38 protein-coding genes (1 of these 38 running past the window's edge) are annotated in these 55,455 nt (G+C 55.3%); 16 read left to right on the forward strand and 22 right to left on the reverse strand.

Features of this window, described 5'->3' with window-relative positions; translation table 11 throughout:
• Positions 1 to 847, forward strand: the 3' portion of a protein-coding gene (gene lpxB, locus HQL52_02340; protein ID MBF0368271.1) for a lipid-A-disaccharide synthase. It extends 317 nt beyond the left edge of the window; 847 of the gene's 1,164 nt are visible here — the last part of the coding sequence; its start codon lies beyond the left edge, outside the window; the stop codon is at positions 845 to 847.
• The gene (trxA, locus tag HQL52_02345) at positions 829 to 1,206 is read left to right on the forward strand and encodes a thioredoxin (GenBank protein ID MBF0368272.1); all 378 of its coding nucleotides are present in this window, start codon (positions 829 to 831) and stop codon (positions 1,204 to 1,206) included. Before lpxB ends, trxA begins: the two co-directional genes overlap by 19 nt.
• A gap of 333 nt (positions 1,207 to 1,539) precedes the next feature.
• On the opposite strand, the gene HQL52_02350 is transcribed toward trxA, so the two are convergent.
• Positions 1,540 to 2,190 carry an alpha/beta fold hydrolase gene (locus HQL52_02350; GenBank protein MBF0368273.1) on the reverse strand — a complete coding sequence of 217 codons (651 nt, stop codon included), beginning with the start codon at positions 2,188 to 2,190 and terminating at the stop codon, positions 1,540 to 1,542.
• Between the two features lie 440 nt (positions 2,191 to 2,630).
• Here HQL52_02350 and HQL52_02355 point away from each other — a divergent pair, with 440 nt between their 5' ends.
• From HQL52_02355 to HQL52_02365, 3 genes are all read left to right on the forward strand, one after another.
• Entirely contained in the window at positions 2,631 to 3,113 is a 483-nt protein-coding gene (locus HQL52_02355) for a MucR family transcriptional regulator (protein MBF0368274.1), read from the forward strand.
• Between the two features lie 597 nt (positions 3,114 to 3,710).
• A complete protein-coding gene (locus HQL52_02360) occupies positions 3,711 to 4,217 on the forward strand; it encodes a hypothetical protein (protein ID MBF0368275.1) in 507 nt (168 codons plus the stop codon).
• Positions 4,210 to 4,989 carry a TIGR00730 family Rossman fold protein gene (locus tag HQL52_02365; GenBank protein MBF0368276.1) on the forward strand — a complete coding sequence of 260 codons (780 nt, stop codon included), beginning with the start codon at positions 4,210 to 4,212 and terminating at the stop codon, positions 4,987 to 4,989. Before HQL52_02360 ends, HQL52_02365 begins: the two co-directional genes overlap by 8 nt.
• 124 nt (positions 4,990 to 5,113) lie before the next feature.
• On the opposite strand, the gene HQL52_02370 is transcribed toward HQL52_02365, so the two are convergent.
• A complete protein-coding gene (locus tag HQL52_02370) occupies positions 5,114 to 6,514 on the reverse strand; it encodes a CCA tRNA nucleotidyltransferase (GenBank protein ID MBF0368277.1) in 1,401 nt (466 codons plus the stop codon).
• 39 nt (positions 6,515 to 6,553) lie between these two features.
• Between HQL52_02370 and mtaB the strand changes: the two genes are divergently transcribed.
• The 4 genes from mtaB to HQL52_02390 all read left to right on the forward strand — a co-directional run bounded on the left by mtaB (position 6,554) and on the right by HQL52_02390 (position 13,400).
• On the forward strand, positions 6,554 to 8,119 hold the full coding sequence (gene mtaB, locus HQL52_02375) for a tRNA (N(6)-L-threonylcarbamoyladenosine(37)-C(2))-methylthiotransferase MtaB (protein ID MBF0368278.1): 1,566 nt from the start codon (positions 6,554 to 6,556) through the stop codon (positions 8,117 to 8,119).
• Between the two features lie 157 nt (positions 8,120 to 8,276).
• Positions 8,277 to 9,317, forward strand: a complete 1,041-nt coding sequence (locus HQL52_02380) for a substrate-binding domain-containing protein (GenBank protein MBF0368279.1) — start codon at positions 8,277 to 8,279, stop codon at positions 9,315 to 9,317.
• Positions 9,314 to 11,227: a HAMP domain-containing histidine kinase gene (locus HQL52_02385; GenBank protein ID MBF0368280.1), complete on the forward strand. Its 1,914-nt coding sequence runs from the start codon at positions 9,314 to 9,316 to the stop codon at positions 11,225 to 11,227. Before HQL52_02380 ends, HQL52_02385 begins: the two co-directional genes overlap by 4 nt.
• Before the next feature lie 37 nt (positions 11,228 to 11,264).
• Entirely contained in the window at positions 11,265 to 13,400 is a 2,136-nt protein-coding gene (locus tag HQL52_02390) for a diguanylate cyclase (protein ID MBF0368281.1), read from the forward strand.
• Between the two features lie 95 nt (positions 13,401 to 13,495).
• On the opposite strand, the gene HQL52_02395 is transcribed toward HQL52_02390, so the two are convergent.
• From HQL52_02395 to HQL52_02480, 18 genes are all read right to left on the reverse strand, one after another.
• Positions 13,496 to 15,694 carry an efflux RND transporter periplasmic adaptor subunit gene (locus tag HQL52_02395; protein MBF0368282.1) on the reverse strand — a complete coding sequence of 733 codons (2,199 nt, stop codon included), beginning with the start codon at positions 15,692 to 15,694 and terminating at the stop codon, positions 13,496 to 13,498.
• Between the two features lie 47 nt (positions 15,695 to 15,741).
• Positions 15,742 to 17,148: an efflux RND transporter periplasmic adaptor subunit gene (locus tag HQL52_02400; protein MBF0368283.1), complete on the reverse strand. Its 1,407-nt coding sequence runs from the start codon at positions 17,146 to 17,148 to the stop codon at positions 15,742 to 15,744.
• A gap of 81 nt (positions 17,149 to 17,229) precedes the next feature.
• Positions 17,230 to 18,150: an efflux RND transporter periplasmic adaptor subunit gene (locus HQL52_02405; GenBank protein ID MBF0368284.1), complete on the reverse strand. Its 921-nt coding sequence runs from the start codon at positions 18,148 to 18,150 to the stop codon at positions 17,230 to 17,232.
• A complete protein-coding gene (locus HQL52_02410; GenBank protein ID MBF0368285.1) occupies positions 18,141 to 31,625 on the reverse strand; it encodes a tandem-95 repeat protein in 13,485 nt (4,494 codons plus the stop codon). The genes HQL52_02405 and HQL52_02410 overlap by 10 nt, the downstream gene beginning before the upstream one ends.
• A 56-nt stretch (positions 31,626 to 31,681) precedes the next feature.
• A complete protein-coding gene (locus tag HQL52_02415; protein ID MBF0368286.1) occupies positions 31,682 to 32,869 on the reverse strand; it encodes a hypothetical protein in 1,188 nt (395 codons plus the stop codon).
• Positions 32,862 to 33,554 (reverse strand): hypothetical protein, encoded by a 693-nt coding sequence (locus tag HQL52_02420; GenBank protein ID MBF0368287.1) that lies wholly within the window; start codon positions 33,552 to 33,554, stop codon positions 32,862 to 32,864. Before HQL52_02420 ends, HQL52_02415 begins: the two co-directional genes overlap by 8 nt.
• Before the next feature lie 4 nt (positions 33,555 to 33,558).
• Positions 33,559 to 35,181 carry a TolC family protein gene (locus HQL52_02425; GenBank protein MBF0368288.1) on the reverse strand — a complete coding sequence of 541 codons (1,623 nt, stop codon included), beginning with the start codon at positions 35,179 to 35,181 and terminating at the stop codon, positions 33,559 to 33,561.
• Between the two features lie 122 nt (positions 35,182 to 35,303).
• A complete protein-coding gene (locus HQL52_02430) occupies positions 35,304 to 36,191 on the reverse strand; it encodes a complex I NDUFA9 subunit family protein (protein ID MBF0368289.1) in 888 nt (295 codons plus the stop codon).
• Between the two features lie 182 nt (positions 36,192 to 36,373).
• Positions 36,374 to 36,904, reverse strand: coding sequence for a hypothetical protein (locus tag HQL52_02435; protein MBF0368290.1), 531 nt, complete (start codon positions 36,902 to 36,904; stop codon positions 36,374 to 36,376).
• A gap of 19 nt (positions 36,905 to 36,923) precedes the next feature.
• Positions 36,924 to 38,201: a DUF4340 domain-containing protein gene (locus HQL52_02440; GenBank protein ID MBF0368291.1), complete on the reverse strand. Its 1,278-nt coding sequence runs from the start codon at positions 38,199 to 38,201 to the stop codon at positions 36,924 to 36,926.
• 32 nt (positions 38,202 to 38,233) lie between these two features.
• Entirely contained in the window at positions 38,234 to 39,070 is an 837-nt protein-coding gene (locus HQL52_02445; GenBank protein ID MBF0368292.1) for an alpha/beta fold hydrolase, read from the reverse strand.
• Between the two features lie 142 nt (positions 39,071 to 39,212).
• Positions 39,213 to 39,674, reverse strand: a complete 462-nt coding sequence (locus HQL52_02450) for a peroxiredoxin (GenBank protein MBF0368293.1) — start codon at positions 39,672 to 39,674, stop codon at positions 39,213 to 39,215.
• A 6-nt stretch (positions 39,675 to 39,680) separates the two neighbouring features.
• On the reverse strand, positions 39,681 to 40,124 hold the full coding sequence (locus HQL52_02455) for an NUDIX hydrolase (protein MBF0368294.1): 444 nt from the start codon (positions 40,122 to 40,124) through the stop codon (positions 39,681 to 39,683).
• A gap of 269 nt (positions 40,125 to 40,393) precedes the next feature.
• A complete protein-coding gene (gene recJ / locus HQL52_02460; protein MBF0368295.1) occupies positions 40,394 to 42,181 on the reverse strand; it encodes a single-stranded-DNA-specific exonuclease RecJ in 1,788 nt (595 codons plus the stop codon).
• Positions 42,178 to 43,323, reverse strand: a complete 1,146-nt coding sequence (locus HQL52_02465; GenBank protein MBF0368296.1) for a hypothetical protein — start codon at positions 43,321 to 43,323, stop codon at positions 42,178 to 42,180. Before HQL52_02465 ends, recJ begins: the two co-directional genes overlap by 4 nt.
• A 262-nt stretch (positions 43,324 to 43,585) precedes the next feature.
• Positions 43,586 to 44,080 carry a DUF992 domain-containing protein gene (locus tag HQL52_02470; protein MBF0368297.1) on the reverse strand — a complete coding sequence of 165 codons (495 nt, stop codon included), beginning with the start codon at positions 44,078 to 44,080 and terminating at the stop codon, positions 43,586 to 43,588.
• Positions 44,081 to 44,667: 587 nt separating this feature from the next.
• The gene (locus HQL52_02475) at positions 44,668 to 44,928 is read right to left on the reverse strand and encodes a hypothetical protein (GenBank protein MBF0368298.1); all 261 of its coding nucleotides are present in this window, start codon (positions 44,926 to 44,928) and stop codon (positions 44,668 to 44,670) included.
• Between the two features lie 694 nt (positions 44,929 to 45,622).
• Positions 45,623 to 45,883: a hypothetical protein gene (locus HQL52_02480; GenBank protein ID MBF0368299.1), complete on the reverse strand. Its 261-nt coding sequence runs from the start codon at positions 45,881 to 45,883 to the stop codon at positions 45,623 to 45,625.
• Between the two features lie 396 nt (positions 45,884 to 46,279).
• Here HQL52_02480 and HQL52_02485 point away from each other — a divergent pair, with 396 nt between their 5' ends.
• Positions 46,280 to 46,804, forward strand: coding sequence for an alpha/beta hydrolase (locus HQL52_02485; protein ID MBF0368300.1), 525 nt, complete (start codon positions 46,280 to 46,282; stop codon positions 46,802 to 46,804).
• 222 nt (positions 46,805 to 47,026) lie between these two features.
• Here HQL52_02485 and hspQ read toward each other — a convergent pair whose 3' ends face one another.
• Complete coding sequence (gene hspQ / locus HQL52_02490; protein MBF0368301.1) at positions 47,027 to 47,350, reverse strand: heat shock protein HspQ; 324 nt, start codon at positions 47,348 to 47,350, stop codon at positions 47,027 to 47,029.
• A 20-nt stretch (positions 47,351 to 47,370) separates the two neighbouring features.
• Positions 47,371 to 47,823: a hypothetical protein gene (locus HQL52_02495; GenBank protein MBF0368302.1), complete on the reverse strand. Its 453-nt coding sequence runs from the start codon at positions 47,821 to 47,823 to the stop codon at positions 47,371 to 47,373.
• 392 nt (positions 47,824 to 48,215) lie between these two features.
• On the opposite strand from HQL52_02495, the gene HQL52_02500 reads away from it, so the two are divergent.
• From HQL52_02500 to HQL52_02525, 6 genes are all read left to right on the forward strand, one after another.
• Positions 48,216 to 51,506, forward strand: coding sequence for a hypothetical protein (locus tag HQL52_02500; GenBank protein ID MBF0368303.1), 3,291 nt, complete (start codon positions 48,216 to 48,218; stop codon positions 51,504 to 51,506).
• 4 nt (positions 51,507 to 51,510) lie between these two features.
• Positions 51,511 to 52,134 carry a YdbL family protein gene (locus tag HQL52_02505; GenBank protein MBF0368304.1) on the forward strand — a complete coding sequence of 208 codons (624 nt, stop codon included), beginning with the start codon at positions 51,511 to 51,513 and terminating at the stop codon, positions 52,132 to 52,134.
• Positions 52,119 to 52,880 (forward strand): capsular biosynthesis protein, encoded by a 762-nt coding sequence (locus tag HQL52_02510; protein MBF0368305.1) that lies wholly within the window; start codon positions 52,119 to 52,121, stop codon positions 52,878 to 52,880. Before HQL52_02505 ends, HQL52_02510 begins: the two co-directional genes overlap by 16 nt.
• Positions 52,881 to 52,922: 42 nt before the next feature.
• Positions 52,923 to 53,336 carry a YjbQ family protein gene (locus HQL52_02515; GenBank protein ID MBF0368306.1) on the forward strand — a complete coding sequence of 138 codons (414 nt, stop codon included), beginning with the start codon at positions 52,923 to 52,925 and terminating at the stop codon, positions 53,334 to 53,336.
• A gap of 77 nt (positions 53,337 to 53,413) precedes the next feature.
• Positions 53,414 to 54,409, forward strand: coding sequence for a methyltransferase (locus HQL52_02520; protein ID MBF0368307.1), 996 nt, complete (start codon positions 53,414 to 53,416; stop codon positions 54,407 to 54,409).
• 241 nt (positions 54,410 to 54,650) lie between these two features.
• A complete protein-coding gene (locus HQL52_02525; protein MBF0368308.1) occupies positions 54,651 to 55,313 on the forward strand; it encodes a metalloregulator ArsR/SmtB family transcription factor in 663 nt (220 codons plus the stop codon).
• The last annotated feature ends 142 nt before the right edge of the window (positions 55,314 to 55,455 follow it).

A 55,455-nucleotide genomic window follows, 5' to 3' on the forward strand; every position in this document is an offset into this window, starting at 1 on the left:
GGCCCGCCGTGCCCGGGCTTTGGGAATTCCGGTGGTTCATTATGTAGGCCCCCAGGTGTGGGCTTGGCGGCGGGGCCGGGTCAAACGGATCGCCCCTCTTTTGAAACATCTGATGGTGCTGTTTCCCTTTGAGCCTGCTTATTGGCAAAAAACAGACCTACCGGTCACCTTTGTGGGCCATCCCCTGGTGCAGCAGGCGGTCCCAAAAACACCCCGGGATGAAACCCGTCGGAAACTGGGGGTGGCAGAGGATGAAAAGCTGGTGGTGGTTCTACCCGGCAGTCGAAAGGGAGAAATTCAACGACTCCTGGGCGTGATGACCGAGGCCTGCCAGGAACTTCAGCAACGGCAGCCCAAAACCCGGTTTGTCCTGGCCCTGGCAGATACGTTGACACCGGAAGAAGCACCGTGGCCCTGGCAGGTAATCCAAGGAGGCACCTACGACCTTCTGGCTGCAGCAGATGCCGCTATGGTAGCCTCGGGTACGGCCACCTTGGAAACGGCACTCCTGGGAACACCCATGGTGGTCGTATACCAGGTGAATCGGATAACCTATGAAATAGGTCGGCGGGTGATTCGGGTTCCGTTCATCTCTCTGGCCAACCTGGTCTGGGAGGGGGGCCTGGTGACAGAACGCATACAAGACCAAGCCCGCCCGCAGATCCTGGCTGGGGATCTGGAAACCTTGTTGACCGACTCTGAAGAGAGACAACGCTTGCAGAGAGGCTATCATCAAATCCGGGAAAGACTATCCAACCCGGATCGGCAGGCAGTCGATGTTATTTTGGAAATTTTGCAAAAACTACGACCCAAATTGGAGATTCAAGCATGGCAAGCGTTGAGATGACCAAAGAAAATTTTGAGGAGATCGTCACCAAAAACGACATGGTGATTGTCGATTTTTGGGCCGAATGGTGCGGTCCCTGCAAAGCCTTTGGACCAATATTCGAAAAGGTTTCGGAACAACACGAGGATGTGGTGTTCGCCAAGGTGGATACGGACAATCAGCGTGAGCTGGCCATGAGCTTCCAAATTCAGTCCATCCCCACCCTGATGATCTTTCGGGAAAAAATCGTTATTTTTTCCCAGCCTGGCATGCTACCTGAAAAAGCCTTTGCTGAAATTGTCGACAAAGCCAAGGCACTCGACATGGAAGAGGTCAAAAAAGAGGTCGCCAAACAGCAGGAAACCCAGCAGGAGGGATAGAATAGTCCCCCTCTGTTGTGCATCTCCCACCACCCTCTTGGATGGTGGGAGATGCTGCCATACATTGTCATTCCCTCTGAAACTAAGGAGGGTCGGTCTGGTTTTTTCACCTTTCATCTGGATTTTTCATGCTGGATAAAAGGCCTTCGGCTGAATTCTGAAATGCCCCTTCAGGAGGAAATATCGCTCCTGGGTTTCAGATTTCTTTCCGATAAACACCCTGTTGTTAGTGACAAACATCCCCCTTTGATTCGCTAATTCAGGAACGCAAAACAATTTGAGCTATTTTCCCAAGCTCAAACCTTTCTCGAAACGCACCAAAAGTCCTTCGACTTAGTTTATCGTTTGATCCAAAAATTTCATAATTTCGCGCCAATAGTCCGGGTGGTGGACGATGGTGTTGTGGTCCACCCTCCGAAGGGTTCGGTGGCGATGGTCACCTCCCCAGGCTGCGATCAATCTCAGGGAATGTTTTTCTGGAATGATATCGTCATCCGAAGCGGTGAGAGCGAGGAGAGGTGTGGTGATATGAGGAGCCCGAATGTAAGAATCGAAGGGGTGTTTCAAGAGAAAAGCGACTGGGGCATAAGGATAAATTTCCTGAGCCACCTCTCGGATGGCATCGTAAGGGGAAATCAGCACCACTCCCTTGAGAGTACGTTTGGCAGCCAGATGGACAGCTACACCACTACCCAGGCTGCGCCCCATGACCACGATGCGGCTCGGATCGATGGCGGGCTCTTTGGAAAGGCGGTCATAGAGTGTCAAAGCATCTGCAAACAGGACGCTCTCTCCGGGTTTACCACCACTTAGCCCATAGCCACGATAATTAATGGCGGCAACAGCCCACTTTTTTAATATGCGTGCTTCCAATAAAAAGCCCGACACCTCTTCGGCATTGCCCCCAAAATAGATCAATAAGGGGCGTTGCCGATCAGTTTCGATATTTATCAGCCATCCGTGCAGTAAAACGCCATCGTCCATTTTGATATGGACTTCGCTGTCTGAGAAGGCACTTTCAAGGATATTTCTGTTTCCCAGATCGATGGGTCTTGGAAAAAAAAGCAGTTTTTCTTGAAAAAAATACAGGAATGGATAAAGTATTAGCGGAATAGCGATGAGAATGCCGATAAAAAGGTGTACCATGGATTGGAATAGCGTATTCATTGATTGATTGTGTAAATAAAACTGATCTCTTGGTTGTTAAGGTTTGTAGGCCTGGGTTGTTGAAGCAAAAACCCTTTGGTACCGACTGGGTTGGCTCCACCGATCCACTGGCTGGAAACTTTATCCTAACCGATTGTGTTTCTTGATGAAATAAACATTCAACCCGTTTCTTGTCGAGTTGATGTTTGTTCGGACTGTTACCCTTGTTTTGTTAAACTGTTAATCAACTTACCGGGCTGTTCCAAGCAGGAGGAGAAATGTCCCTCATTCGTTATACGACCCAAATTGTCACTTCTTATCTGAGTAGACAGGAGATGCCAGTTCATGAAATTTCCCCCTTCATGCGGGAGATTCATCAGGCACTGGCCAGCCTTTCCGAGCCTGAAGGGACCGCTTTGCCTTCAGATTCCACTGTGTCGGTCGATCACCAGGAAAATCCTACCAGTGAATTATCCACGCAGGCACCTCAGAAAAAAAGCGAAAATTCCCATAAAACCATCACACCGGCTGTTTCCATTGAGGATGCAGTGCGGTCAAATGCTGTCGTCTGCCTGGTGTGTGGCCGAACCATGAAAACCTTGCGAATGCACCTGACCCGGAGTCACAATCTGACGGTGGAAAGCTATCGCAATCGCTTTGGCCTGGATCCGGATTTTCCCCTGGTCTCACCAGACTATTCCGCCAAACGCCGCCAATTGGCCATTGATGCGGGGCTGGGAGAAAAAACCAAAAAAAAATAGCGAGTTGATTCCGGTGCAAGAAGGTAAAAAGAGTCGATTCGCAGGCTATTCATCCGGATTGGGATCTTTTCCCGGTTTGGAGAATCCGGGTTTCGCTCTCTTTCTGGAAAATGGACGCGCCAAATGTTTTCCAACCGTTTTTATGCACTGAAGCTCTCTCTCCCTCTTCTGGGACTCCTCACTTTCGGCTTTTTTTCACACGATCGTCTCACCCCTTTGCGAATGACTCCAGAAATCTGTCTGACCCATCCCCAAGCCTGTCATGGTCGACAAATCGCCATGCAAGGTTATTTTGAAAGGGTTACCCCTTTTGGAATGGCACTGAGAATTCCCAAGCGCACCCAACCTGGTCGGATCATTGACCTACGGGGCCGGATACCAATCTATCCAAAAACCACACAGCTTCGCGTTTTGGCTCGGTTTGATCGCAGTGGTTTTTTTGTCCTCATCAAACATGAAGTCAACCAACCGTGGATAAGACCGGCAAAGCTGGGAGTATCCTTGCTGGGGCTCTTATTGGGCGGGATGCTCTTTTTGCGCTCCTTTGATATCAGGCCCAATGTCGGCACTTTTTTTATCCACAGATAAAGTGTCTTGATGCCAGATCTCTTTGTCCATTTTGCCTCCGGATATCTGGTGGCCCCCAAACTGGGGCTTCAGGGGCGACGGGAGGCGGTATTTGTGGTGGGAGCACTCCTTCCCGATTTTTTGGCACGCATTCCCATTGTCGTGCTCGATGAATTTTTCCAGCTGAATACCCTTTGGTTTTTCCTTTCTTTTCACACACCTGCCGCACTTTTAGTCAGCTGTTATTTTTTGGCGATGCTCTTTCCACAAGCACAACGCCGGGACTATTTTGGCTGGCTTTTCTCGGGAGCGCTCCTGCATCAATGCCTGGATTTGATGCAGGGACAGTTCCACGAAGGGACCTATATGCTTTTTTTCCCTTTTTCTTTCAAAACAACTGAACTAAGACTCTTCCACAACGATGCCGGCATCTATCTCTTTCCGTTACTGATGATGGCCGTGGTTTGGAGCCATAGGCAGCGCAAGAGGCTTTCGCATTTTAACCAGGAAAGGTGGGAGAACGACATTGATCGATGATTTTAAAACGACCGAGGCCTGGCGCGTTTTTCGTATTCAGGCGGAGTTGATCGACGGCATTGAAACCCTACGAGGCATGGGGCCTGCAGTAACCATCTTTGGCAGTGCCCGAACCCCCGATGATGACGCATCCTATCTGGCTGCCAAAGAGACGGCAGAGCTTTTTTCGAAACATGGCGTTGGCGTGATCACCGGTGGTGGGCCTGGAATCATGGAAGCAGCCAACAAAGGCGCATTTTCTGAGGGAGCCGTATCGGTGGGATTGAACATTGCCCTGCCCTTCGAGCAGCAAGCCAATCACTTTCAGGATGTCAGTATTTCATTCCGCTATTTTTTCGTTCGTAAATTGATGTTCGCCAAATATGCCGATGCCTTCATCATTTTTCCTGGAGGGTTCGGTACTCTGGACGAGTTGTTCGAAGCTTTGACCCTGGTTCAAACGGGTAAAATGCGGCATCTGCCGATTATTCTTTATGGCTCCGATTATTGGCAGGGTCTTTTGCAGTGGTTACGCAGCAAGGTGCTTTCGGAAGGGTGTATCAGCAAAAAAGATTTGAATATTTTCCATGTGGTGGACAATCCTCGTCAAGCCCTGAGCATTGTCTCGGCTGCCCTCAAGAGCAATCTTAAAAAGCAGAAAAAATTGAAAAAACTGAAAAAGCGGAAAAAGCGGGAAGAGTTGGAAAAACGGGAAGGATTGGAAAAACAGGGAAGTACAAAAAAAACAGAAAAAAATAACAGCAAAACCGGAAAGCAAATAAAGCTGAAATAAGCTGAAAAACAATAAAAGGCTCAAAAAAACAGCCTGCTGCTGGCATTATTCAGTCGTGCAGAAAGGACTCACCAGGGCATGTGGCCGTTTTCTCCAGCAGGCAGGTAGCCTCCATCATAATCAATCAGGAGGGAAGACCGTGTTGGGCGATCCACTCCCGGATCAGCTTTTCCAAGACTTCCCGCCGGTTATTCTGGGGGTTTTCGGTCACCTGATCCACCAGCCATTCTTGTAGCTGGCCGATCCAGGCACCGGGTTTTTGTCGAACCAGATCCAAAAGTTCACCGCCGGAAATGGCCAGATCATCGGGGCTTAAACGGTTTTGTGCTTCTGAGATGGCTTGGCAACGCCGCAGGGTCCGATGACACTCAGCCGCCATCCGCTCAAGCTCCGCTGATACCAGGTTAGGTTGGGTTTCCCGCTTGGCCTTGATCAGCCGAAAAAGTCCCTCAATGGGAATGTCGTTTTCAATAAGTCGTTTAAGCGCCCGATCAGAAGGGGAGTCGTCAAATTCCAGGTGAGCAATCAGGCGGTGAAGACGCTGTTGACGGCGTTTGGAAAAATGAAGGCGCTCCAGGATCGTGTCGACCAGACGCAGAGTTTCTTCCATCTGACCGGGTAGGAGGGGTGCTGGTGTGACGGAATCTTCAGGGGCGATCACGCAAGCGGTTTTACCCACCAGATGGAGGAGGGCGGCCCAACGGAGATCCAGGAGGGAAACCTTTTCCCCCTCCCGGGGTCGGGAGACCGCAAACATCATATCCAGGCTTTTTTCCCAGGCACTGCGGGTATCACCGTTGGTATCGCGGACCTCCTTCAAGGTAGCCAGCTCCGGCAATATCTGCTCCCCCAAAGGAGAGTTGAAGAAACGCCGCATCAAGGCCACACTGTTTTTTTTCGTGAGGGGCAGGGATAAAAATCGATCCATCTCCGCTCGGAGGCGCTCCTGGGAAACCCGACCAAGATGGGTCTGTTCGGTCAGTTCCAAATCCCTAGGGTCGGACTCGGCGGCAAACTGCATGATGAAACGATAAAAACGCAGGGCTTTAAGGGGTTCCTCCCGCAGAGTATCGCTACCATTGACCAGACGCACCCGGTTTTCCTGCAAATCCTGCTGCCCGCCAAAGGGATCGATAAGCTTTCCGTCAGGCCAGGGAAAAGCCATGGCGTTAAAGGTGATATCCCGATGGAGAAGATCCTCTTCCACTGTTGCCTGATGGCCGGGTCGGTGGCGCAGGGTGGAAATGTGGATGATTTTAAGGGGAGTGTCTCCCTTGAGAGGTAGCAGCAGGCTGTTGTGCCGTTTGCCCATCACCACCTGGGGAAACCCTCCTTCAAGGAGCTTTTGGTGGCAGAGGGAAAGGGAACTCGCAACCAGAAGGTCGATTTCACGGACGGCAAAATCATTCCGCAACGCCTGCCGCAAAACCCGGCCAACCAAGTGAATGGGGCCAATAAGGCGGTTCAGACTGTCTAAAAGCTGACAGACGTAAGGGGAAAAGTTAGATTGAAGCAATGATTTCATAAGTTGGGAACCTGTTGAGTTAACGAGAAAAGGTAGGGGATGAACGAGCCAGCGTCAATGCCGGAAGAAGAGTCAGGCAAAAGGTTCAAGGTGATCACCATGGGCTGCCGAGTCAATCAGTTTGAAAGTGAGCTGATGCGAAAAAGCGGTACAGATCAGGGTTTTCAGCCGGTAGCCAAAGGGGAATTGGCTGACTTGATCGTGGTCCACACCTGTTCGGTCACCGCAGAAAGCGACCGCCAGGCCCGCCAACAAATTCGCAGGGCAGCCCGGGAACATCCAGCAGCCCGCATCATCGTCACCGGCTGCTATGCCCAGCGGTCACCAGAATCCTTGGCGCAACTCCCGGGTGTGGCACTGGTGATCGGCAATGCTGAAAAAGAACGTCTCGGCGATTATCTGGCTGAGATGGCCTCCCAACCACCATCTCAGCCAGGCGCCCCTCACCAGGAGGTGAAAGTGCAGGTGGCTCCTGTGGAGGAGATGGTCGTTCCCCCCCTTTCCAAGGAATCGGCTTCTCCAGGGGGGGTGGAAGCGGAGATGGCTGAGGCGGGATCCATCAGACAGCCCCTTTCCAAAACCAGGGTGAAAATAGCGACTGCCAAGAAAAAAACATTTACCACCAGTGAGGTTGCCCCCCCTATACTGGATCACTTTTCCGACCGGGCCCGAGCCTTTATTCAAGTGCAAAACGGCTGTGACGGCAAATGTACCTTTTGCTTGATTCCCTCTGTCCGTGGTCCCAGCCGCTCTACCCCACTCTCCCAGGTGATGGCCCAGGCCTCACGATTTCTCGCTTCTGGCTACCGGGAACTGGTTTTGACCGGCATTGACCTGGGGGCTTATGGCCGGGATCTGCGGCCAGACTTTTCCCTGGCCCATCTGGTCACTGCTCTGTTGGAAATCCCGCAATTAACCCGCTTGCGTCTCTCCTCCCTGGACCCCATGGATCTTGATGAAGCGTTGATCCAGCTCTTGGGCTCCGAAAAAAGGGTGTGCCCTCACCTTCACATTTCGTTACAATCAGGTGATAATGGTATTTTGCGGCGCATGGCCCGGCGTCATCGTCGGGAGGATGTGCTCGAACGGGTGGAAAAAGCCCGTCACCTGCGCCAGGATTTGGTCTTGGGAGCTGATATAATAGTCGGTTTTCCCACCGAAACCGAGGAGGCTTTTCAAAACAGCCTGGAGCTGGTTCGGGAAGGGGGATTTTCCCTGCTACACGTTTTTCCCTATTCCGACCGGCCTGGAACCGCTGCGCTTAAGCTGGCCCAAAAAGGCCTGGGCCAGGGTCAACCGGGACGCATCGCCAAGGAGATCGTCAAAGCGCGCTCCGAGGGATTGCGTCGGGTGGGGCAGGAGATATTGGTCAAGACTCTCCGGGAACAGCTGGGGAAAGTCGTGTCGGTATTGGTTGAAAACGTGGAAAAAGAATGGGTTATGGGCAAAGCGGAAACATTTCTTCCGGTTCGCTTTGCCCCCACAAAAAGCTGCCAACCTGGGGATATCGTCCCTGTCGCCATATCTGAACTTGACGCCAGGGAGGATCATCTGGTTGGGGAGATGGTCGCAGGATTCGAAACCGGCCCCCGAAGCGGTAGCTAGAATCAATCGCTTGATTTTGACAGGTTTGAAGTTTCGTGGATTTTTTCATACCGCTTACCGGACCAATTAGCGATACTCTTTATATTATCATTGGTTAGAATGGGTGTTATCAATATTGCAAACCGGATGTGCCCCCCCATGCGGTTGAGGAGCGATCATGAAAAGACCATTATCGATCTGTTTTTTCAGCAACACCCTGCCTAGGCTGTTTACCGCCTTCCTGACGTTGTCCCTTTTTCTGCTCCCCGGGACCAATGCCTTCTCGGAGAGCCTGCCAGTAGCAGCCTTTTCCAATCCCGATTTTACCGCTGAGATGACCCAGGAGTGGATCGACAAGCCCATCGACCGAAGCCTGAAAAAACGGGAAGCCCCTGTAGATTTAAAGGTGATGATGGATCAGCAGATGTTTCGGATTTTGGGGCCGGCCATCACCCAATATGCCAAAAAAGAGGGTATCCATATCGCTATGAGTGATGGTACCTGTGGCCATTCCGCTGGCGCCATTTTCAACAAAAAGGCTGACATGGGAGGATTTTGTTGTCCGCCCCGGGATTTGGATCGGCTGCCGGGACTGCGATTTTACACCCTGGGAATTACCCCGGTAGCCATCCTGGTTCATCCAGACAATCCCGTAAACAACCTGTCCACCGATGAAGCCCAAGAGGTTTTTGCGGGCACCATCGACCGCTGGAGCCAACTGGCTGCGACCAATGGTGAAAAAGGGCCTAATCAACCCATTTTTCCGGTAGCCCGCCTCCACTGTAAAACCCGACCGGGACACTGGCGTCTGATTCTCGACAACGAGGACTCTTTCAGCCCGGAACTCCAAGAGGTTGGCACCATTCCGGACATGATCAATACCGTTGCCACCAACCCCAGGGCCATAGGTCATGTCGCGCTGTGGTTTGGGGTGGAACATTATCGCAAGTATGGTAACACCCGGATACTACACATCAACCACACCGACCCCTTTGACATTAAAGGGGTTGCTGCCGGGGACTATCCATTCTACAAGACCTTTTCGGTCACCGTATGGGAAGGTGAGTCCGTGGCCAACCCCCATGCAAAAAAACTGGTCGACTTTCTCCTCCAAGAGGTGGAACGACTCGATCCCCGTTACGGCATTGTGCCTCCTTCTCAGCTGAAAAAAGCCGGGTGGCGGTTTTATGGCCATGAGTTGATCGGGGATAACTCTTGACTCAAGCCCCACCGGCCCATCCTGTCCATTCCCGCCAAACGCTTTCCATCACCCTGCAACTCTTGGTGCTGACCTTGGTTTTGAGCGCTTTGTTGGGAGGTGTCTGGGGGCGGATTCACATTGAGGGTGTGCGGGAATCCCTGCGGGAAAATTTTTCAGGACAGCTGATCGCCCGAGCCCGGGACAGCCGCATCCGTTTGGATAATTACGTTAAATTTCACCACTATGCCGCTGAGCTTTTTCTGACCCAGAGAAAATTTATCGACTATCTGGAAACACACCCACCTCCCTCCAAACTCATTCAGCATGGTCGCACCCCTGCCTGGTTTCCGGATCGCTCCATCCAACGCACCTTCATCAAGGCCCGACATACCCTGCTGTTGGATCAAGCCGGTAACATTCGGGAAATGTTCAGCCGGGGGGGGAAGAAGGTGCCGGGGGAGCTGTTGGAAAAATTATTGATGCACCGGCAGCTTCCCAAAGGCAAGGAGAGCCGGATTTTGCAACTGGGGGAGGTGCTCTATCTCATGACACTCCAGTCCATATCCAAGGAAGTGGGTGAAGAGTGGGGATGGTTGGTGCTGGCCACCCCCATGGATGATCGATTTTTGTTGGCCTCCCAGGGATTGGTCAGCACCACTGGCCTGCTGGGACTGGTGGATATGGATACCCACCGTATCCTGGTGAGCGGCGATATCGAACAGATTCCGGTGGGAACGCCTGTTGATCAACTGGATCAACGGTTTGTGGTGCAAAAGGAGGCTTTTTTTGATTATGGCAACTCCGAGGTCATTCTGAAACTGGTGATGCTGGCCCCCTTGGCAGAGTTCCAGGAGTTGATGAACGAGGTCTCCCGGGAAGCCCTTGTGGAAATCGTCCTGGTCAGTTTTGCCTTTTCAGCCATTTTTTCGTTGGTGATCCTGTGGTTTTTACACCACCTGCAAAATTTTACCGGCGAGATGCAGAGCTTTGCCCGCAACCGACTGGGATTGGAATTTCAAATCGCCACCCGGGGTGGTCCTTTGAATCGCATGCGGGAACAGTTCAGCCTGATGGCGGAAAATATTTTGGCCGCCCGAGAGAGGGAGGCAGAACACAATCAGGAACTCAAAGAGACCAACAGCGCCCTCAACAACTCCCTGCAGATGATCAAACGAACCCAAAGCCAGCTTTTGCAATCGGAAAAAATGGCTGCCCTGGGGGGATTGGTGGCAGGCATTGCCCATGAAATCAATACCCCCGTCGGCATTGGCTATACTACCGCAACCCATTTGGAAGGGGTTACCCGGCAACTGAAAAACAGTTATAAGGAAAGCCAGCTGAAGCGCTCGGAGCTGGAGGATTATCTGGATACGGCATCAGAATCGAGCCAGTTGATCGCGGCCAACCTGCGCCGTGCAGCAGACCTGATCGGCTCTTTCAAACGGGTGGCCGTCGATCAAACCAGTGAAAAACGCCGCACTTTGCGAGTCAAACCCTACTTTGAGGAAGTGCTGTTAAGCCTGGGGCCCAAACTCAAAAACAGACACCACACAATTACCCTGAACTGCCCGGAAGCGTTGCAAATCGACAGCTTTCCCGGGGCGCTTTCCCAAATTCTTTCCAACCTCATCATCAACTCCCTGGACCATGCATTTTCCGAAAAAGAAGAAGGAAAAATTGAGATAGAGGTTTCACGTAAGGAAAACTTTATCTTATTCTGCTATCGTGACAGTGGCCGTGGCATGGAAGCTGACTCAGTGAAAAGAATTTTCGAGCCGTTCTATACCACGGCCCGGGGGCGGGGCGGCAGTGGGCTGGGCATGCATATCGTTTTCAATCTGGTGACTCAAACGTTGGGGGGAACCATCCACTGTCATAGCCGCCCAGGAGAGGGGACAACGTTCGACATCACGATACCCATGACGTGATGACCACCACCCCGTTTCAGGATTGAAGGGGGAGAGTATGACGACGATGGAAAACAAGCCGGAGAGCCAGGACGGTGAACTGGTTTTTTATGAAGAGTCCAAAGCGACCGATGCCCCACCCGAGCCGCACCTTGATGCGTGGAAGGTGATGATTATCGACGATGCCCCGGATATCCACGCCTCCACCACACTCGTACTCAAAAAATATCGTTTCGAAAACCGGCAGCTGGAATTTATCAACGGCTATTCCGGAGAGGAAGCCAAACAGTTGATGGCGGCCCATCCCGACACCGCTATTCTGCTGTTGGATGTGGTGATGGAGACCGAACACGCCGGTCTTGATGTGGTTCATTATATCCGTAACGAGCTGAAAAACCCCTTTGTCCGCATCATTCTCCGCACCGGTCAGCCGGGCCAGGTACCGGAGGAGGATATATTTATTCGTTTTGATATCAACGACTATCGGGAAAAATCAAGTTTAAGCCGACAAAAACTCCTCACCTCCCTCACCAGCGCCCTCAGAGCCTACCGGGACATCATGGCCCTGGAAAAAGCCCGCCAGGTGTTGAAGGAAACCGGCAACGCCCTGAAAAAAAGTGAAGAAAGCCTGCAAAAAGCCCAAGCCCTCGCCCACATCGGTAGCTGGGATTGGGATATCGTCCAGGGTCGGATGAGCTGGTCCGATGAGATGTTTCAGATTTTTGATATCTCCCCGGAGGCTTTCGACGGCACCTATGATGCCTTTCTACAATTGATCTCCCATCATGATCGGGAAAAAGTGGCCAACTCCCTGCAAAAGGCCCTCGTCAGTGGGGATAACCATTTTGACTGGGAATACCGTCTGACCCGCTCCAACGGCCAATTTCGCACGGTACATGTGGTGTCAGAAATCTATCGGGACGCCTCTGCCACAGCGGTGCGAATGATCGGCACGGTGCACGATATTTCTCAACAGCGGGAACATGAGGCCCGCAACGAACGCTCCTATCAAACCAGAATCGCCATCAGCGCCCTCCTGGAAACGGGTCTGGAGCCCCTCTCCATGACCCGACAACTGGAAGTGGCCCTTGATATTATTCTCACCATTCCATGGCTGGCAATCCTCAACAAAGGCTCCATCTTTCTTTACGATAAAACCAATCAGGAGCTGGTGCTGACAGCCCAACGCAACCTGTCGGATTATCTTCGGACTGCGTGTGCCAAGCTTCCCATGGGATACTGTCTTTGTGGTCGAGCCGCCCAAACCCGGAAGATCGTTTTTTCAGCCCACCTGGATCACCGCCACGACATCACCTATGACGGCATCAGCGCCCACGGTCACTACTGTGTCCCCATTCTCTCCCGCTCCCGGCTCCTGGGGGTGTTGAACCTCTACGTCCCTGACGGCCATCCCCGGGAAGGAGAGGAGGATGCCTTCATGACCACCATAGCCAACACCCTGGCTGGCATCATCGAACGCCGGGAGATGGAAGACCGGCTGCGGTGTGCCGAGGAGCGCCTGAAAAATCTAGCCCACCACGATCCCCTGACGGGGCTGCCCAATCGACTGCTTTTTATTGAACTCCTGAAAAAAAACCTGGCCTTCTCCCGGCGGGAAAAGTGGAAGCTGGCTATCATGTTCATGGATCTGGATCGCTTCAAGGCGGTCAACGATACCTTTGGCCATGAAACCGGGGATATGTTGCTCAAGGAAGCCGGGGAGCGGATCATCAGCTGTTTGCGGGAGTGTGATGTCGTAGCCCGGATGGGGGGGGATGAATTTACCATTCTGCTGCCGGAGGTGATCGATCAGAACAAACTGGGCGTGGTCGCACGTCGGATCATCAAACAGCTGCAAAAACCGTTCATCGTAGATAAAAACAGCTGCGAGATTGGCACTTCCATCGGCATCTCCATCTATCCCGACGATGGGAACAGCCCGGAGCAGCTCCTGAAAAATGCCGATCAGGCGATGTATGCAGTCAAAAAAGAGGGTCGCAACGATTATAAATTTTTCCAGGATCCCAAAGAGCCAAAAAAAACCGACAGCAAAACCCAGAAAGAAGCCAGCGGTAAAAGCAATCATCATTCCGGCACCAAGCCTAAAAAAAAATCTAGCCCCAAGGCCAAAAAAACACCCAACATCAATTCTCTCAAAAAATCGACTGGCCCAAAGAAAAAAGGGAAGGAATAGTTCTGGGAATAACAGGATTTGACTTGGCTGGCATTGCCAGCTGTGCATTGTCTTGAATCAACCTATTTCCAAATAAAAATCTGTTTCAGCCCCAATCACATCCCACTCTCCCGCACCCACAACGCCACCAGCTCCTGCCAATAACCGAGAAGCAGGCTTTCCCTTCGGCCTGAAATAATCACCACACCCCGAATGGCTTCGGTGACGGTTATTCCGGGATCCACCGGGGTCAGGCGAATCCGATAGCGGGCTTCCCGGGTCTCCAGGCTCTCCTCACTGAGGGTGGTGACTTCCCCACCAAAGGCTGTGGCGAGCAGTGGAGAGTCCAGCGCCCGAATGGCCGCAGGATCGATGGTGGAAACCTGAAGATCAATAGCAGGCAGACGGGGGTTTTCCGGGAAAAATCGCGCGGCCTGCCCCACACCCGCCCGGTTGAGGTTGATCTCCTCCAGATAGGCCAGCACCGTCGGTTGAGCCGGATCCGTCAAGAGGGCCAGTAGACGATTTTCATCCACCCACAATCCTGGTCGCAACGCCCGGTCCAGCCAACGAACCGTGCCTGCCACGGGAGCGGTGATGCTGAGTCGGGCCTTTTGCTGGCGATGGCCGGAAAGCTCCCGTCGGGCCTTGGCCAGACGTCCGGCAGTCACTTGGCGCTTTTGAGCCAGTTTTTTTTGTTTGCGGCTTCGGGAAAGTTCCGCTTCCAGATAACGCACCCTGAGGGCCGACTTGGTCTCCTCATCCTGCAAATCCGGGGAGTCCAAAGTGAGAAGGGGTTGCCCCTTTTTAACCACCTCGCCATAAGCGGCTTGCAGGCTCTGGATGCGGGCCGGGAAGGGGGCGTGAATGCGTGCGGTCACCTCCGACTCCAACACCGCCGGTGCTCGCACCCGGGTAGGCCAGGGAAAGATAAGCCAAGCCAGCAAGGCCAAGAGGGCCAAAATCCAGAAAGTATTGATAAAGTTGATCCGAATGGCCCCAGCCTCCTGCCGCCAGCTTAAAATTTCACCCACCACGGGTCGGACGATAAACCAGCCGATGCCCCCCACCAACAAAAACCAACCCAACAGTTTGAAAACAAAATGGTACACCATCAAAGAGATGGTGGTGAAAAGAAAAAGCCGATAAACCCACGCTCCAAACGCATAGAGGGTCAAAATGGTGAGCCGCCCCCCAGGGGGAGAACTCCCTTCCGGGGAGGGCATGTTAAGCCCCAATATCCAACGCCTGATCCGCCAACGCCCCACCCCAAAAGCCCGCTGTTGCAGATTGGGCAACCCCAGGGCATCGGATAACAGATAGTAGCCGTCAAAGTGCACCAATGGGTTGAGATTGACCGTCAGGGTAATCACCCAACTCACCGTCGCCAGCACAAAACAGACACTCTTAAGAGGCCCTGCCGCCACCAAACTCCAGACAAAAGTGGCCAACACCGCCATCACCAACTCCGCCGCCACCCCAGCCCCGGCAATGGCCATGCGCTGCCGTCGTTTGGAAAGCCGCCAGGAATCGGTGGTATCGGTATAAAAAACCGGCCAAAAAATTAAAAAAGCCACCCCCATGGTCGGAACCCGCAAGCCGTGATATTTGGCGACATAGGCGTGGGAAAATTCGTGGGCGAGCTTGGCAGCCAAAAAACCGGTGGCAAAAAGAATGGCTCCGGGAACCGTAAAAAAATCCGGCAGGGTATGGATAAAGGTGTCCCACTGGTTGAAGAGCACCCAGAGGCTGAAGAGGGCTGCTATCGCCAGCAGAGGGGGAAAAAAGCGGGAAAAGAAAAATTGCAGAAAGGGGAGCGTCGCCACCAAAAAGCGGTCTGGATCAAACAGGGGAAAGCGGGCGAAAAGCAGGCGATCCGGCCAGCGGTTTTTTTGCAGACGGCGCAGCCCGGCAAACCGCCCCCACAAACCGGTAATCACCTCTTCCCCCTGGGGCATCAACAAAAAATGGCCACTCAAAAAAAGCTTGATCCGCTCCACCTCGGCAGGACCAATTTGCAGGGTGGTGTTCCCGTTGACCTCGGCGATGATCTTGTCAGCCTCCCCCAGATGCCAGCGGGCGAGGAGTTGAAATTCCGACCAGCCAAAACGAAAAAAACGGTTTCGCACCGGGTCGAGCAGGGTCCAGGTGGGGGAACCATCCTCGGCAGGGGGGCCGGGAGAGAGTTCCAACTCCTGTCGCAAAGGGGGGAGGGTGGAGGAAACGGTGGGAGAGTTGGCTCTTGAATCCCCCCCGCTGGCAGAAGCAACAACGGACCCCGTTGGCTTTATCCGCCCGACAGCCAACCCGGGCATGTCAGCCACATCCCCGCTGTGTCCCCCCTTCTGATCCGAGGTTGAAATCAAAACCCCAGCCATTGCCGCATCGCCGCAAGAGGCCTTCGAATGAGATAATAGTAAAGAGGCACCTCCTCCCCATAAATCTTGGCGGTTCCACGCAGGCCAATGCGGGGTGGGGGGAGATTGGGTGAAAAATGGGCCAATAGATTAAACGCCAAAAAACCGTCCGGAGCCAAGGCAGGCTCATAACCGGAACGTTTCAGGCGAGCGGGTAGGGGGCGGGTGGGTTCGATGTTGAGGAAAAGCGCCACCCGGGCTTCCGGCGTGAGAGAGATCGCATCGGCCACCGGCAGCCAGATGGTGAGGGCGACCTGGCTGGGGTCGGCCACGGTAAGCACCTTTTCCCCCACCTTGACGGGCCTGCCCAGCCAATCGTTCACATCCCCAAAGATGGCGATGCCATCCCGTTCGGCCCGCACCTGGGAGCGTTTGAGCACCTTGGAGTAGTGGGCCACCTCCATGGCTTTGAGTTCCACTTTGGTTTTCTGCACCAACAGATCCACCTTGCGCCCCGGATCATCCCCCATCAGCACCTTTTGCCGGGTGTTGTCATACTCGGCCCGGGCCACCTCCAGAGCCCCCCTGGCCAGATCCAGCTGGCTCAACGGAGAGGTGTCATCCAGCTCGAAGAGAAGATCTCCCAGGTGTACCGACTGATTGGGCTTTACCGCAAAATGTTTCACCACCCCAGCCAGGGGAGCGGTTACCGGAAAGGGGGTGAGAGGGGTGACCTGGGCAGGCGCCAGGACTGTTTGGGGTACGGGTAGCGTGAGTGCGGCTGCCAGCAGTAGCGGTGGGATCAGACGCCAAGGTTGGCGCTTCAACCCCCCAAACAGTTTGGAAAAGGTTCCCCTGGGATGGAGGGTGTGCCAGGCGTGGGCAAAGGCGGCGGTGAGCTTGGCCAAGAGCAGTTTTTCCTGCTCCTGCCACTGATTTTCCCGCCCCAGCCACAAACCGGCCACCACCCGACCATCCCCATCCACAAAGGGACACCACAAACCATAAAGCCCCCGCCAGATCCCTCCCTCTCCCTGGGTCTGGGACACCTGTGGTGAAGGATTTCCTGTGTGGGATATTTTTCGATCTTTGGCAGAGACGCCAGCCATCTCCGGAGGAATATCCGAAACAGCACCAGGATTTTTATCCTTCAGGGTGGATTTAACCACCCCTCGCAGCCAGCGGGAAAAGGGGGCGTCACGCTCAGGGCGATCCACACCCGAGACGGCCTCTACCCGGGGTCGCCCTGTACCATCCAATAACCAAAAGGCCACCATCGGACAGGGAATCAGGCGAGGTGTTTCGTTCACCATCAAAAAGGCCAGCTCCGCCCCATTGGTGGTATTTCTGGCACGCTCCTCCAGATGGATAAAGGTGGAAAGCGCCGTGATTTGATGATCCCGTGGGTCCATGGTGCTAGGTTCCCACGGGCAGACTCAATTGGGAAGGCCCGGCATCACCATGGGGTTGCCACACCGGGCCGATAGCCAACATCATGGCAAGGTGGAGAGAGAGGGGGGTAGATCATACGCTTCCAGGCCTGACAGGGAAGAGTTGAGGGAGGAGGGAGGGGGAGTGGGGGGATTAAAATAGGCGGTACCGCTCATCCCTGCCATCAGCTCCGGATGAACCCCCTTGATATCGGCTCTCACCTTGATGGTGCGACTCACCGGATCCACCTTGGCTCCCAAGAGAGCGATGCTCGCTTCGTAGCGGTCGCCGGTTTCCCGAATGCGAACCGGAAAAGTCAGACCGGGTTTGACCCATTTGAGCCAATCCGAAGAGATCAAAAAATGGAGATAGAGGCGGCGGTGGTCCAATATTTCCAGCAGTTCATCCCCCCGGGAGAGATATTGATGGGGGTGGGCGTGGCGCTTGACCACTCGCCCGGCAAAGGGGGCGTAGATGCTGCACCTGGAGACCCGGGTTTTGGCCTCTTCCTCCTCGGCCTTTGCGCGGGTGAGTTCCGCTTCGGAGATGGCCAACGCCAGACGGCTGACTGATTGGAAACTTTCCAGCTCCTTGTTGGACTTCACCTCTTCCCGGGCGATGGTCACCTCGGATTTGGCCTTTTTCAGCCGGGCCCGATAGACCCGGCAGTCAAATACCACCAGCTCCTGCCCTTTTCGGAAAGCCTCCCCCTCCTTGACCGAAAGCCGGACAATGGCTGCATCCAGCTGGCTGGAGAGAGTGGTCTCCCGGGCCGGGTGCAAAATACCATTAACGGAGGAGGTATAGGTTTGACCGTCAGCGGTTTCCTCAGCGAGCCCCGGGGTTATCTGAAAAAAAGGAGCTTCCTGAAAATCAGAGCCAGAATGATTGTCTGAGACTTCCGGAAACGAAGGGGTATCCAAAAACAATACCGCTCCAAAAAGAGCCACGAAAACCAGATGGATGGGAGATTTTATTGGCATTGCATCAACCGCACGATATCGGAAAAGAGGGCTTGAATCTCCTGGGTGTCGGCCTCCTGCTGGGAGAGGGCGGACTGTAGCTGAGAGGTAAGACCTGCCCCTTCAGCTTCGGTGATGAGGGTCTCCAGATGGTCTCCACCGCTGTTTTCACCTCCATTTTCTTCTCCCTCCTGGCCGGACTCTTCCCCTTCTTCCCCAAGCTGGGCACCGTCGGTCTCTCCCTCATCATCCAGGGTTTCCTCACCCTCTTCCTCGGCCTGCTCCTCTGGGGATTTTTCCTCACCATCCCCCTCTTCCTGGCCTTCCCGAGCACCTTCTTCCCCTTCCTCGGGCTCCTCACCCTCTTTCAGCTCTTCCTCCTCTTCCGAGCTCGCTTCACGCCCTTCGTCATCCTCTTCCCCAGGCTCCCCGTCAAAATCATCACCTTCCTTGCGGGCATCCTCTTCAATCACCTCTTCCAGAGGAGTCTCCTCCTCCTGGGCCACTGGATCTTCGCCACCTTCCGCCTCACCCTCACCACTCTCCTGCCCGGAGTCCGGCAGAGTGTCTACTCCCGGTTCTCCAGCATCTCCGTCCAAATTTCCGGATTCCTCCCCATCACCGGAAGGATCCTCCTCCATCCGAAAATCGACATCGGGAGTCGTGTCAGGGGTGCCGTCATCGTGATTGCCTTCCTCATCCAGAGGATTGGTAAAATCTCCGGCAGGATCCTCACCATCCCCAGAGCCGTCCAGAGGATCCGTGGTATCCGCCGGATCGGTGATGTCGGTTGGATCCCCCATATCGGTACCCGTATCCGGCACCTCTGGAATATAGTCAGGCTCCTCATGGTGAACGGTCAGGGTGAAAAAGAGGGCGTCCGAAGTGGAGTGGCCATCAGAAGCCTTCACCTCAATGGTATAACTCCCGGCATCCTCTCCCTGGGCCGTACCGCTGAAGGTGCCGGTGTTGCCATTAAACGAGAGCCACGCCGGAAGGGCACTGCCATCCTCCAGCATCGCCTGATAAGTCAGGGAATCATCGGCATCCGGATCGTAAAAGGAGCCGGAATCCAGAGTGTAGACAAAAACAACATTGCTCTCCACCGTCAGGTCTGAAATTCCCTGGGCGGTCTTGGGAGCGTCGTTGACCGGTTCGATATGGATCGTCACCGTCGCCTGGGCAGTGGCATTGTTGCCGTCATCCACTGAATAGGTGAAGGTGTCGGTTCCAAAAAAATCGGCATCCGGCTCATAGGAAAGCGTCCCGTCGCCGTTGTCGATCACATCCCCATAACTCCCCTGGCTGAAGCTGATCAGAGTGAGCGTATCCCCATCATCGTCGGTGTCGTTGGCCAGGGGATCGATCACCACCGCCTGGTCCTCATCGGTGGTTACCTCGTCGGCGACAGCCGTGGGCGCATCATTGACGGCCAAGATGGAGATAAAAACCGTTCCCAGCCCCTCGGCCCCATCCTCATCCGTCACGGTGTAGGTGAAAGAATCACTACCGGAATAACCGGCATCGGGGGTGTAGATGAAAGAGCCGTTGTCGATGTAGACCACCGTACCGTGGTCGGCATCGCTGAAGGAGATAATCGTCAGGTCACTCCCCTCCACATCTCCGTCGTTGTTCAGGACATTACCAGTGACAATCGGCTTATCCTCTTCGCCCACATAGCTGTCATCCAGGGCCAGGGGGGAGTCGTTGACGGCGGTGACGGTGATCGTGACTGTAGCCTGGACTGTTTCGCCACTCTCATCGGTGAGGGTGTAGGTGAAGGAGTCACTCCCGGCAAAATCAACCTCGGGGATGTAGAGCATGCTATCGTTGTCGATGTTGATGACGGTACCATGGCTGGCCTGGGTAAAACCCGTAATCGTCAGCTCACCCGTACCGCTGTCATTTTCCAGCAGTTCATCCATGCGCAGGGGAAAATCCTCTACGGTGGTGACGGCATCATCTTCGGCTGTAAGCACAGTGGTTTCAGCGGCTATATCGATGGTAACCGTGGCCGTAGCGCTCCCACCCAAGCCATCTTCCACGGTATAGGTAAATCGGTCGGTACCGGAAAAACCGTTCTCAGGGGTGTAGATAAAACGGCCATCGCCGTGATGAACGACCGTACCAAAACTGGCCTCGGTATAATCGGTCACAATGAGGGTGTCGCCATCAGGATCGGTATCATTATCGAGAACCGAAAAGGTAACCTCGCCTTCCCCAGCTGCCATTGAGACCGAATCATCAACAGCTATTGGATCGGTGTTGTCGCTGGCTGAAGCTTCAACTGTGACCGTTGCGGTGGCGGTTCCTCCCAGGCCATCACTGACGGTGTAGGTAAAATAGTCCGAACCGGTAAAACCATCCGCCGGGGTGTAGGTAAAGCGGCCATCGCCGTGATGAACGACTGTACCAAAACTGGCCTCGGTATAATCGGTCACCGAGAGGGTGTCGCCATCAGGATCGGTATCATTGTCGAGAACCGAAAAGGTAACCTCACCTTCCCCAGCTGCCATTGAGACCGAATCATCAACGGCTGTCGGATCGGTGTTGTCACTGACTTTCACTGTGACCGTTGCGGTGGCGGTTCCTCCCAGGCCGTCGCTGACGGTGTAGGTAAAATAGTCCGAACCGGTAAAACCATCCGCCGGGGTATAGGTAAAGACGCCATCGCCATCATGCACTACAGAACCGTAGACCCCCTGGCTGAAATCACTGATGGTCAGGGTGTCCCCGTCCGGGTCGCTGTCGTTGGCCAGCACATCGATGGTACGGCTGCCCTGGCCGGTGCCGATTTCCAGCAGGTCGGCTTCGGCTATGGGGTCGCTGTTGCTGGTGGTGGAAGCGACGGTGACCGTTACGGTGGCGGTAGCGGTATCTCCAGCGCTGTCGGTGATGGTGTAGGTGAATGAATCGCTATCGATAAAATCAATACCAGGGGTGTAGGAGAGAACCCCGTTTCCTTCATCCACCACCGTGCCATAACGCCCCTGGGTATACTCGGAGAGGGTCAGGGTATCTTCGTCCAGATCAAAATCGTTGCTCAAAACATCGATGGAGCCCCGGGATTGATCGGAATCGAGTTCCAGTTGATCATCTATCGCTTCAGGGACCGTATTATCCGAAGAGGTGGTGCCTGAAACGGTTACGGTCGCGGTCGCAGTGGCGCCATCGCTGTCAGAGATCGTATAGGTGAAGGAGTCAGAGCCTGCAAAATCATCTCCCGGGGTATACGTAAAGGTGCCACTGCCGTCGTGGCTCACCGTGCCGTAGCTCCCCTGATCATAACTGGAAATAGTGAGGTCTCCCCCTTCCGGATCGCTGTCATTGGCCAAAACATCGATGGTGCGGCTGCCCTGACCGGTACCCAGATCCAGGGAATCATCCGTTGCCACAGGGGGATCGTTGCCAGCGGTCACCGTGATGGTCACCGTAGCGGTATCGCTCGCGGAGCCGTCGGAAATCCGGTAAGTGAAGGTATCGGTACCGATAAAGCCGCTATCGGGGGTGTAGGTGACGGTGTTATCACCATTGTCCACCACCGTGCCGTAACTCCCCTGGCCGACACTGCTGATGGAGAGGGAATCCCCATCCCGGTCGCTGTCGTTATCCAAAAGATCGGAGAGGGTGATGGCTCTCTCTTCCTCAGTGGTGGCAGTGTCATCAACGGCGGTAGGAGAGTTGTTGGGAGTCTCTGAGACCGAAATGGTCACCGTGGCGGTGGCGGTCTCTTGATTGCCGTCATCGACGGTATAGGTGAAAGTATCGCTACCGGAATAGTTGGAGGGGGCGGTATAGGTGATGGTGTCGTCGCCATTGAGCACGATGGAGCCATAATCGGGCTGGGTATAGGCGGAGATGGTGAGGGTGTCATCGTCGTAATCGACGTCGTTGGAAAGGACATCGATGGTGACCGATTCCCCTTGAACGACCGAATCGGAATCATCCTCCGGCTGGGGAGGGCTGTTGTCGCTGGTGACGGTGACGGTGACCGTGGCTTCGTCAGTGCTGCCGCCATCGTCGGTGATGGTGTAGGTAAAGGTATCGGTGCCGGTAAAGCTGGCGTCCGGGGTATAGGTAAAGGTGCCGTCCCCGTGGTTGGTGACCGAACCATTGCTGCCCTGGGTGACGGCTGAAACAGTCAGCGCCAGCCCCTCGCTGTCATAGTCATTGGCGGTGAGGTCGTCGGTGGTGATAGGGGTATCGTGGGGGGTTGAGATGGCATCATCAATGGCGATGGGCGGAAAATCCTGCTCCGCCAGGGTGACGGTAATGTTGCTGGGATCACTCAGATCAATCGTCCCCTCCAACCCTTCGATGGCGCCAAAGTTGCCCGCAGTGGTGGCAGCCTCGAAGAAGGCATAGACCTGATCCGCAGCAATATCGTAAGCAGCGATGGCGGTCACGGTTATCTCACCAGCCAGATCGGCATTGCCGCTGATCACCAGGGCGTCGTAATCATCGGTATCGGCCAGCTCAATGATGATGGTGGCTCCGGAAGTCAGATCCAGGTTGCCGGAAATGGTGAGAGTACCGGGTGAACTCCCCGGGGAGATGGTGCCGTTGACGGTGAGGGTGTTGCCGTTGGTCTCCAGGGTGCCGTGACCTGCCAGCACGCCGTCGGCACCGATGGAGCGGTCCACGGTGCCAAAATCAAAAGTGGTGCCGGAATCGACCCTGATGGTGCCATCCAGGGTGGCGCTGGTGGTGGAGAGTTCAACCGTACCGCTCGACACCGTGATGGAGCCGGTGGATTGCAGTTCGAGAGGCACATCGATCAGGAAACTGCCAGTCCCGGCACTCTTGGTAACATCTCCCGCCACGGTCCAACTGGCTGTGCCGCTCGATGCAAAAATGGAATAGTCCCCCTGAATATCAAAACTGCTACCGCTTTTGATGGTAAAGGCAGCACCGCTATCCAGATCGAGCCCCCCCCCATCCCAGATACCACTCCCCGATTCAGCCAGAGTGAGGGTGCCGCCGGTAAGGACTTTATCCACAGCCCCGGTCAGATACAGATCATCGGTGGTGATGCCCCCGGTATGGGTGATCTCTCCATCGGACCAGGTCAATTTATCAGTGGTGATGACCCCCGCACCAGCCAGGATGCCCCCGCTCACCGAGAGAGATCCCAGGGTATCATCCGTATTGACGGTGACACTACCCCCGGTCACACTGAGGGTACCGCTTAAGCCGTAGCTGCCAGAGAGACCTACAGCACCGCTGGCCAGGGTGATGGTTCCCAGACCCGAAAGAACCGAGTCAGACAAGAGATTTTGCGTTGTGCCGTTAAATAGAAGGGTCTGATCAGTATCGACGCTAAAAGTGCCGGAATGATCCCCATCACCGGAAAGCTCCAGGGTACCGGAAGTAACTGAAACCGTGCCGTCATTGTCGAAATCAATACTGATTTCAGCACTCCCCGTAGAGGTGGATTTAATGAGGGTGCCCAGGTTGTTCAAAAACGCCCCAGAGCCGGATTCATAGAGGGTGACATCATCCTGAATATCGAAAGAGGCACCGCTGTCGATGGTGATGGAAGCGGTATCATCCAGAATGATATTGCCCTCGATCCAGGTGCCGTCACCGGAGAGGGTGAGATCGGTACCGGTCAGATAGTGGATGGCGGTCCCGGAAACATCCAAGGTGAGGGAAGCCACTACCCCGCCTCCCAGAGAGAGCGTACCACCCGTCCAATCCAGGCTGGCAGCTGAGAGCGTTCCCAATCCTGAAATTTCCCCACCGCTCAAGAGCAGAGAATCCACGGTGGCGGTAACGGTTTCGCCCGTGCCGATGGAGATGGTGCCAGAACGCACCTCTACTGTCCCCAGTCCGGAGACAATCAACCCATCCATCCAGGTCTGGGTATCCCCGTCAAACAGCAGGGTAGCCCCATCACCGGCGTTGAGAGTGCCACTGAAGGTGGCGGTATCGTTGATTTCCAAAATACCGGAAGTGACCGAAACCGTGCCGGTAGAGGTCATGGGGGAGGTGATCAAGGCGGTGCCATCCCCAGCACTTTTTTCGATGGTACCGGCATTGATCAGGCTGACCCCGGTATTATCGTCATAAAAGGTGAGGTCATCCTGGATATCGAGAGAGCCGGTACTGGCAATACTGAAGATCGCTGCATTGTTGAGCAGGAGGTTCCCCTCGCTCCAGATGGCCGCACCGGAGAGGGTGAAGGTGGCGGTATCGATGATTTTGGTGCTGGTGCCTGAGAGCACCAGGGTGCTGGTCACCTCAACCCCCCCTTCCACGGCCACCGTACCACCGCTCCAGCTCATATCCGAAATGGCTATGGACCCCGCACCATCCAGGGTGCCACCACTGAACAGAAAATCCCCCACGGTCGAGGTAACGCTCTCTTCGGTCGCGATATTGATCGTGCCGGAGCCTACCTCCACTGTACCAAGACCGTCGATAACCAACCCATCCAGCCAATTGTGGGTGCCGCTACCGAAATACAGAGCCGCCCCATCGCTTACACTCAGAGTGCCGCCATAATCCCCGGAAATGCTTGTTTCCAAAGTGCCGGAGGTCACTTCAATGGTGCCAGTGGATTCTACAGGTAAAAACAAATAGGCGGTTCCATCACCCGTGCTTTTGATGATGGTACCGGCATTGACCAGATAGTTGGTGCCGATATCATAGACCTCATCCATGACGAGATCGCCTTGGATATCCAGGGTCGCACCAGAGGTGATGGTAAAGGTAGAGCCATAGTTGATGTAGATGGTGCCCTCATCCCAGGTACCGGTGCCTGACAGGGTGAGGAGGGAGGTGTCATTCAGATATTTGCCGCTGCTGCCGGAAATATCCAAGGTGCCTGCGACGATCAGATTACCATCGACATTTTCCAGATAGCCTCCCGTCCAGGTCATGGCCGTATCCACCGTGGCCGTCCCACCTCCACCTACCGTGCCACTGCTGATGGAAAGGTTGGACAAGCTGTCGTCCGACTCAAAATAAACCGTGCCGCCGGTGACGCTGACTGTTCCGGTAACGCTGTAATCCCCGGAAATGTCCAAGGTGCCCCCATTGACCTGGATGGTGCCGAGCCCCGAAACAGCCCCAAACAGATCCTGGTAGCCACCGTCAATCAGCAGGGTCTGACCGCTATCCACGTTGAAGGTGCCGTCATGGCTGCCGTCATCGTTGATTTCCAGGGTGCCGGAGGTGACTTTTACCGTGCCGTCGTTATCAAAGGGCAGGTTGAGTTCGGCGGTGCCGGTGGTGGTGCTTTTGATGAGGGTGCCGCTGTTGGTGAGGAGGGCGGTGCCATAGGTGTTGTAAACCTTCACATCGTCTTGAATATCCAGAGTCGCGCCTGCATCGATATTCCAAGCAGCCCCGTTATCCATGCGAATGTTGCCCTCTATCCAGGTGCCACTACCGAATACATTCAAGATGCCGCCATCATCGATATAGCGCAGGGCGGTTCCCGTAATATCCAGAGTGCCCGTAACCGTCAGTCCCCCCTCCAGAGCCATGGTGCCCCCGGTCCAGTCCATATAGCTGGCACTCATGCTCCCCAGACCATCCAGGATGCCGTCACTCATCAGGAAGGAACTCATCGTGGAGGTCACACTCTCGCCGGTTCCGATATTGACCGTCCCGGAAGCGATTTCCACAGTTCCCAACCCAGAAAGCACAAGCCCATCCAGCCAGGTATGGGTGCCGCCGTCAAAGAGCAGGGAGGCATCTGTGCCGGCGCTCAAGGTGCCGCCATAGCTACCGGAAATGTTCATGGCCAAAATGCCGGAGGTGACATTCAGGGTGCCGCTATTGTCCACTGGCAGTTGCAGATAGGCGGTGCCTGTGCCGCTGCTTTTGAGGAGGGTACCTTCATTGATCAGGGTATTGGTGCCAGCGCCATAGATCTCATCCATGGTGAGATCTCCCTGAATGTCCAGGGTGCCGGTGTCAGCGATGGTGAGGGTGGAGCCATAATTGAGGTAGATATGGCCTTCATCCCAGGTGGCATCGCCGGAGATTTCCAGCATACCCCCGCTCATATATTTGATGGCGCTGCCACTGATGGCCAGATCTACCACCGAAAGGTCCGTGGTGGTGGAGATGGTGCCGCCAGTCCAGCTCATATCAGCAACAGAGACGATGACGGGAGCCCCTTCCACGGTGCCGCTGCTGAGGGAAAGACTGGCAATGGTGCTGCCGATGGCGGTGTTGTTGAGATTGAGAGTACCGCCGGAAACCGCCAGGTTGCTGATGGCATAGGCTGCGGTCAGCTCGGCACTCCCCCCCGAGATTTCGAGGGCACCATCACCGGTAACCGTCAGGGCTGAAAAAACATGGTCACCGGCACTGATCAGAACGGACTGGTCGGCACTGATGGCCATGGTCCCGGTGTGGGAGCCGTCTCCCGCACCACTGTCGCTGATTTCCAGGGTACCGGATTTGACATAAACAGCGCCATCCAGATCCACTGTGGTATTGATTTCGGTGGTGCCGGTAGAGGTGGAAACGGTGAGGCTTCCTTCGAGATCGAAAAGAGCATCCGTACCATAGCTATGGTACAGTTTGATATCCCCCTGGATATCGAGGCTGCCCCCGGCACTGACGCTCCAGGAGGCCCCATTATCCATGCGGATATTGCCTTCATCCCAGACCCCATCTCCACTCAGAGTCAACCCGCCAGCATCGATATATTTGGTGGCGCTACCGGATATATCGAGGGAACCGGTGACGGTTAGAGAGTCGATACCGATGGTGCCACCGGTCCATGCCATATCGGCAGCAACCAGAGTGCCGGAGTCTTCAATGGTGCCGCCACTCAAAAGAAAAGAGGCCGCCGTAGAGGTGGCACTCCCTTCAACACCGATGGTGATGGTGCCGGAAGCCACCTCCACAGTGCCCAATCCGGAAAAAACAACCTCTGCCCATTCGTGGCTGCCACCATCAAAAAGCAGTGTGGCACCATCTCCAGCAGAGAGATCCCCTTCAAAATAGCCCGATGTGTTCATCGCCAAGGTGCCGGAGGTGACACTGATGGTGCCGATGCTATCCACCGGTAGTTGCAGGTAGGCTGTTTCAGTGCCGGTGCTTTTGGTGACAGTGCCATCAACAATCAGGGAGCTGTCAACACCGCTGTTATAGACCTCATCCATGGTGAGATCCCCCTGGATATCCAGGGTGGCACCACTATCCACAGTAAAGGTGGAGCCATAGTTGAGGTAGATTTTTCCCTCATCCCAGGTGCCGCTTCCAGCGAGAGAAAAATTGCCGGAGTCCATATATTTAATCGCGCTACCGGAAATATCCAGCGCACCGTTGACCTGAAGATCCCCGGTGGTATCAATCGTACCACCAGTCCAATCCATGGTGGTGTTGACGATGGCGATACCACTACCGCCGATGCTGCCGCTGCTCAGGGAAAGATTATCCAGATTGTCATCGACATTAAATTCCAGAGAGCCACCAGAGACACTCACCGTGCCGCTGAAGGAATAGTCCCCCTCGGTGGTGACGGTGCCGTTGCTGATTTCGATGGTACCAAGCCCCGACAGGGAGGCATCAGTGGCCAGGGTCTGGGTGCCGCCATCAATCAGCAGGGTTGCGCCATCATCCACCTGGAAAACACCGTAGTGGGTGCCGTCGTCATTGATCTCCAGAGTACCCGCTGAAACCTGCAGGGTGCCGTCATTATCGAAAAGTGCTCGAATTTCAGCAGTACCGGTGGAAGTGGAGCGCAGGATGGTGCCCAGATTATTGACATAGCCATCTGTTCCAGCGCCCTGATAGAGCACCACATCTCCCTGGATATCGAGGCTGCCACTGGAATAGACCTCCAGGTAGCCGGCGTTATCCAGGCGGATGTTGCCTTCGGTCCAGGTGCCAGAACCATCCAGAACAATACCGCCACCATCCAGGTAGTGAATCCCAGTGCCGGAAATCTCCAGGCTGGTGTTGACATAAATCCCATAGGTGACGCTGATGGTGCCGCTGGTCCAGGTGAGATGATCCACATCCAGCAAACCATTACCGGTGAGGGTGGCACCATCCAGAAGGAGGGTGCTGACTGATGAAGTGATATAAAAACCATCCCCACGGATGACTTCGTCATATTCTGTCGAGGCATCATCCAACAACTTGGAGACGTTGTCGCCGAAAAAGCTTTCTTCAACGCTGATGGTGCCGGAAGAGAGCTCCACCGTGCCCAACCCGCTCACAACCAAGCCAGCTTCCCAATAGTGGGTACCTCCATCAAAAAGCAGCGTCCCCCCGCTATCGGCATTCAAGGTGCCGTAATAGGATCCAGAAACGTTCAGCTCCAGAATGCCGGATGAGACACTGATGGTGGAGGTCTCCTCACTGTAGATATCCACTTCGATGCTGGCGGTACCGGTGCCGGTGGTACGATCCACGGTGCCATAATTCCAAAAGTAGCTGGCATCCCCATAATAGTTGTAAATTTTGGTATCCCCTTGAATCTCCAGGGAACCGGTGGTGTCAATTTCAAAGTCAGAGGCATAATCCAGGCGAATGTTGCCCTCGGTCCAGGTGGCCGCTCCGGATATGATCAGATAACCCGCACTTAAGACATGGGTATCGCTGCCGCTGATCTCCAGGGTGGTGGTGACATCCAGCCCCCCTTCCAGGCCGATGGTGCCTGCTGTCCACACCATGGCTGTAGCCGTCATGGAGCCGGCATCATCGAGAGCACCACCACTGAGCAAAAACTCGGAGACCGTTGATGTGACGGTTTCAACCGCACCGATATTGACCGTACCGGCACCGATCTCCACCGTTCCGCTACCGGTCAGAGCCAAACCATTTTCCCAGGTGAATGTGCCCCCATCAAAGAGCAGGGTGGAATCCACCGAAGCGATCAGGCTGCCGCCGATGGTGCCGCCATCATTTAATTCCAGGGTACCCAGGTCAACGCTGATGGAGCCGGTGGCGGTGACTGGCAGTTCCAGAGAGGCGCTGCCGGTGCTGGTGGAGCGGGAAAGGGTTCCGGTAACGGTGAGGAGCCCCGCATCCCCATAATAATCATACATCCGGACATCCCCCTGGATATCCAGAGAGCCGCCGGTGTCGATGATAAAGTTGGAGCCATAGTCCAGACGAATGTCCCCATCATCCCAAACGCCCGCACCGGTCAGGGTCAGGGTGCCACCACTCATGACTTTGGTGGCGGAGCTGGTGATATCCAGGGAGGTGGTCACAGCCAACCCGGTCGCGCCGATGGTGCCTCCAGCCCACTCCATGTTGGCCACGCTCAGTGTTTCGCTGCCATCTACGGAGTCGAGGGTGCCGCTGGTCAGCGAAAAGGTGGTCACCGTAGAAGTGACAGAGGCTTCGGTATCCAGGGTAACGGTGCCTGATTTGATTTCTACAGTTCCCAGGCCCGAAAGAATGGTATCGGTCTGCCAGGTGTGGGTGCCGCCATCAAAGACGATATCGGTGCCGGTGCCAGCAGCCAAACTTCCCGCCTGGGTACCGCCATCGTCCAATACCAGGGTGCCGTTGGTGGTGGTGATGGTACCATAATTGACCACCGGCAGGGTGAGATAGGCGACATTGCCGGTGCCATCCATGGTGAGGGAGCCATAGATGGTGAGGGAGGAGGCATCCCCATAATAATCATAAAGCTTATCGTCCCCGGTGATGGTCAACGCCCCGGTGGTATCAATCTGAATCAGGGAAGCGTAATCAGCCCGGATGTTGCCATCGGACCAGGTGCCGGTGCCGCTCAGATAGAGATTGCCGGAATTGATATATTTTTCACTGGTTCCGGAAATTTCATAGGTCGAACTGAAGGTGACGCTGCCATCGCTGTTGATGCTGCCTCCGGTCCATACCATGGAACCGCTGATTTCCAGAGCACCTTCCCCATCCAGGGTGCCACCACTCATGGTAAAGCTGTCGAGACTGATCACAGCCGTGGCATCGGCGGAAACAGTGATGGTTCCGGAGATGAGTTCCCCCTGGCTGCCTACTTCATCCTGTATATATACCCCATCCCCCAGCACATGGGTGCCGCCATCGAACTGGAGAATCGCACCATCATCAAGCAGGATATCTCCGCTATAGCTGCCGCCATCACTGAGAACCAGCGTGCCAGCGGTAATCGTAATGGTGCCGCTGTTGTTAACCGGGAGAAAAAGCTCCGACATCCCGGTATCATTCATGATGAGGTCACCATAAATATCCAGGCTGCTGGCATCCCCATAATAGTCGTAAAGCTTATCCCCCCCATTGATGGTCAGGGTGGCGCCGCTTTGCACTTCGAACAGAGAGCCATAATCGATACGGATATCGCCATCAGACCAGGAGCCGGTTCCGCTGAGGGAGAGCGTACCGCTCGACATGTATTTGACGCTGGCTCCGGAGATATCCAACGTATTGGTTACCGTAACCCCCCCATCGCTATTGATGGAGCCGCCAGTCCAGACAAGATTACCCACGGAGAGGCTTCCCGTACCATCAATGGCGCCACTGCTGAGGGTGATGTAGGAGTCGGCATTAACGGTGGAAGCGGTAGCCACATCCAGGGTACCACCGGATATTTCCAAATTGATCAGACCGGTCACATCCAGGCTGTTGATGGCGGCTGTACCTGAAGAGAGGGTGATATCAATCTCCTGGGCATCGATCACCACATCGTCTGCTGAGGTGGGGGTGGTGTCGGTATCCCAGTTTGAGGCGGTGTTCCAGTCAAAATCCCCGGCATCCCCATCCCAGGTGACGGTGGCGAGAATGTCGCTATAGCTTTCCATGGCCAAAAAGCTCAAGGGGCTCTCCGCCTGGATGGCACCAGTAGCCACCTCCAGCTCCCAATCTCCCCCCTGATCGGCTGATCCGGTGAGGTCATCCGAAGCCGCCACATCCGCACCTGTCAGCTCTGACAGACTATCGAGCAGGGCCAAGCCTTGGGCATCAGAACCCACGTTGCAGCCATAAATCAGAATATCCGCATCCCCCGTGAGGGATTCACTCCAGGAAGAGAGGGAATTCGTATATCCAGTTAGGCTATCGCCATCCAGAACGGCATTCCCCAACTGAACGGAACCGGAATCGCCGTGGGAAAGAATATGGATTTCAGAAAGAGGATGATCGTTACCAGCCAACCAATCGGTGATTTGGGCCACCCCATCGCTTTGGGCATCGAGAACCACCACCTCCACATTCCCAGCCAAGCCGGTGATCAGTTGCTCATAATCATCTATCGTGGGATCTACAAACAAAACCCCGGTGGGAGCCGGGGAGAGAGGGGTCGGGGGAATAAACAGGGCTTGCAGATCAGACACTTCCTGATTCAAAACAGGGGAGGGTGCGTCATCGGCTTCGGCAAAGGTGTCCATCATCAGATCCGGATCATCCATCACCCCTTCACCCGCCACCCCCATCACCGTGGCATCGAAGAGAATCCGTGGCTCCAGAGCCAATAAGGTAGGTTGACGCCCTGGTAAGGCGTCATCCATTTGCTCTAAAGCGCGCTTACGCCGTTTCATAAAAGGGAAAAAAGCCATGATCCCTCTCCTGACTGATCTTGCTTTGGCTTAACTGTTTCTATTCGCCAAGCCCCCTAATTACAGGGGCTGCTCTCCCGCAACGATTCTACCATGGAGCGGGCGTGGTCCACTGAGAGACCATTCTCCAGGGCTTCGTTCAACACATCCTGAAGCACACCGCTATCCCCGGAATCCTTCACCCCATTTAAAACCGCATCCAACGCTTCCTCCACGGTGAGATCGTTCTGCACCGCCTGACTCAACAGCAGAGAAGCATTCCCCGGATCCGACGCCACCGCTTCGGCCAAGGCGTCCCGGGATGCCTGCACCTGTACTTCCGCTTCTTGGGCCACATCATTTTGGATCAGCTCCACCAGCGCCCCCAGATTTTCCCCGCCAGCCCCTTCTCCACCTTCGGATCCCTCACCACCAGCCTCACCTTCACCGCCCCCTTCACCCGGGCCGGAATCACCCTCGCCGGAGCCATCCCCAGAGCCGGTGTTACCCTCGCCACTCCCTTCACCAGAGCCGGGATCTCCCTCGCCGGAACCTTCCCCCTCACCAGAACCTTCTTCACCGCTATCGGTCTTTTCGGTGACCTGCTCTTCCCCCGTCTCCTCTACGCTCTCTTCCCCGGCTTCCTCGCCACTCTCTTCGCCAGCTTCTTCACCAGAAGAGGCCACGCTGCCGGTCGTCGGGGTCGTGGTGGAGCGATCGCCAGCAGGGGTCGCCATGAAGGTCGTCGCCTGACTTTGACCACCCTTCATCGCCACTTCCATCATCTGGGACAGACTCGCATTCACCTTCGGGGTCGAGGCCGCCAACCCCTTCGCCTCTTCAAATCCAGGATCAATCTCCGCCGCCTTGTCAAACGCCAGACGCGCTTCCCGATATTGACCCTTGTCAAACAGATCCAGACCCACCGAAAAAGCCACAAACGCTTTAATGTTGGTGGTCTGGGGCTGCTCCAGGGATTTCGCTACCGCGGGGGGAAGATCTGACTTGGAGATCCCCATCTGGGTCAAAATCGACCCCACCATCTGCTTTTGGACCTTGAACAATCCCTGCACCGAGCCGGTATATTCCTTCGACGCCACAGCGTTCCCGGAGACCGAGTCATACACCGCACTCCCCAGCCGCAGGGAATCATCCGCCGCCTGAAGGGAGGTCAGGGGCAGACCCGCCAGCGACCCGGCCACCACCAGCCCCAGACCCACAGAGCGAAACAGAGACAAATGAGAGCGGCTTCGATGGTTATTCAACGGCATACTCCCCAAGCACCAGGCGCTCCGCCCGCAACATGCGGCCCGTCTTGACCTGGGCATCCTCACGCACCAGGCCCGATTGGGAAAGCTTGATCTCATCCAACAATTTTTGCAGCTTGCCCCGCTCCAAAACCTTCAATCCAGGCACCTTCGACAGATCTGCGATGATCAGCGCCATCAAACCCTTGGAAAGCACGTTGTATTTGGATAGACCCTCGTTTTCAAAAGGAAAAACCGCAATCGCCCCCGGCTCCGGGGGGTTGTCGGAAAGCTGCTGCTCAAATTTCATCAACGCCGCCACCGACTGCTTGCGCTCCTCTTCCTGCAGCAGGGTCAAGCGACCGGGAATGCCGTTCTTTTCAGCACCCGCCGGATCCACCCGCTGATAGAGCTGCCACTGCTTGATCGCCGCCTTGCCGTTGCCCTTACGAAGCTCCAGCAGCCCCATATAATAAGCTGCCCAGGGGTTTTCCGGCTCCCCCTTCTGCACCTTCCTGAACTGCACAATCGCCTTGTCAAACTTGTTTTCCCGAAACAGCTGCACACCCTTTTCCAGCGTATCCCCAGCCGCCAAAGCCGGGGTGACCGGATCCACCAAACCAAGCACTGCGGCTATAAAAAGCAGAAGCACGCCTCTTAAAACCGAGCCCCAAAAACCCTCCAGGTGGATTTGTCCGTTCATGGCGTCACTTAACCTCTGAATCCTCTTTTTCAGCCATTGTCCCATCTTCTTCTGCCGTCATACCGCTTTCAGCAGGCTCCAGGTTGATCTCCCCACCCTCTTCTTGGAGTGGAAATGAACGCAATAAATCCGGCAATTCACCCTGCCGCTGTTGTACCGCTGCGGTCAGGGTTTGCAGGTCATTTCCAGCGATCTCCAAGGGCAGCGGATCGATACCCAGGGAGTGGTAAAGACGCCCGACAGAGCCTTGAAATTCCGCATAAACCGCACCGGTTTTCATCTGCGCGGAAATATTTTCCATCTTCCGCTGAATCTCCGCCATCGGGTGGGTCTTGCCAGCCTTCGCCGCTGCCTGGGCATGCTTGGCGCGGCGCTGGTGTACCTGATAAAGATCCCGGGCGACTTGATACTCCTCTTCCAACAAACGGCTGGAGCGCTCCGCCAGATGCAGCTGGGTCACCACCGCCATGGCGGTCACCAACCCCCGCATTTCGTTCAGCTCCTTTTGATTCTCCGCCATCTGCAACATCGTCGGACCCGAAAGCAAAGAAAGAACGTTCCAGGCGATATTGACCCCGGCATCGGCCCAGGATTGATTGACCTGAAACTTGTTGGAGTCATAGTTGCCAGCCAAACTCAGCTCGATCCCCGGCAAAAGACGCAGCAGGGTCTTGCGAATTTCAAAACCGTCAATACGCTCCTGATACTGGTTTTCCCGCATCTCCGGACGCAACGTCAGGGCCATCACCTCCAGCTTCATCATCTCCAGATCATCTTCCGGCAGCGGCAACGGATCAGCCTGGCCAGGCTCCAACTTGAAGGCGACTCCCGGACGCAGATTCATCAGGCTTGCCAGCTCCTGTCGCGCCAGCATTTGATCACGCCGCAGGGATAAAAGCTGTTGCAGGGTTTGCAGCAATCCCTGCTGAAACTCCAACGCTTTGTCCGGCGACTGGCTCTGCTTTTTTTCCATCTCCCGGGAGCGCTTCAAGGCGGGATAAACCTCCGCCAGCAAGCCATCCACCCGGGGAAGCAGGCGTTGGGCGTTCCAGGCCCGCCAATACGCAGTCCGCACCTCCTCCATCAGGTTTTGCAACGCCTTGCGACGCTGCTCTTCCACAATGAATATCTGGTCCGCCTGCTGCTTGGCTGAATAGTAACTCACCCCAAAATCCAGCACGTTCCAAGCCAGACGCATATCCGAAAGAAAACGATTGCGCTCCGAAGACAACGACGGATCCACCGACTCAACCCCCGTCGAAGTCGCTTCGCTGGTGGAAAGCGCATCGTTGGAACGATGGCTGTAGCCCGCCGAGGCCGCCAAAGACGGCAATAAATTATGCTCCGCCGCATCCAGTTGATCGTGGGCCAGGGCTTTTTCCATCATGTAAACCCGGCTGCCCAGATTAAACTTGATCGAACGGGCAATCGCATCGTGGAGGGAGAGGGGAGCCGAAACCAGATCCTGCTCCGAAAACATCTCCACCAGCTTGGCCTGCGCCCGCTCCCTCGCCAAATCCCGGCTGATGGGATCCGGCGTGATCGAACAACCTGCCAACGTCAAACCCAGAAGGGCCAACAGGGCAGGGCGGGGAAAGTTCCTGAAAGTTTCTTTCAAAGGTGTCATGACGGTTCTTCTTCTTGTCATCAATAGGTACATTGTACCGGGTGTTAGAAAATATTTCCGATTTTTTTCCAGTCCAACTTAACAGACCGAAAACCAATCTTTAAAGCGATTACCTTTTTGGCTTACGGGCCGAGGTAATCCCGAATCCCATCGGCAAACCCCCGTGGTATCATATTAAAATCATTCCAGGGTGGTGTTTGCCCGCAGATATTGTCTTCTTGGGCCATGATCACTTGATCTTGGGTAATGGGGGGCTTCTGCAAGATGCGCTCCACGATAGCCGCCTCCAGATTCAATATCGAAAACGGCAGCCGCAAACGCAACCGCCGCTTACCCATGGCCTTGAGAATGGCATCCATGATCTGGGAAAAGGTCAGTTGGTCGGGGCCCCCCAGCTCAATGGTGCGGCCAATGGTTTCAGGGGCCTCCAGGGTGTGGCAGACAAAACGGGTGACATCCTCCACCCACACCGGCTGCATACGCCCCTTGCCGTCACCCAGAATAGGGACTGCCGGACTTAAACGGGCGAGCTTGGCAAACTGGTTGGCAAAGTCATCGTAGGGGCCAAAAATCACTGACGGGCGAAAAATGGTATAGTCGAGGCCACTCTCCCGAACCGCTTCCTCTGCCAGCCATTTACTCTGATGATAACGACTGGCCGCCCCCGCCCGGGTTCCCAGGGAACTCATCTGCAGGTAACGCTTCACGCCAGCTTTTTGGGCCGCTTCAATGACATTGAGGGTGCCTTGCCGGTGCACCTTATCGAAGGTCAACCCCTTGGGCTCAAAGAGAATCCCCACCAGATGGATCACCTGGGTGACCCCTTCCATGGCTGCATGGAGCTGATCAGGATTGAGAACACTGCCTGGGTGGATGTCGATATCCGGAAAGGCCGGATCCTTGCGAACCAGAGGATGGCGCGCAAACCCACGAACTGATTTTCCTGCCTTTAGCAGGTGTGGAATCAAGGATGACCCCACAAAACCGGTGCAACCCGTGACAAGAATCATGATCCCCCCCTTGTGGCTTCCAAAGAAGTTACCCCCAAAGCGCTGGTTTCACCATCCTTTACGAACTTAATCAACAAAAAAAAAGCGGAATGCTCTCTCCAACCGGGAGAAAATGAACAAAAAAATAGCGGAAAGTCCTGCATGGCTGATCAACCTGGCTGATCGGAGAGACTCATATCAGTTTAATCAGTCGATTCCGGATCGGGTTCGGAAGCGGGGGAGGGAGTAGGAAGGTCAACGGAATAATGATCCAAAAACCAGCCGATCACTTCATGGGTCTGGTTTTGATAGTCAGCGCGGATTTTTTCCAAACCTGCAACGGCTTGTTCAAAAAGAGCACGATCCAGCTTTCCAGCATCAAACTGGCGCTCGCATTGGGCGACAATCTCCCCCAAACGGGACGCCACCCCCCCCTCCTGATCCAACGCCGCATGCACATCGGCCAGAGCCTCTCGAAAAGTGGGCTGAACTTCCGGCGCTGGTGGGGGGAGGGGTTTTTCTGCTTCAAGAGCCCGGCTCAGGGCTTCCAGAGAGGGCTTTTTTTTGCGCACCCCCTTGAGCAAATAGTCGCTGAGGGGCACCCAGTCAGTAGGCGGGGTAGGCAGCGCATTCAAGGTCTCTTCGGTGACGGCAGGCCGTTTTTCAACCCGCACGCCTTTCAGGATATAATCTGTGAGCGGAACCCAACCAGCTGAATTATCTCGGGAACTCATGGCCTCAACCATCCCCCCTCTAAGGCGCCTTCCCGTTAAAAAGTGCGACCATAGCCTTTTCCATGGCTTGTGATTGCAACACCGTCAGCAACAGTGACCGAGGACGACCTGGTGGTGCGAGCCGCAAAAGGGCTCCCTCTTTCCAGAACGGCACCTGGAGGCGCTTTCCCCCCACATCTACCGTCACCATCAACCATGGATCAGCCACCCCTTTTGATTCTACTCCTTTCCAGGCCTCTTGGACCAGACTCTTCCAAATCGTTTCCCAGTGGGAATTGGGCCATTGGCCTGCTGTCGGTGACACCCTCAGTCTACGTCCCTGAAAAGCCAGAATTAACTGCTCTGGTGTTGTCAGGATGTCCAGAGGATGGTGGGAGATAAAATCCAGGGGTGATTTGGCGAGATTTTCGGTCAGATGGGAAAAGAGTGTCAAGGCATCGGTCTCGCCTGAGCGACGAGCCAGGAGTTGTTCTCCCTCCAGCCAGAAAGTCACCCGACGACTGTGACCCATCTGATCCGTAAGCGTCATGACCCAACCGTCCCCTTCCGGAGGAGACCCGGCCTTAAAATCCGACCCCATCGCCAAGGTGAAATCGTTGACCCAAGCCCCGGCAGCTTGATCCCCGGCCCGATCAACAAAGGGCTCCTGGAGCCACCAACCACCCGCCCCATCACCCTTTTTTTCCAGCACCAACTGGACATCCCCCCCTTTTTCCAGCCTGACCCGTTGGGGAACCTTTCCCTCAAAATCAGCGAACAGCCGCTTGTCCCGCAATTGGTTTATACTCAGCTCCAGCCCCAGGAGATCCCCCTTGGGCAAGAGTACCAACGGCCCGTCATCCCCCAGCAACAGATAGCGCTTACCTCCCGCCGGGCTCTCCTCTCCCAGGGTGAGGGTCTGACTCTGCCCCCTGGCCGTTGCCACGCTGAGCCTGGCTTGGGGGGGAATCAGACCAAAAGAAGCCGCATCACGAACCTCTTCAACAATCCGTCGATCATATTTTTGATCCAGCACCCCCAGAAGAGCCGCCACCCCATCGGAATCAGCTCCACCCACCAGCTGCACAGGCTCGGTGATTCGCCACCCCCGGGCCTCCTTCATGAGGGCGATCACCTGCTGTTGCCGATTGGTCAACCGAACCCGAATCACCTCTTGAGGAGCGATAGGGCTCACCTGACGCGCTTCCTCCAGCAGGGCTTCTTCGACCTCTTCCATCTGGCCAATCCACCACACCCCGCCACCTCCCCCAATGAGGAGGAGTAGCAAAAACAGATTGATCCACCAACCTTTGGCCACTCAAACCTGCTCTTTCCAAGCCACTGATAGCCCTACCGGTCGTTTCGGGAAAAGCAGGACGCAACAAACGCTTCAAGGTGCGCTTCGGCAAAGGGGCCGGAAGCGGCAAAGCCGTCGTGATGGTTGCCATCACTCTCAAGCAGGGTTTTCGGGGAAGTGGCCGCAGCGAACAGCTTTTCCCCATGATGAAAAGGGATCACCTCATCTTGCCGACTGTGGATCACCAGAAGGGGGGAGGAAAGGTCAGGGATACGCTGAAGATTATTAAAGTGCACCCGGGTAAGAGCCCGCACCGGAAAATAGGGATGAAGCTCCCCGGCCAGATCAGCAATCCCGGTAAAACACCCTTCCAGAATCAACCCGCCCGGAGGATGTTCCATAGCCAGATTCAGGGCAGGCCCCCCTCCCAGGGAGTGGCCATAGTAGAGAATGTTCCGGGGGTGAAGCGCGCGCTCATGGACCAGATGCTGAAGGGCTGTCCGGGCATCTGCATAGAGCCCCGCTTCCGAAGGCTTGCCCCCGCTCAATCCGTAGCCCCGATAATCAAAAGCCAGCACCCCAAGCCCCAGGCGCTGGAAGAGTTTTATATGGGCCTGGAAATCAGTCAGATTACCGGTATTGCCATGAAAAAAAAGCACCACCGGCCCCTGAAGCCTGCCCGGGATCATCCAGCCATGGAGTGTGATGCCATCTCTTTCAAGCCGAAGGGTTTCAAAAGGCATCCCCCAATCCCCGGGATCCCCACGCAACCCCTTGGTAGGGCGAAATATCCGCCACTCCTGAAAGAGATAGAGGAAAAGAGTCCCAGCCCCGTAGATAAAAAACGGGACAAAAGCCAGCCACCAGCTTTCAAACGCATTCAGTCCCATATTCACAAAAGTGTGGAGCACAAAGAGAGAGCACAAGCAGGAAAAACAGCAAAAGAATGGCTTCCCATAGGATGGAAATCACTCCCCCTCAAACGGTATCGATCCACTGTCGCCCCTCCCAAAGTTTCCTGACTGACAGGGCTCAACCAAGCCCATCCAGCACCTTTTGAGCATGCCCCTTGGTCTTCACCTTGGCATAGACCGTTTGCACCTTGCCCGAGCCATCCACCACAAAAGTGGAACGCACGATCCCCATGTAGGTGCGACCGTAATTTTTTTTCTCCTGCCACACCCCAAACGCCTCACAGAGTGCCCCCTCCTGATCGCTCAACAGGGTAAAGGTGAGCCCTTTTTTTTGGCAAAAGTTGCTGTGGGATTTGACTGAATCCTTGGAAACACCGATTATTTTCAGCCCTTTCTCTGCGAAGGCTCCCTGCAACGCTTCAAAATCCACCGCTTCCAACGAGCAGCCGGGGGTGTTGTCCTTGGGATAAAAATAGATCACCGCGCCATGGGCACCCAGCAGTTCAGAAAGCTTGCGTGGGGTATCGCTCTGGTCGGGAAGGGTGATATCAGGCAGGGGGCTGCCCACTTCAAGCAACATGGTCGTTCACTCCTGGTCAGAGGTGGTTTGATCGCGACCAGCCAAAAAATCAGGCAGCCTGTTCATGATGATGCGCAATTTTTTTTCTTCCATCCGCTCCATCGCCTCCTCAAGTCCCATCCAGGCCCGGTCACGGAAACTTTCCATCCAGTCGTCCAGCACTTTTTCGACCTCCATGACGAAGACCTGCACGTCACACGTGCCGCCCCATTTGTCATATTTGTAGGTGCCGATGGGGGATTGGGACACTTTTCCCTGGACACCGGCCTCTTCCAGGGCCTCCTTGGCAGCGGAATCCGGAGGGATCAAGTTCGGCTCGATGATGCCCTTGGGAATCACCCATCGCCTTTTCTTGCGGGAGGTGATCAACAATATTTTCAGCTCTCCCCCTTCCTGCCTACAGGGAATCACTGCGGATTGTTGGTAATAATAATCAGGATGTTCTTGCATGGGCGCTCCTTTTTGGAAAAGGTCCTGCCGGGGCCTGGCCGGCGGATTGGTTTTCCACGCATGGCTGTTCTAAAATCGGCTGATCCCAACCAGGGGGTCACCCCGGATACGTTCAGGATGACCGCCCCTTCTCCCCTCTACATCAGGTAAACAGGATAATCCTTTTCCCGAAGATGGGATAGGCTCTTGGCCCCGAACCCTCTTTCCTCCCCCCAGCTCCCCTTTAACACCGCCGACGAATCCCCTTCAATGCCACCAGTCACACCCCGTCAACGCCGCCGACCACCCTTGCCGCTTCCAGGTGCCGACCAGCGGGCATCCTTGACGTTAAACTGGATCGTTTCCCGCCCCTGGAAGTGGTTGATGCTCAGGGTTCCCGCCACATCCATCTCCCCCCCCTGCATGAGCCCCTCTCCCAAGGGACCGGGCAGTATGCGAAAGGCGATGGCGTCGAGATTCAATCCTTTCGCCCCCAACAACCGACACTTGACGTGACGATCCTTCAAGGCCCGACTCGCCACCACCCGTACCCGCTCCAGGATGAAAATCGGTTCCGGATTGCCACGACCAAAGGGATGCAACCGGCTCAACCCTTCCACCACCGCCCGGTTGGCCTGGCTTGGAGGAAGGGACGTATCCACAACAAGGGTGGGATGAAACATTTCCGGGGGATTGTTCTCCCGCAACGCCTGGTCAAAGACCTCCCTGAAACCATCGACATTTTCCTTGGCAATCGTCACTCCAGCCGCAGCCCGATGGCCGCCAAAACCTATGAGGTGGGTCTCAGCCGCTTGAATCGCAGAGAGAAGATCAACCCCTGAGATAGAGCGTCCCGACCCTTTGCCCTCACCCTTTTCATCCAGGGCAATCACTATGGTGGGGCGGTGAAATCGTTCGGCAATGCGGGAGGCGACAATCCCCACCACGCCAGGATGCCACCCCTCCCGGGCCAAAACCAACCCCCGGTGGGACTCATCCAGTTTTTCATCCTCCACCCAGGCCATGGCTTCAGCCAGAATGCGATCCTCAATGGCCCGCCGCTCCCGGTTGGCAGCTTCCAGCTGTTCGGCGATCTCCTGGGCCAACGTCTCATTTTCGGTGCTGAGAAGCTCCAGCCCCACCCCCCCGTCACCCAGCCGTCCCCCGGCGTTGATACGTGGCCCCAGATGAAAACCCACTGAGCCTGCGGTCAAAGGCATCCGTACCTTGGCCCGTTCTATCAAGGCATTCAAGCCAACGTTGGCATTTTGCTCAGCCAGTTTAAGGCCCATGGCGACCAGGGGGCGGTTTAAACCGGTGAGGGGAGCGATATCCGCAATGGTGCCCACAGCCACCAGATCCAGCAGAGTGCGTAAATCCGGCTCTGGCTGATTGTCACCAAACCAATTTTGGCTGCGCAACTCCCGATTGAGAGCCATGGTGAGATAAAAGGCGATCCCCACCCCGGCCAATTCCTTGTGGGGAAAGCTGTCTCCAGGGCGGTTGGGATCGATGATGGCCACCGCTTTGGGGAGTTCATCCAAAGCCTGATGGTGATCGGTGACGATGACATCCAGTCCCAGGTCGGCGGCCACTTCCAGCGCCTCCACAGCCGCAATGCCGCAATCGACGGTGATGACCACCTGGACCCCTTCCTCGGCCAGCAGTTTCATGGCTTCGGGGTTGGGGCCGTACCCTTCGGTGAGACGGTTGGGAATGTAGGGTCGCACCTGACGTCCCAGCGCCCGGAAATAGCGGACCAAAAGGGCTGAGGAGGTCACTCCGTCGACATCATAATCCCCGAATATGGCGATGGATTCAGCCTCCATCACCGCCCGGGCCAGACGCGCGACGGCCTCCGGCATTCCCAAAATATCCAAGGGATCAGCCAGCTGTTTCAAGCGGGGGGTGAGAAATCCTTCCACCTCTTCACGGGTGTCCAAACCACGGCTGGCGACAATGGGACCGAAATGCACCGCAAGCCCCATATCCGCCACCACCTGCTGGTGCCAGGGCTCTACCTGGGCACGGGGTTTCCAGCGTTTACCGCTTAAGGAGAGAGGATCTTCTACCATCATGAAAGCCACCGGCTGCCAAAAGTCGTTGCATCCAAAGCATCCCCCCCGGCCCAATCAGGCCGCCGTTTGAAAAGAGTGGAGCGGGTGAGGTTTTTTCCTGAAGCGGCGACCCAAGGCACTGCCCCATCCACCCCATGGCCCTGGTCAGAGAGGGTAAAATGACCGCTAATAATGAGGGTATCGTCCCTTTTGGCCAAGTGAGCCGCCAAAGGTTCCAGAAATGCCCGGCTCATGCGGGAAATTTCTTCCCGCCGCTTATCATGAAGCCCGTGACGCGCCAAAATAGCCGGTGCCCTCAGGTGAAGGATGGTCGATTGATTGTGGCAGGCCTCAAGAAGAGACTCTATCCGGTCAGGCTGGGTTTCCGTTTCGGCGTCAATAAGGGTCGGGGCAAAACCGGCAACACGGGCCAGGCCAGCCACCACTGGATCGCTGGTCAAAAAGCTCCCCCGAGTCGGTGGCGGGACCACATCCAATCCCTCTGATGCCGGCCCTACTCCCCACAGCCAAGGGGTATTCACCGTGAGTCGCCCATTTTCAGCGCGTTGGCGATTGATGGGGTGTCGGGCCAGGAGGAGTTGGCCTGCAATCAGGAGTTGATTGATTTTGGCACCGTGGACCCCCTTGGGAAGCCGATCCAGCATCGACTCCCCCTCCAAAAGCGCCAGATCACGGGTCTGAACGGCATGAATTTCGGGGTGGGAGAGGAGAAGATGCTTTTCCGGAGTGGCGTGCAGCTGCCACCCCTCATCCCCAAACATTCCCCCCAGATCCCCAACCAGATGGTCGATCTCCCCAGGAGAAAGGCCAGTACGCTGGGGAGAGACAAAGACCAACCGATCTTTTTCCTGGCGCAAGTGGGTAAAACCAAGGCGGCACCAGCTCCATTTTGGCTCGGGATTCAGACCAAGCCCCAAAGCGGCCAGATAGCCCAGTGGCACATCTCCCCCCTCTGGCGCCATAAAGGGCAAACCAAGCATGGCCGCAATGCCTGCACCCAGCTCCGGTGGGGTTTGGTCCGAGGCAAAAGCCACCCGACCAAACGCACCCCCGCTGCCGATACGGCTCAAAATGGGGCAGATCTTTTCCGGGGCGGGATCTCCCTCGGCAGTCAGACCATCGATGAGGATGATGAGAGACACGGTTTTAGTGGTGTGGGGAAAAGGCGTTGGGTGGCCCCAGCCAGATCAGGTTGTGAAAAAAACTGGGGCCGGATCGATTCAACGCGAAGATCGAAACAAAATAATCAAAAAATGAACAGTCAGATATAGCCATCATTCAAAAAAAACATCCGTTTGGGACCAACAGGGAAGAGCGGAAAAAAAATCCATGGGGGATATCAGACCGGGGGTGTCACCCAAAACGGCGACACCCCCGGAAAAGCCTGTCAAACAGATAAAAACATCAGGGAGCGGGTTGCAAAGAGAGATAGCTCAACCCGGCTGCGGCACCCAAACCCGTGGAACCTTCCAGGGCCAGAGGTTGCAGGGAGATGTTTTTGTTGCCGCCACCGACCAACACCTGAACACCGGTTCCCACACCCACGCTGGCAGAAGCCTTGGCACCAAAATATTTGCCCGCCAGAACATGCTGGCCCATGCGGATGTCGCTGGTGGAACCCAAAACCGTAAAGAGGATGGTTTCGGCAGGATTCCATTCCAGGTTCAGGCCCAGCCCCACACCGCTCTCACCGGTATAACGCTCCATCCCCCGGGAGGAGGTGAATTCGCAGCCTACATAAGCCACAGAGTGGATCAACAGGTTGTAGCCACCAGGCAGCTGGCGACAGGTGAGGATACCGATCTTAACACCGGATTCGGTTTCTGCCCGAGCGGTACCGGGCAAAGAAAACGCTGTCAAGCCAACCAATACTGCGATCATTGCATAGAACTTTTTCATCATTTTTCCCCTAAAGATAAAGGATTTCCCCCCAAAAACCCACTTTTGCCCATCGGGTTGAAACTGGAAGGCACTGTTTGAAACAGTAACCGCCATAGGGAACATCAGTTTTGCAAAAAGGTCAAGTGGATGGCTCTGATAATCACACCGAAAGCGATGCCAAAAAACCTTATGTCGCTGAAATATTACGCAATATAGCGTGTATTATCAGGATGGATTTTACTGCATTTGTGACCATTCACCCCCATTTGGAGTCGGTGTATTTTTTGCTTCACAACACCTCGATATGGAGAAACGGACAGAGGGGAAGGTTTCGGCCGACAAAAAAGGAAAATGGCAAGTGGATGGGGCCACATTGATGGAAGGAGGGTGCCCCCCACAATCAGTCGTAGATGAAAGCTGGTCTTAGGTGCTCCATATCACTGGATGTGGCCGAAATTTTGGGGATCATCCGATAAGTTGGATTCGATGGCTGCGGAATCCAGATATGGCTCGTATTCGTCGGGGAGGGGATCCAGACGCACAGGTCGATGGTGGAACTGTCTGGAGAGAGGGGGAGAAAAAATGATGGCGGGATAGTGAAAGCCCTATCCTCCATGGGAGGCGGCTTTATCAACGGGATAGAGAGGCTCCCAGGGCTGGAATTGGGAACAGTCACCCTTATCGTTCAGAAGATCCTGATTATAAATTTCCCGACACATCTCCCGATGACGGCAATAGGCGCCCTGAGCACAGTTGACTCCCACCCGGTGGTGCCGGCCCTTCCGACGATTGGGGAGAGGCCGTTGTTCAGCGAGAGGACCGATAAACAAGGCCGATAAGGGAAGTTTGTCTATTTTTTTCATCATGCCGGTTCCACCCAAGAGTTCATCATGTCAGCTGTATTCGGTCCCGGGCTATACCCCGGATCGCTTGCAAATAACAGCACAATAATGATGCAGACCCAAATAATTTGGATGGTTGGGTGTGGATGGGGTGGGAGAGTCTGATGGCAATCTGCCAGGAGATTAATATTCGGCTGCCCAGCAGGATATCAGCACTTTTCAAGCCTGACAGTCTGGTTCACATGGCGAACGGACACGGCATCGACAATCAGACGCCTACAACGCCAGGTTTGGTGTTCATAGGGCCGGTCCCCCGTCCTCCTCTCATTGAACCGGCCTTCAGAGGTGACGACAGGCAGGGTCTCTTTTTAACGACATATCTGTATGGCGTAGCGATAGCGCCAACCTTATTTGAGTTCCTTAAACCTAAATCCGGCAGTTGGGGGTACGCACATGCAAAGCCTCTTGATCCACCAAGCCAATCGGGAGAAAGTCTTGTGACCAAAATGGTGCCGGCGATTTTTCCCAAGTCACTCTGCGAACCAATATCCTGCACGAGCTACATACGCTCAATTGCCGGATTTAGGTTGAACCAGTTGATGATCCCGGATCCACTGGGAAGTTGGAGGATTTGCACCCAAAGGGCACAAAAACACTCTCGTGCCACCCCTGTTGATCCAACAAGCATCAAACCGCGTTCCCACAGAACGGAATCTCATCAGGCTGCCAGTTCCGATTTATCCATCATCTCCATCAAGCGAACTCTCAGGCGATTGGGATCTACATCCGCCAAATCGCAAACCAGTTTAAAATTGTGGCCGCCATTGCGGATCCAACTGCGGGCTTTGGACATCTCCAGGGAATTCCCCTCACCGAGAGCATCCTGAATGGCCCGGATCAGTACCGTCTCCCAAAGTCGGGTTTCAGCACTTTTGGGCACGTCGTTTCCCAAAGCCAATCCATAGGAAGTTTCGTGCATGATCATTTCTCCTCTTTAAACGGTCTTTTTGTTTTTCAGTTAAACGGGTCTGGAGCTCTTATCCATATTCAAAGTTGATTCTGATCAAATTCCTTTGTCAGGGTTAACTGCAAAATGTGAACCAAACAATTTAACGTATTGATTATATTGAATATTTATTGGTTTCAATGGGGCTTTTCTGCGGCAAACCCCGATTTGGACCCACAAAAGTGTAAAAAATAGATTACACTGCTGTGGCGCCTTCCAATATATCTCTTTGTTTTTTAAGTTGAAAAAATATTTTACAGCCCGTTTTGTCAGTGTGTAAAAATTTATTTCACTTCCGGAATCCCCCCCCAATCGCCACCTTGAAGAGATCCCAAAACAGCCACCTTTACAGTGCGGATTTTTGCAACCATGGCCCAACACACGCATCAAATCTTTTTTGCCCACGGCAAATCGGGAACCCCCTGGGGGAGTAAAATCCAGCGTTTGGCAGACTTGGCCAAAGAACGGGGCTTCGAAGTGGAGAGCCTTGATTACCAGGGCATTACAAGCCCGGATGATCGGGTGCAAAAACTATTGGATCGCGCCCCGGCCCCCTCAGGGCAACTGCTCCTGGTGGGCTCCAGCATGGGGGCCTATCTTTCCATCGTGGCCTCTGAAAAATTGCGACCGGACGGTCTTTTTCTATTGGCTCCAGCTATCTATAAACGTGGATATGCCATTCAGGATCCAGTTCCCCACTCCCCCCTCACAGTGGCTGTTCACGGCTACGGGGATGAGGTGATCCCCGTAGCAGATGCCATCCGCTTTGCCCAAAAACACAAAATCCGCCTGCATCTGGTAGATAGCGGCCACCGACTCCTGGACGCCATGCCGTTTATCGAAAAGGCTTTCGGCTGGTTTCTGGATGAGGCTATGAAAAGGGGAGAGGATTAATCGAGAACTTTGGGGAGTGCTTGGCTTGATTTTATTCTTATAGGGTAAACAGAGGAAAAATTTTCGAGAGAGTTGAGGCGGATCTCTCGATAGAGGTGGTCCATGCTCTTTTTGGGGAGGGGTGAACCCAGGGTTCTGTTGTGTGGATAGTCGGGGAAAAAGGGCTGGAAAGAGGCCTTAAGGTAAAAAGGGGAAATCAGAAAGCCCCCCGGTCTGGAAAGATTAATGGTTGGGGGTTTTGGAGAGATAGACTCCCCCTTGATAGCGATTAAAAAAGAGACCCAATTTGGGGTGATCAATGGGATCCCGGGTGCGGTCGGAGACGAGATTGCGTTCGGCCACATAGGTCTGGTTGGTACTCTTGTCCACCAGCACCTGATACCAGGGTTGATCCTTGGGTGGGTGAGAACGGGCCACTTCGTCATACCACTGCTCAGTGCCCTGAAACGAAGCATCCACATCCACCACCACCCCACGATAATCAAACAGATGGTGGTAGACGATTTGACCGACAAAAAATTTGGCGTCCTGGTCTTGATTGTTCAAAATTTTTCTCTCACCATACCCTACAAAAAACGTCCGGAAACAGCAGTCAGCACCACCATGATTCCCAGAATCAGGTTAACCAGCATAAATTTGCGAATACGCAGGATATACATACCCGCCTCAGGAAAAAGCTCCTGACGGATCATGCGCTTGAGGTGTTGATAGGGGCTGAAGAAAACGCTGACAAAAATCACGATCATGGTCCAGCCCAGCCCCTGCATGATGATGACATGCAGCGCCAGATCGGTAAATCCACCGAAATAGCTCACCACCATCCAGTAGCCACTGGCCGGAAGCAAAATCGCCACACACCAGACCACCACAAAAAACCGCCCGAGAATCTGGGTCCAGAGCTTCACCCGGAGAGTCAATTCCAAATCCTGGGAAGAGGGCCTGACAACCACATGGGCAAAAAACATGCTCCCGACCCAAAAGACGGCAGCCAACAGATGAAGTGTGATGGCAGCAGCCATACCCGACACTCCCCAAAGTAAGGATGGTATTGAATCAGGGCTTGGAAACGCCCTCGCCAGCGGGTAACAAAAGTGGCTTGGTTCCCGCGCCCTGATCAAACAGGAGCGGTAGAGTGCCCCAGGCCGATAGTGGATAATTGCTCAAACCCTCCATTTAAAACCATAACACACCCCCCCTCAAACGTCCCCCCCAAACATCCTCCCCAACCCCCTTTTTTTCCCCGTCTTCCCCTGGCACCGATGCCAGGCCACCCCTTTGCCAATAGAGTTGAACCTGGAAAGAATAGTCCCCTCGACCTCTCATATAATCTGCTAGAATTGACTATTTGGATCCTTTTGCAAAAATTTCAGGATAACGGGGTTCGGTTTGATGGTGGGAGCGTAGCGGTTCCATGGGTTTGACCCTCAAAAAACTGGCCAAATGGCTGATGCGACTGCTGATCAGCGGCGCCATTTTGCTGGCCATAGCCCTCTCTTTGGCCCTATTCCTGCTGTTGAATGACCCTGCCCGGGAAAAAATCCTCCTCCAGGTGGCAGAGCGCTCCGGTTGGCAAATGACTGTTAAAAAAGCAGGATTTGTCAGTACCCCTCCGGGATTGTGGCTGGAAGGGGTCGGGCTTTTTCGGCCCGGGGAGCATCGTTTTTCTGCCGAGCGAATCCTGGTAGGGCTCTCTTTGGAGAGTTGGATGGAGGGGCGCATTCCCGCGCTGGAGCTTGATCACCCCCGTATCGAGCTGCACCCACCATCCGATTCCGAGCCATCCCCTCCAGTAGACAAAAGCCCCCCACCCCCTGAAAAGCCACTTCTCTCCTGGCCCATTTTACCCCTGGATCGGTTGGAAATTCGTAACGGTGCTCTCCTTCCCGAAAGCCCGGAAGGGGTGGATTCAGTGGAAAAATGGGGGCTCGTTCAGATCGATGCCACCGGGGAAAATCTATCTGCTGCCGGGATAGATCTGGCCTTTGCCGCCGAAGGTCTCCCCGGGGGATCGATCCACGGCATGCTCCACCTGACGGAAAAAATTCGCCTGGTGGCCCGAGCGGAAAAAGCCCCGCTGGTGCCTCTGCTACGCCTCTTGGGAATAGCCGGAGAAAGAGGAGAGCTGGGGGTGGATATGGAACTGACGGTGGATCCCGGGGGGTCGGTGGAGGTGACAGCCCAGGGGGGTGTGGCCCGATTGCAGCTGGCGGGAGGAGGGGAGGCGGACTTTGCCTTTTCAGTCCGCTCCCGGCCTGGGGAGGTGGTTTTCCAGGGGGAGGGGGAGGCTCTTCCCCCAGGCGGCCTTAAACGGGCTCCGGTGACCTTGAAAATCATCGGCCAGCAGCAGGCTGATTCATGGCGAGTGGCCCCCCTTCAGGCCAAAGTGGGGAAACTGGCCTATTTTTCCTTCCAGGGAGAGGCTTTCCCCAACCCCCATCTGCAAGGCAACATCACCCTCATCGACCCGGACGGCTTGCGGGCTTGGCTGGGCATGGCACCTCTGAAAGATATTGATCTGAAAAACGGCCCCCCCTGGCAGATAGCCCTGCAAGTGGACGATAGCTGGCAACAGCCCCGCTGGCAGGCAAACATCCAGACCGGTCCGGATCAGCTGAAAGCAGGAACCACCGTGATCAAAGGGCTTGAGAGTCACATTGATGCGAGTGGGGTGGTGGGGGAAACCACCATACCTATTCAATTTCGTCTGTCATCCCAGCGCCTCACCACGCCCCCATACCAAACCCAAGGGATCGTGACCCAGGGAAAGCTGACACTCGATATCCCCACCAACGCCTGGACCCTGGAACAAGCATCATTGCAAGGTGCCCTTCTGGACCCCTCCCAAAATGATCCCACCTTAAAATCCCGATTGATCCGCTGGCAAGGCCACGCCCGTGGCGATACCCAAGGGATCACCTCCCAAGGAAAAGTGGCTTGGATGGGGGCAAAACTGGATCTAAAACTGAACCTTCCCAAAAACCAAGGCCCCCACATCCAGGTGGTCATTCCCCAGGCTACCCCCCTCGCCATCCCCCAGGCCCTCCCCCCGGGCGTGACCTTGAAAGGGGAAGCGGGTGGAAAAGTCCATGGCAAGCTGGCCCTCACTCTGGGCGTTCAACAGGGGATGACCGGTCAAATAGAGGCCACCATCGCCCAAGGAAGCTGGGTGCCCCCCCCAACCCCTGATACCGATTCGAATACTGAGGGGGTCAATGGGGATGCTGACGAGCCCCAGGAGTTGTTTTTGGAAGGGGTGGCTGGCTGGCTCCAAGGCACCTTCCGTCTGGATAAAAGCGGGGGAGGGGAGGTGGATGGACAATTCAAGCTCTCTGCCGGAGAGTGGCTGGCGGGTTCCCACTATGGGGATTTGGGGCTGGAACAACCGGCGGGCAAGGGAACCTTCCAGTGGCCAGGCAAGACCGGGTGGTCTTTGACGGGAGATCTCTCCTCCCGGGTGCTACCCAAATTTTCCATCAAGATCGCCCCCAAGGGGAATGGCTATTCCGGACGGGTCGCACTGAAAGGGGCGAACCTGGAAGCCCTTTTCGTCACCTATCTCCAGGAAGCCCTTGCCATCGATGCGCCGGATTGGGCTTCAGCCCAGATGGGGGGGGCGTTGGATATGGAACTTGATTTCAGCCATACCGGCCAAGGTAATCCCCGGCTTAAAGGCAAAATGGCTCTGCAGGAAGGAAAATTTACCGCACCCGGTGGAGGATGGGGGATAGAAGAGATCGAACTGGAGTTGCCCATCTCTCCAAAAAGCGCTGGCAAACCATCCTCTACGGGTCGTCTCACTCTGACTGGGTTGCAGGCGGGGGCGGTCTCCCTGCCACCGGTTAAGACCCAGCTACACCTCCATGGGGACCAACTGGTTTTTCCCGGGGAGGTGGTGCTGCCCTTGTTTGGGGGTCGACTGTCGATCAAGGAGGTGGAGTGGGTTCGGATCTGGTCGGGTGAGCCACATCTCGTCATGGGATTAAAGCTCGACGACCTGGATCTGGATCTGCTGGCCCAAGCCTTCGATCTGCCTCAAAGCGGTGGTAGCCTACAGGCTGATTTTCCCTTGCTAAAGTGGCGGGGAGGGCAGTTACGCACCCGGGGGGAGTTGCGAGCGGATCTCTTCGGCGGCCATATTCGAGTCCATGAGATCGGCGGCGATGGATTACTCACAAGCCTACCCCTGTGGGGAATGGATGTGACGGTGGAAAAATTGGATCTGGAAGCCCTCACCAGTCGCACCGATGTGGGCAAAATCCAGGGGACACTATCCGGGGGGGTGAAACGCCTGGTGATGGCCGGAGGAGAGCCGGTCTCGTTTGATGCGGAGCTGGCCAATGTGGACGGTTCAGCCCCCCAGATGATCAATGTCAAGGCGATCCAAAATATCCAGGCGTTGGGCTCCGGTGGTCCCATCGCTGCTTTGGAGCGGGGGCTCTTTTCCTTTTTCGAAAACTACCGCTATCGCCGATTCGGCTTTAAATGCCGGTTAAGAAACGATACATTTCACCTGAAGGGTGTCGAGGAGATCAAAGGTCGGCACTATCTGGTACTGGGCTCCCTCTTGCCCCCCCGGGTGGATGTCATCAGTCACAATCCGATCATCGCCTGGAAGGATATGGTGGAACGCCTGCAACGCATCGGCTTGGCCGATGGCCCCACCATTGGAGATGACCCGGGAACCTTGAAGGAAGGAGAGTAACAAAATGATCAAAAAAAGCCCTATAAACTGGCTTTTCTGGCTGTTTCCCCTGTTTTTGACCGCCTGCGTCACGGTAAACGTCTATTTTCCCGCTCCAGCCATGGACGAAGCGGCGGAGCAGATGGTTCGGGAAATTTGGGATGGCCTGGAAACCCCCCAAGAGAGTCAAAGCTTGGAGTCTGAAAGCACGCCAGGCCCCCAAAGCCATCTGAACGCCACGGGTCTGATCACCGCCTTTCTGGATTGGACCACCCCCTCAGCCCATGCAGGGGGCGCGGATATCAATGTTTCCACCGCCGCCATCCGCCAGTTGAAGGATCGACTGAGATCCCGGGCTTCCAAGGAACTACGCCCCTTTTTCCACAGTGGCGCTGTAGGAATCGACAAGCGTGGGGATCTGACGGTGCGTTCCGAAAGCGGCCTCTCCCTCAAGGATCGCAGTCGTTTGCGTCGCCTGATCAAAGCCGACAATCAAGATCGGGAATCGCTCTATCGGGAGATCGCCCAAGCCAATGGCCACCCGGAGTGGAACAGCGACATTCGGGACCGTTTTGCCAGACAGTGGCGGGAACAAGCTCACTCAGGATGGTGGGTACAGCTGTCGGATGGACAATGGCAGCAGAAATAGCCGGACCCCTGAAGGGGCTGATTGATCTGCACTGTCACATTGTGCCGGGCATCGATGATGGTGCCGGGGATCTGCGGGAAGCCCTGGGCATGGCTCGGATGGCGGCTGGCATGGGTACCGGCACCCTGGTGACCACCCCCCACATCAACCCTGGAGCCTTTAACAACACCCCGGAATCCATCGCCCAGGCAGCGGAAGCCTTCCGAATCAAGCTGGAAGAGGCCGGAATCAAGCTCGATTTTGGCCATGCCGCCGAAGTGCGCCTGGGCCCCTGGGTGAACACCATGATCAGCCAGGGCAACCTCCCCTGTTACAACCAAACCGGGGAGCGGCGCTATTTTTTGTTGGAATTTTCCAATCAGGGAATCGACCCGGCTGATGCCTTTTTGGTGGATAACATCCTGCGCCAAGGCTATCACCCCATCATCGCCCATCCGGAACGCAACCGCTCGGTACGCCGGGATCTCAACGCCCTGGCCCCCTTCATGAAAATGGGCTGCCTGTCCCAGGTCACTGCCGGATCGCTTTCCGGCGGTTTTGGTTCCAGCGTTGCCCGCACGGCGGATGCCCTCCTGGAAAGAGGCTGGGTGCATCTTCTCGCCAGCGACGGCCACGGCTTCAATCAGCGCCAGCCGGTGCTTTCCGATGGGGTCCGGGCAGCCGCCCAGGTGGTGGGTTTTGAGCGAGCCAAAAAGATGGCTCTCGATACTCCCCGGGCCATCCTGAACGGAGAGCCGGTCAGCTGAAGCGGAAAATCGTTCGGCGGCTGTGTGGAAGGGAGACCACCCATGCGAAAAATCTTGACCATTCGCACCCACCAGCGGGAAATGTTGCTGGATATCACCCAGGAGGTGACACGTATCGTCCAGGATTCCGGCATTGGGAATGGTTTGGTAGCGCTCTATGCCCAGGGGGCTACCGGGGCGATCATGATCCAGGAAAATTGGGATGAGAGTGTCCAGACCGATGTGGTCCACTTTTTGGCCAAGCTGATTCCCCAAGGGGTGTGGCTCCACGACAAGCAGGATGGTAACGGCGATGCCCATCTGAAAGCAGGGCTCATCGGCCCTTCGGAAACCATTCCCCTGATTCAGGGTGAGTTGGGCCCCTCCCGCTGGCAAAACATTTTTTTCTGCGAGTTTGACGGCCCCCGGCAAGAGCGTCAGGTGGTCTGCACCATTCTGGCTGACAGCTCTCCCTGAATCCGCTGTGACTCCCTTGTCCCACCCTCGGGAGCGATGAAACCGGAACATCCAGACCCCCGATCAGGAGTTTTCCCATGAATCCACAGGAAATCATTCGGCTGGCCAATGGCTTTCGCACCTCCCAAGTGATTCTCACCGCCCACCATCTGGGGGTGTTCGCCATTGTCGGGGAGGAGCTGATCACCGCTTTTCAGGTAGCCGAACAGACCGGCGGGGATCCCCGGGGGATGGCCATGCTGCTGGATGCCCTCTCTGCCCTGGGATTGCTCACCAAAGAGGAACACCGCTACCGCCACACCCCTTTGGGGCTCAAACATCTACACCCTTCGGGAGAAGCCTACATGGGGGCCTCCCTCACCCACCTCCATGATCTCTCCAAGGTGTGGTCCCTCCTGGGTGAAGCGGTCATCCAAGGCGGCTCGGTACGCCCCCCGGAAAAAAACCTGCTGGAAGACCCCGAAACCAACCGGGGATTTATCCAGGCCATGGCCCAAATCGGCAGACCCAATGCTCGGATTATCGCTGAAACCCTCGATTTTTCCCCCTATCACCGCCTTTTGGATCTGGGCGGGGGGCCCGGCACCTATGCCATGGAAATTCTCCGGCGCAATCCCCAGATCACAGGGGTGGTCGTTGACCTGCCCCTGACGCTGGAAGTGGCCCGGGAGGAGATTGCCAAGGAGGGATTTCAATCCCGATTGGCTCTGCATCCGGTGGATTTTTTCAACGATACCGACTCTTCATTGGGGGAGGGGTTTGATGTGGCCCTCATCTCCAACGTGCTCCATGTGGAAGGGGTGGAGGCCAACCGCAATCTGCTCAAACGAACCCACCAGGCCATGGCTGCTGGGGGGATGCTTGTCATCCACGAAACCCTGATCGATGAAACCCGCACCCGCCATCCGGATCGGGCGCTCTTTGCCCTCAACATGCTGCTCAACACGGAGCGAGGGGATTGTTACAGCTTTGAGGAGATCCACTCCTGGCTTTTGGAGAGCGGCTTTCATCAGGTGGAATTTATCGATTGCTTTGAGCTGCCCTCCCTCATGACCGCCATCAAAAAAAACTGATCATGCCAGATTTTGGCCAGGCACATGGGTAGAAGGGGGCTTGATTCCATGTACGGGCCGAGCCACTGCCGGGACCTTTTTTTTAGCCTGGGGCTCGATTTTGGCAGCGCTCTTTCAGCCTTGATCGTCCAAGCGGCCAAAACACGGGATTTTTTTGTGCAAAACCGTTATGATGCTTTTTTCCAAAGACCGGATCGGCTTTCCAGCCACCGGAATAAAGCCCCCCTGTCATTGAGGCACCATGTCGGGCAGTTCCTTTAAAACCGATCTATTCAACCAGTTTGCCCGGGTGGGCAAGGCCCTCTCCAGCGCCCCACGTTTGGAAATTTTGGAATTTTTGGCCCAGGGAGAGCGCTCTGTAGACGCCCTGGCCAAGGTCTCCCACCTGACAGTCGCCAACACCTCCCGCCACCTCCAGGTCTTGAGTCAAGCCGGATTGGTGAGCGGACGCAAAGCAGGTCGCCACGCCTTCTATACCCTGGCAGATGAATCCGTCGTGGACCTGATGACCGCCCTGCGAACCATGGCCGAACGACAACTGGCGGAAGTGGACCGGTTGGTGCGGGATTATCTATCGGTGCGGGACAATCTGGAGCCGATCCCCCGGACAGAACTCATGCGCCGCTTGCGGGAAGGATCGGTCACGGTGCTGGATGTCAGGCCCCCTGAAGAGTATCAGGCCGGTCACCTGCCCGAAGCCCACAACATCCCCCTCAAACAACTGGAAGCGCAACTGGAGAATCTGCCCAAGGAACATGAGGTGGTGGCCTATTGCCGGGGGCCCTATTGTATTCTGGCTTTTGAGGCGGTCGCCCGGCTGCGGGAAAAGGGTTTCAAAGCCCGCCGCCTTGAGGATGGCCTCCCGGAATGGAAGCGGGCTGGCCTTCCCCTTGCCAACGGTTGATCCTCACCCGATTTCCGATCATCCGCCAGCTTCTGTTCGTCATACAGCCCCCCCTGATGGCCCCTCAGGGACACGTCAAGCTCCAAGGCATCCTCTTGAAAATATTGACGTTTCAATCAAATCCATAATCGGAGTCAAGAGA

The organism is Magnetococcales bacterium, from assembly GCA_015232395.1.
In the GTDB taxonomy this organism is placed as follows: Bacteria; Pseudomonadota; Magnetococcia; order Magnetococcales; family JADFZT01; genus JADFZT01.

Coding starts and splice junctions, on each gene's coding strand:
- trxA (MBF0368272.1), top strand. CDS start 829: ATGGCAAGCGTTGAGATGACCAAAGAAAATTTTGAGGAGATCGTCACC.
- HQL52_02350 (MBF0368273.1), bottom strand. CDS start 2,190: ATGGACGATGGCGTTTTACTGCACGGATGGCTGATAAATATCGAAACT.
- HQL52_02355 (MBF0368274.1), top strand. CDS start 2,631: ATGTCCCTCATTCGTTATACGACCCAAATTGTCACTTCTTATCTGAGT.
- HQL52_02360 (MBF0368275.1), top strand. CDS start 3,711: ATGCCAGATCTCTTTGTCCATTTTGCCTCCGGATATCTGGTGGCCCCC.
- HQL52_02370 (MBF0368277.1), bottom strand. CDS start 6,514: ATGAAATCATTGCTTCAATCTAACTTTTCCCCTTACGTCTGTCAGCTT.
- mtaB (MBF0368278.1), top strand. CDS start 6,554: ATGAACGAGCCAGCGTCAATGCCGGAAGAAGAGTCAGGCAAAAGGTTC.
- HQL52_02380 (MBF0368279.1), top strand. CDS start 8,277: ATGAAAAGACCATTATCGATCTGTTTTTTCAGCAACACCCTGCCTAGG.
- HQL52_02390 (MBF0368281.1), top strand. CDS start 11,265: ATGACGACGATGGAAAACAAGCCGGAGAGCCAGGACGGTGAACTGGTT.
- HQL52_02395 (MBF0368282.1), bottom strand. CDS start 15,694: ATGCCCGGGTTGGCTGTCGGGCGGATAAAGCCAACGGGGTCCGTTGTT.
- HQL52_02400 (MBF0368283.1), bottom strand. CDS start 17,148: ATGGACCCACGGGATCATCAAATCACGGCGCTTTCCACCTTTATCCAT.
- HQL52_02405 (MBF0368284.1), bottom strand. CDS start 18,150: ATGCCAATAAAATCTCCCATCCATCTGGTTTTCGTGGCTCTTTTTGGA.
- HQL52_02410 (MBF0368285.1), bottom strand. CDS start 31,625: ATGGCTTTTTTCCCTTTTATGAAACGGCGTAAGCGCGCTTTAGAGCAA.
- HQL52_02420 (MBF0368287.1), bottom strand. CDS start 33,554: ATGAACGGACAAATCCACCTGGAGGGTTTTTGGGGCTCGGTTTTAAGA.
- HQL52_02425 (MBF0368288.1), bottom strand. CDS start 35,181: ATGACACCTTTGAAAGAAACTTTCAGGAACTTTCCCCGCCCTGCCCTG.
- HQL52_02430 (MBF0368289.1), bottom strand. CDS start 36,191: ATGATTCTTGTCACGGGTTGCACCGGTTTTGTGGGGTCATCCTTGATT.
- HQL52_02435 (MBF0368290.1), bottom strand. CDS start 36,904: ATGAGTTCCCGAGATAATTCAGCTGGTTGGGTTCCGCTCACAGATTAT.
- HQL52_02445 (MBF0368292.1), bottom strand. CDS start 39,070: ATGGGACTGAATGCGTTTGAAAGCTGGTGGCTGGCTTTTGTCCCGTTT.
- HQL52_02450 (MBF0368293.1), bottom strand. CDS start 39,674: ATGTTGCTTGAAGTGGGCAGCCCCCTGCCTGATATCACCCTTCCCGAC.
- HQL52_02455 (MBF0368294.1), bottom strand. CDS start 40,124: ATGCAAGAACATCCTGATTATTATTACCAACAATCCGCAGTGATTCCC.
- recJ (MBF0368295.1), bottom strand. CDS start 42,181: ATGATGGTAGAAGATCCTCTCTCCTTAAGCGGTAAACGCTGGAAACCC.
- HQL52_02470 (MBF0368297.1), bottom strand. CDS start 44,080: ATGAAAAAGTTCTATGCAATGATCGCAGTATTGGTTGGCTTGACAGCG.
- HQL52_02475 (MBF0368298.1), bottom strand. CDS start 44,928: ATGATGAAAAAAATAGACAAACTTCCCTTATCGGCCTTGTTTATCGGT.
- HQL52_02480 (MBF0368299.1), bottom strand. CDS start 45,883: ATGCACGAAACTTCCTATGGATTGGCTTTGGGAAACGACGTGCCCAAA.
- HQL52_02485 (MBF0368300.1), top strand. CDS start 46,280: ATGGCCCAACACACGCATCAAATCTTTTTTGCCCACGGCAAATCGGGA.
- HQL52_02495 (MBF0368302.1), bottom strand. CDS start 47,823: ATGGCTGCTGCCATCACACTTCATCTGTTGGCTGCCGTCTTTTGGGTC.
- HQL52_02500 (MBF0368303.1), top strand. CDS start 48,216: ATGGGTTTGACCCTCAAAAAACTGGCCAAATGGCTGATGCGACTGCTG.
- HQL52_02505 (MBF0368304.1), top strand. CDS start 51,511: ATGATCAAAAAAAGCCCTATAAACTGGCTTTTCTGGCTGTTTCCCCTG.
- HQL52_02510 (MBF0368305.1), top strand. CDS start 52,119: ATGGCAGCAGAAATAGCCGGACCCCTGAAGGGGCTGATTGATCTGCAC.
- HQL52_02515 (MBF0368306.1), top strand. CDS start 52,923: ATGCGAAAAATCTTGACCATTCGCACCCACCAGCGGGAAATGTTGCTG.
- HQL52_02520 (MBF0368307.1), top strand. CDS start 53,414: ATGAATCCACAGGAAATCATTCGGCTGGCCAATGGCTTTCGCACCTCC.
- HQL52_02525 (MBF0368308.1), top strand. CDS start 54,651: ATGTCGGGCAGTTCCTTTAAAACCGATCTATTCAACCAGTTTGCCCGG.